Below are 56394 nucleotides of genomic sequence, written 5' to 3' on the forward strand. Positions count from 1 at the left end.
CGCCCGGGAAAGGGCGCGTGCCGTCATCGGAACACAAGGCATCTAAAGCGAGCGCATGGACATCATCGGACTGCTCCCGTCCTTCGGCGGCTTCATCTATACCATCGCCGCTTTCGTCGTGGCGCTCAGCGTCATCGTCGCGGTGCACGAATACGGCCATTACATTGTCGGCCGCTGGTCCGGCATCCATGCCGAGGTGTTCTCGATCGGGTTTGGCCCGGTACTCGCTTCGCGGTACGACAAGCGCGGGACCAAGTGGCAGATCGCTGCGCTTCCCTTTGGCGGTTACGTGAAGTTCCTGGGTGATTCCGACCCGTCGAGCGGGCGTGACGCGGCCGCGCTTGACGATTTCGACGCGGAGGAGCGGCGCCGTTCGATGCACGGTGCGCCGCTCTGGGCGCGGGCGGCGACGGTCGCGGCGGGGCCGGTGTTCAACTTCATCCTTTCGATCTTCGTTTTCGGCGCGACGCTGTTCTTCAGCGGTGTGGCGAGCGACCCGTTGACCGTGGACGAGGTGCGCCCGCTTCCGGTCGAGGCGCAGGGCCTTCAGCCGGGCGACGAGATCCTGTCCATCGCCGGCTACCCGACGCCTCCGCTGGACGAGATGGACGGCTACATGGAGCAGCTCCCGCGTGAGCCGCTTCTGCCTTACGAGGTGCGCCGCGACGGCGAGGTGATCGAGGTGCGCGCCCCGCATCCCTATCCGCCGCTCGTGGGCGCGGTCAGCCCGCAATCTGCCGCGCTCGATGCCGGACTGCGCGAGGGCGACGTGATCCTGTCGGTCGATGGCGAACCCGTCTCGGCCTTCGAGGATCTGCGCGCTGTCGTGGGCGAATCCGACGGCGGAACGCTGCTGCTGGAGGTCTGGCGGCCGGGCGCCGGCGGAGGCGAAGTGACCGAGGTGACGCTGGCGCCGCGTCGCGTCGACCTGCCCACCGGCGACGGCGGGTTCGAAACGCGCTGGCTGATCGGCATCACCAGCGGCCTGTTCTTCGAACCGGCCACCCAGACGCCGGGCCCGTTCGAAGCGCTGAGCTACGGGGCGCGGCAGACCGTCTCGATCGTGGAGTCCAGCCTGTCGGGCCTCTATCACATGGCGGTAGGCGCGATCAGCTCGTGCAACCTGAGCGGCCCGATCACCATCGCCCAGACCAGCGGCGACATGGCCAGCCAGGGCGTGTCCAGCTTCATCTGGTTCATCGCCGTGCTCTCGACGGCGGTTGGGTTGCTGAACCTGTTCCCCATTCCGGTGCTCGACGGCGGGCACCTGGTGTTCCACGCCTTCGAGGCCGTGGCCGGCCGTCCGCCCAGCGATCGGGCGATGCGCGTGCTGATGTCGGTGGGGCTGGCGCTGATCGGCACGCTGATGGTCTTCGCGCTGACCAACGACCTGTTTTGCCCGTAAGTGAAGATCTTTCGGTCACTATTCCGCCTTAATACGCCGCTAGCTCTTCTGTGAAACCACTCACGGACGGAGGCGGTCATGCATAATCTTGAAGGCAGTGCCAGGGGCCTGTCCCTGATCCTCGGCCTGAACCGGGATGCGCTGATGTTTGCCACGGCCCTCGCGCTGGCGCTTTTTGCGGGCGCTTTCATCGTCTCTCCCTGACAGGCGAATTTTCCGCCGCGATTGCACACGGGACACGACAAAGCGGCCGCCTTCGGGCGGCCGTTTCTGTATTTTGACAAGGGGTGGCATTACGGCTACTCACGTTCGCAAACAGAAACTTTACTGGGGTGGTTGTAATGCGGGGATCGGCAGTCGGTGCGGCGCGCCGCGAAACGAAACGTGCGCCGCTGCGGATGGCGACGACAGCGCTGTACCTCGCGATGGCGGCACCGCTGGCGGTTGTGCCGACGCTGACGCAGGCGCAGGCCTTCAGCTTCACAGACGTGCGCATCGAAGGGGCCGAGCGGGTGAGCCCCGGCACCATCCTCAGCTACGCCGAGATCCCGCGCGGGACCGCCGTGGACGCCGCGCAGCTGAACGATGCCTACCAGCGGATCGTGCAATCGGGGCTGTTCCAGACGGTCGAGCTGGTGCCGCAGGGCAACACGCTGGTGATCCGGGTCGAGGAATGGCCGACGGTCAACCGGATCGCGTTCGAGGGTAACAACCGGCTGGATGACGAGGAACTGGCGGCGCTGGTGCAGACCACGCCGCGCCGGGTCTACGACCCCGGCCAAGCCGAGGAAGACGCCCGCCGCATCGTCGAGCTTTATGAGCAGCGCGGGCGGCTGGCCGCGACCGTGTCGCCCAAGATAATCGAGCGCGCCGACAACCGCGTCGACCTGGTGTTCGAGATCGCTGAGGGCGGCGTGGTCGAGATCGAGCGTATCTCGTTCGTCGGCAACCGCGACTTCTCGGACCGCCGTCTGCGCCGGGTGCTGGCCACCAAGCAGGCGGGCCTGCTGCGCCAGGTCATCCAGCGCGACACGTTCGTGGGCGACCGCATCGCCTTCGACCAGCAGCTTCTGCAGGATTTCTATGCCTCGCGTGGCTACGTTGACTTCCAGGTGCTCGACGTCTCCAGCGAATTCAGCCGCGAGCGCAACGCCTTCTTCCTGACCTTCAACATCCGCGAGGGCCAGAGCTTCGATTTTGGCAACGTCTCCGTGTCGAGCGACATTCCCGGCGTCGACGCCTCGGCCTACCGCCGCGCGGTCGCCTCGGATCCCGGCGACACCTATTCGCCCACTCGCGTCGACACCGACGTCGCCCGGCTCGAGCGGCTGGCCATCCAGCGGGGCGAGACCTTCGTGCGCGCCGACCCCGTGATCACGCGCAACGCGCGTGAGGGCACGCTCGACGTGAACTACGTCCTACGCCGGGGCGAGCGCATCTTCGTCGAGCGGATCGACATCGAGGGCAACCAGACCACGCTCGACCGGGTGATCCGCCGCCAGTTCCGCACGGTCGAGGGCGATCCCTTCAACCCGCGCCAGATCCGGCAGGCCGCCGAACGCATCCGCGCGCTCGGCTACTTCGAGACGGCCGAGGTCGAAACCCGGCAGGGCACCGCGCCCGACCAGGTGATCGTCGACGTGGACGTGCAGGAGGCGCCGACCGGTTCGCTCAGCTTCGGCGCCAGCTACAGCGCCGACAGCGGCCCCGGCCTGAACGTGTCGTTCGCCGAGCGCAACTTCCTCGGCCGTGGCCAGACACTGCGCTTCGAGGTGACGACCGGCGCCGACAGCGCGTCGAGCGCGATCACCTTCATCGAGCCCTACTTCCTGGGCCGTGACCTGGCCGCGCGCCTCGACGTGTTCTACCGCATCGCCGAACAGGACAATACGCAGTACAACACGCAGGTCGCGGGCTTCAGCCCCGCGCTGGCCTTCCCGGTGGGCGAGAACTCGCGCCTCCAGCTCCGCTACCGCCTGTCGGAAGAGCGGCTCTACGGCGTCGACGGCTTCGACCCGGCCGCCCCGGCGGAACAGGATTATTCGTCCGCGATCCTCGAAGAGGAAGAGGGAAGCCAGATCGTCTCCAGCATCGGCTACACCTACAGCTACGACACCCGCCGCTCCGGCCTGAACCCGAATGGCGGCATCCTGCTCGAGTTCGGACAGGACTTCGCGGGCGTCGGCGGCGATGCCCAGTACGTGCGTACCGAGGCCAGCGCCACGGTCCAGCGCGAGGTCTGGAACGGGGACGTGCTGCTGCGCGGCGTGGTCGAGGGCGGCGCGCTCAACATGATCTCGGACGACAGCCAGGTGACCGACCGCTTCTTCCTGTCCACAAACCAACTGCGCGGCTTCGCGCCCAAGGGCATCGGCCCGAGGGACACAGCCGTGCCCAACGAGGACGCGCTCGGCGGCAACTACTTCGCCGTGGCGCGGCTCGAGGCCGAGTTCCCGATCGGGCTGCCGGAAGAGTACGGCATCTCGGGCGGGGTCTTCCTTGACGCAGGCTCCGTCTGGGGGCTCGACAACGTGGACGGCGGCGAGTCGACGACCGACGGCATTGACATCGTCGACGACGACTTCGCGCTGCGCTCCTCGGTCGGCTTCTCGATCTTCTGGGATACGCCCATCGGTCCGCTGCGGCTGAACTGGGCCGAGGCGCTGCAGCAGGAAGATTACGACGAGACCCAGGTCTTCAACCTCACGATCGCGACGCAGTTCTGATCATGATCCATCGCCGCGCAGCCTTTGCGCTCGCGCTGGCCGTCGCGGGGTTGCCCGCGGCGGCGCAGGACGTGGGCCCGCGCCGCGCCCCTGACGCGGGCGCGCGGCAGCGGGTTGAAGTGCCATCGCCCGTCCTGACCATCGACCAGGACCGCCTGTTCCTCGAGTCCCAATGGGGCCGCCGGGTGCAGGAGGAGATCGAGGCGCGGTCGGCCGCGCTGGCCGCCGAAAACCGCCAGATCGAGGCGGCGCTGGTGGCCGAGGAACGCCAACTGACCGAGCGGCGCCGCACGCTTCCGCCCGCGCAGTTTCGCCCGCTGGCCGAAGCCTTCGACCTCAAGGTGCAGCGCCTGAGGGCCGAGCAGGACGCCAAGACCCGGCAGCTATCGCGGTTGCGCGAAGAGGCGCGGCGCCAGTTCTACGCGACGGTAGGCGAGATCCTGGGCGACCTCGTGCGCGACCGGGGCGCCGTGGCGATCCTCGACCGGCGCGCAATCTTCCTGTCGGCAGACGCCATCGACGTCACCGACGAAAGCATCGCCCGTATCGACGGCGTGATCGGCGACGGGAGCGAGATCATGCCGCTGGACTTCGACACGGCCGCGACACCCGACGAACCGGGTGATCCGGCGACTACGGGGCAGCCCGGCCTGCCGGCCACACCGGGCGGACCGGCGACGCCGGGGCAGCCCGATTTGCCTGCCGCACCGGCTGAACCGGGCGCGCCGGACTGACGGCGCTTGTTTCCGCGCCACGCGCTTGCTAGGCAACCGGCCAAGCCGAGGCCCGAGGAAAGCATCCCATGAGCGATCTCAAGACCGCCGACATCGACCTGATCCAGCGGATCATCCCGCACCGTTACCCGTTCCTTCTGGTGGACAAGGTGCGCGACATCGACGGCATCAAGAGCGCGGTGGGCGTCAAGAACGTCACCTTCAACGAGCCGCACTTCCAGGGCCACTTTCCCGGCGCGCCGGTCATGCCCGGCGTCACAATCGTGGAGGCGATGGCCCAGACGGCGGCGGTGATGGTCGGCGTGGGGCAGGACCTGGCCGACAAGAACTTCCTCGTCTATTTCATGGCGATCGACGGCTGCAAGTTCCGCCGCAAGGTGGTGCCGGGCGACATCCTCGAGATGGCGGTCGAGACCAGGCGCGGTGGCGGCAAGGTGTGGAAGTTCTCGGGCCGCGCCACCGTCGACGGGGAACTGGCCTGCGAGGCCGAGTTTACTGCGATGATGGACATGCCGAAGTAAGCCCGATGGCGATCCACCCAACAGCCCGCGTGCATCCCTCTGCCGTCGTCGAGGACGGGGCCGAGATAGGTGCAGATGCAACTATCGGCCCGTTCTGCATGATTGGCGGCGGCGTCCGGCTGGGCGAGGGGGTCGAGATCAAGTCGCACGCGGTCGTCACCGGCCGCACGACGGTCGGCCCCGGAACCGTGATCTTCTCGTTCGCAACGATCGGCGAGATACCGCAGGACCTGAAATTCGCGGGCGAAGAGACCGAGGCCGTGATCGGCGCGCGCTGCCGCATCCGCGAGCACGTCACCATCAACACCGGCACCGCCGGCGGCGGCGGCGTGACCCGCGTGGGCGACGATTGCCTGCTGATGGCCGGGGCCCACGTGGCGCATGACTGCCACGTGGGCAACCGGGTGATCATGGTGAACAACTCCGCGCTCGCCGGGCACTGCGTGCTGGGCGATGACGTGATCATCGGCGGCCTGTCCGGCGTGCACCAGTTCGTCCGCATCGGCACCGGCGCGATCATCGGCGCGGTGACCATGGTGACCAGTGACGTGATCCCGCACGCGCTGGTGCAGGCCCCGCGCGGGGAACTCGACGGGCTGAACCTGGTCGGGCTCAAGCGCAAGGGTGTGAGCCGCGCGGACATCACTGCGCTCCGGGCCGCGTTCCAGATGCTCAAGCAGGGCGAGGGCACGTTCCAGGACCGCGCCCGCCGCCTGGGCGACGAGACCGAAAGCGATTATGTGCGCGAGATCGTGGGCTTCGTTCTGTCCGAGAGCGACCGCGGTTTCCTCACCCCATCCTGATGCTGGCGCTGGTTGCCGGAGCGGGCCGCCTTCCGGTCCTGTTGGCTGATCGGCTGGAGGCCGAGGGCCGCGACTGGCGGCTGTGCGTGCTGGAGGGCGTGACGTCCGAGGCCGCGGAGGACCGCGAGGCGACGCCGGTCCGGCTGGAGCGGCTTGGGTCTTTCCTGGACGAACTGCGCGAGGCAGGCGTCACCGAGGTCTGCTTCGCCGGCTCGGTCAACCGGCCCCATCTCGACCCGTCGCAGGTCGAGCCCCGGTCCGTTCCGCTGATCGAGCGTCTGGCCCTCGCCATGCAGGCCGGCGACGATACGACGCTGCGCGCGGTGCTGGCGATCTTCGAAGAGGCGGGCCTGACGGTGCGGGCCGCGCACGAACTGCGTCCGGACCTGCTCCCCGCCGCTGGTGTCCTTTCCCGCGCCGAACCTGACGACCGGGCGCGGTCAGATGCGGCGCGGGCCGCCGATGTCGTTGCCACGCTGGGCGCGGCGGATGTGGGGCAGGGGTGTGTCGTGGCGCAGGGCCAGGTGCTCGCCGTCGAGGCGCTGGCCGGGACCGACTGGATGCTGGCTTCGCTCACCCGCTTTCCCGCCGAGCGCCGCCCGGATCCGCGCGCGGGCCGCGGGCTGCTCTACAAGGGTCCGAAGCCGGGGCAGGACCGTCGCGTGGACCTGCCCGCCATCGGGCCCGGCACTGTGCGAGCCGCCGCCGAGGCCGGTCTTGGCGGCGTGGTGGTCGAGGCGGGGGGCGTGGTGGTGCTGGACCCCGACGCGACCGTGGCGGCCGCCGACGAGGCCGGGCTGTTCCTGTGGGTCCGCGCGCCGTGAGGGCGTTCGTGCTGGCGGGCGAGCCCTCGGGCGACCGGCTGGGCGGGGCGCTGATGACCGGCCTGCGCACGCTGTCCCCGGACGTGGAGTTCGCCGGCATCGGCGGCGTCGAGATGCGGGCGCAGGGGCTCGAGAGCCTGTTCCCGATGGACGAACTCAGCGTGATGGGCATCGCCGAGGTGCTGCCGCGTTACCGTCACCTGCTTCGCCGGATGCACCAGACGGCGGATGCCGTGCTGGAGTGGCAGCCCGACGTGCTGATCACCATCGACGTGCCCGATTTCGCCCTGCGCGTGGCGCGCGAGGTCAAGGCGCGCTCGGATATCCGCACGGTGCACTACGTCGCGCCCTCGGTCTGGGCGTGGCGGCCGGGGCGGGCGGCGAAAATGGCGCGCTCGATCGACCAGGTGCTGGCGCTCCTGCCGTTCGAGCCGCCCTACATGGAAGCTGCCGGCATGCGCTGCGATTTCGTGGGCCACCCGGTGGTGTCCGAGCCGGTGGCGAGCGACGCCGAGGCGGCGGCCTTCCGCACCGACACCGGCATCGGGGACGCGCCCATGATTCTTGTCCTGCCAGGGTCGCGCCGGAACGAGGTTGCGCGCCTCGCGCCAATCTTCGGCGAGGCGCTGCGCCCAGTTCTGGCGCGGCACGCATCAGCCCGCGTCGTCGTGCCCGCCGCCGCGCCGGTGGCTGCGACCGTGGCCGAGCAGGTGAAGCGTTGGCCGGGCGCGCCGCTGGTGCTCGACCCCTCCGACCTGCCGCGGGCGCAGGCCGCCGAGCGCAAGCGTCGTGCCTTTGCCGCCGCCGATGTGGCGCTGGCGGCGTCCGGCACGGTGTCGCTGGAGCTTGCCGCGGTCCGCACGCCGATGGTCGTCGCCTATGACATGAACTGGATCAGTTGGCAGATCATCTCGCGCATGGTGCGGGTGGACAGCGCGACGCTGGTCAACCTGGTCACCGACAGCAAGGCGGTGCCCGAGTTCCTGGGCCCGGCCTGCCGCCCGCAGCCCATCGCCGACGCCCTTGACCGCACGCTCGAGGCGCCGGGGAAGCAGCTTGCCGCGCTGGACGCGACGATGGAGGCGCTCGGGCGCGGCGGAGAGGCACCGGGCCTGCGTGCGGCACGTGCGGTGCTGGACGGGCTGGCGTAGCAGGGAGCTGCGGGGCCGCCATGTCGCACTTCCAGGTTGCGGGGCATTTACCGCTCTCCGCCCGGGTCGTGCAGCGGCCCGGGCAGCGCCCGCCCGACCCCCAGGCGGGCGCTATCGCGCCCACCACGGGCGGACGCTGCTCTTTTGAAGCTCGTCGTTTTAGTCGTCGGTGACGCGCCCCGGCAGCAGCCCGGCCCTTTACCTCCCGCCCGCGCTCGCGCACAAGTGCGGCCGAACAAGGCAGACGGAGGAGGCCCGCTCATGACGAACCCGCTATACGACACGCTCTTCGGCAAGCACGCGGGCTCGGCGCGGACCTTCCTGTATCTGCCGGACGGCGGCGAAGTCTCCTATGACGCCTTCCTGACCCGCGCCGCACGCTTCGCCAACGTCCTGACCTCGCTGGGCGCGCAGCCGGGCGACCGGGTGGCGGTGCAGGTGGCGAAATCGCCCGATGCGCTGGCGCTCTATGCCGCCTGCGTGCGGGCGGGGCTGGTGTTCTTGCCGCTCAATACCGCCTACACGCCGGGCGAGGTGTCGTATTTCGTCGAGAACAGCGAGGCACGGGTCTTCGTCTGCGATCCGGCCAGGACGGACGACCTGCGCCCGGTGGCCAAGGCTGCCGGCGCGACGCTGGAAACGCTCGGCGCGAACGGCGACGGAACCCTTGCGGAGAAGGCCGATGCCGCCGGCGAGGAGTTCGAGACGGTCGCGCGCACGGCGGGGGACCTGGCGGCGTTCCTCTACACCTCGGGGACGACGGGGCGGTCGAAGGGGGCGATGCTGACGCAGGACAACCTCTTGTCGAACGCCGAAGTGCTGGTCGACACCTGGCGCTTCACGGCCGACGATGTGTTGCTTCATGCGCTGCCCATCTTCCACACCCACGGGCTGTTCGTAGCCACCAACGTCATCCTCGCCACCGGCGGGGCGCTGATCTTCCTGCCCAAGCTAGACGTGGACCGGCTGATCGAGTTCATGCCGAAGGCCACGTCGCTGATGGGCGTGCCCACGTTCTATACCCGGCTGCTGGACGATGCGCGCTTCACCCGCGAGCTGACGGAGCACATGCGGCTGTTCACCTCGGGCTCGGCGCCGCTGCTGGCCGAGACGCACAAGGTGTTCGAGGCTCGCACCGATCACCGCATCCTCGAACGCTACGGCATGACCGAGACGAACATGAGCACCTCGAACCCCTACGACGGCGAGCGCCGGGCGGGGACGGTAGGTTTCCCGCTGCCGGGGGTCGAGCTGAAGATCACCGACCCGACCACGGGCGAGACGCTGCCGCGGGGCGAGATCGGCGTGATCGAGGTGCGCGGGCGCAACGTGTTCAAGGGCTACTGGCGGATGCCCGAGAAGACGCGGGAAGAGCTGCGCGAGGACGGGTTCTTCATCACCGGCGACCTCGCGCAGATCGACGCGGACGGCTACGTGACGATCGTGGGCCGCAACAAGGACCTGATCATCTCGGGCGGCTACAACGTGTATCCGAAAGAGGTCGAACTGGTGCTCGACGCGCAGCCCGGCGTGCTCGAAAGCGCCGTGGTTGGCGTGCCGCATCCGGATTTCGGCGAAAGCCCCGTCGGCGTTCTGGTGGCCGAGCCGGGCGCCGAGATCGACCTGGCGGCGGTGGAGGCCGCGATGGGTCGGGAGCTCGCGCGCTACAAGCAGCCCAAGTCGCTGGTGGTGATCGACGAGCTGCCGCGCAACACCATGGGCAAGGTCCAGAAGGCGGCGCTGCGCGAGCGCTTCGCGAAGACGTTCGGCGGCTGAAGCCCGGCGCGCCCGGTCTCGACGATCGTAAGAGCCCCTCGCCAGCATGGCCGGCGAGGGTGCAGCTCCTCAGGGGATGATGCGGGTGTACTTTGTGCCCTCGACCGAAGCACCGGCGATCAGGCCCGCCTGACCGAACACCACCGCGATGACAGGGGCGAGGGAGGTCGTCGTCTCGGCCGAGAGGTTTCCGCCGCGATCGTTCACGGCGTATTTCACGTCGGCACCCGCGGCCCAGCCGGGCGAGTTGCGGAAGCGGTAGAGCGCGTCGTCGGTCATGAAGAACAGGACGTGCGCGTATTGCTGCGCCCCGATTTGGAGTCCGAAGGACGCCTGCGTCGCGGCGTAATAGTCGATCGGCACCCCGTTCACCAGAAGCGCCCCGCGCCCGTAGGCGCCGCCGACGCCGAAGCCGGCCTCGGTCATCACCGGCATCACCAGCATGCCGGATGCCTTGTCACGCAGGTCGCGCGTGGCGGGGTAGGTGGAGTAGAGATAGTTCAAAGTCGCGGCCACGCGCGCGTCGATCTGGTCTGCCCCGCGGCTCGACAGGCCGTTGTTGCAGGCGGTCAGCAGGGAAAGCCCTGCCGCGCCCGCGAGAAATCCGCGGCGGGTCTGGATGGTCATCGGGAAACTGCCCCTCGTTTCAGCCTCGTGCCTGTTCCGGCGGCCTTCGGCGGGCCGCTTCGGTGGGCGGGACTATACGCCGGGGGCGGTGTCAAGTCACGGCGTTATGTGCGCGGGTGATAATGATCGTCGGTGTGGCGCGCGGTTGGCGGTAGACGGGGGGCTGTCTGCCCCCCGGCGCCCTTCGGGCGCTCCCCCCGAGGATGTTTTCAGGACCGAAGATGGAGGAGGATCAGGCCCGCAGGAGGCGCGCCGCCTCGGGCGCGAAGTAGGTCAGGATGCCGTCGCAGCCCGCGCGCTTGAAGGCCAGCAGGCTCTCCATCATCACGCGTTCGCCGTCGAGCCAGCCGCGGTCGGCCGCCCCCCTGAGCATCGCGTATTCGCCCGAGACCTGGTAGGCGAAGGTCGGCGCGCCGAAGGTGTCCTTCACCCGGCGGCAGATGTCGAGATAGGGCATCCCCGGCTTGACCATCACCATGTCCGCACCCTCGGTCAGGTCGCGTTCGACCAGGCGGATAGCCTCGTCGCTGTTGGCCGGGTTCATCTGGTAGGTTTTCTTGTCGCCCTTGAGCGCCCCCGACGCGCCCACCGCATCGCGGAAGGGGCCGTAGAAGCCGCTAGCGTATTTCGCCGCGTAGGACATGATCGAGACATTCTTGTGCCCGGCCTCCTCGAGGCTCAGGCGCATTGCGCCGATCCGGCCGTCCATCATGTCGGAGGGGCCGAGGATGTCGGCCCCGGCCTCGGCCTGCGCCAGTGCCATCATCACCAGCGCCTCGATCGTCTCGTCGTTGAGGACCTCGCCGTTTCTCACGATGCCGTCGTGGCCGTTGGCATTGTAAGGGTCGAGCGCGATGTCGGTCATCACGGCGAGCTCGGGGACCGCCGCCTTGATCGCGCGGACCGCACGGTTCGACAGGTTGTCGGGGTTCCAGGCTTCTTCGCACCCCTCGGTCTTCAGGGCGGGGTCGGTGTAGGGGAAGATACAGATGGCGGGGATGCCGAGGGCCGCGGCCTCCTCGGCCTTGCGCACCAGCCGGTCGATCGTCAGCCGCTCGACGCCGGGCATCGAGGGGATCGGGTCGGCGGCATCCTCGCCGTCGCGGACGAAGACCGGCCAGATCAGGTCGTTGACGGAAAGCTCGGTTTCGCAAGTCAGACGGCGCAGCGCGTCGGTGGCGCGGGTGCGGCGGAAGCGGGCGGCGGGGAAGGGGGCGATGGTCATGGGTGCGGTGTCCGTTTGCAACGGGTGGTTCGGTGACACGGATCGGCGGTCATCTCAAGGGTAGTCAACCTGCGGGGGCGGCGGTAGTGTCCGGCCGACGCTCCGGGGGACCATCCGCATTGCACGACCTCTACACGACCGTGTTCGAGATCATCGACATGCGGTCCTTTTCGAACCTCTGGTACTGGCTCGGGCTTGCCGCCGTCTGGTCCACGCGCAGCCACTGGGTGCTGGGCGTGCCCTTCGACATGGTCGCCCGCGCGCAGCGCTACGGCGGACAGTCCGAGACCGACCTAGAGGACATGGTGCGCATCAACGTCAACCGGCTGCTGTTCATCGCCGACGTCTCGGGGCTGTGGCTGATCGCCATCGGCTGCATGGCGCTGAGCGTGCTGGCGGTGCTGGGGTTCTGGTACACGGTCGAATTCGCGCAGGCGCTGTTCCTGATCCTGTTCCCGCTGTCCATCGTCGGCCTTCTGTCGATCTTCACCGCGCGGGCCATCGCCGCGCAAGGGATGCACGGTGAAACGCTGCGCCGCCGGATCGTTGCACATCGACGCGTGACGCAGGTGATCGGCATGATCTCGATCTTCGTGACCGCGATGTGGGGGATGTACGTGAACCTGGACGTGGGGCCTTACGGCATCTGATCGGCGTTTTGTGCGTTGACACCGTGGCTTCCGCGGTTACCTCAGGCGCCCATGCTCGCCCAAACCCACATCACCGTCGGCGGCGCGCCCGAGGGCTTCGATGCCCGGCTCGTCCGTGACGAACTTTCGAAGACCGGCAAGCCGGTCATCCATGTCGCGCGCGACGACAAGCGCATGGCCGCGATGCAGTCGGCCCTGGCGTTCTTCGCCCCCGACGTCAGCGTGATCACCTTCCCCGCGTGGGATTGCCTGCCCTATGACCGGGTGTCGCCGAACCACGACATCTCGGCCGCGCGCATGGCGACGCTGGCCGCGCTGGCGGCGGGTGCGATGCCCAAGCGGTTCATCCTGCTGACCACGCTCAACGCCGCGACCCAGCGTTTGCCCGCGCGCGAGGCGCTGCGCGGCGCGTCGTTCTCGGCCCGTGTGGGCGACCGCATCGACGAGCAGGGATTGCGCGAGTTCCTGGTGCGGATGGGCTTCACCCAGGCGCCCACGGTGATGGAGCCCGGCGACTACGCCGTGCGCGGCGGCATCATCGACGTCTGGCCGCCGGGCGAGGAGGCGCCGGTGCGGCTCGACATGTTCGGCGACGTGCTCGACGGCGCGCGCCGTTTCGATCCCGAGACGCAGCGCACGACGGACAAGCTGAAGACGGTGGAATTGGCGCCGGTGTCCGAGGTCATCCTCGACGAGCCCGCGATCACCCGCTTCCGCCAGAACTATCGCATCGAGTTCGGCGCGGCGGGCACCGACGATCCGCTTTACGAGGCGGTGACCGCCGGAAAGAAGCACGCGGGCGTCGAACATTGGCTGCCGTTCTTCCAGGAAAAGCTCGACACGCTGTTCGACTACCTGCCCGAGGCCACGATCTGTCTCGATGACCAGTCCCACGCCGCGCGGCTTGCGCGCTGGGAGTTGATCGAGGACGCCTACGAGAACCGGCGCGAGGCGATGGGCTCGAAGAAGCGGATGGACACGGTCTACAAGCCGTGCCCGCCGGGCCTGTTGTACCTCGACGACGCCGCGTGGGAGGATGCCGTCTCCGACCGCCGCGTGCTGCACTTCTCTCCGCTGCCCAAGGCCAGCGGGCCGGGGGTGATCGACGCGGGCGGGCGCATCGGGCGCAATTTCTCGCCCGAGCGGCAGCAGGAGAACGTGTCGCTCTTCGGTGCGCTGGCCCAGCACGTGCGCGACAAGCGCAAGACCGGGCAGGTGGTGATCGCCAGCTATTCCGAGGGCGCGCGCGAGCGCCTGCAGGGCCTGCTCGAGGACGAGGATATCGCCGACGCCGCGCTGATCGAGGATTTCCGCGACGTCCCCGACGGCAAGGGCAAGCTGCACCTCGCCATCTGGGCGCTCGAGACCGGGTTCGAGACAAAGGACCTGACCGTCATCTCGGAGCAGGACGTCCTGGGCGACCGGCTGATCCGGGCGCCGAAGAAGAAGCGGCGGGCCGAGAACTTCCTGACCGAGACGCAGACGCTGTCACCGGGCGAATTGATCGTGCACGTCGATCACGGCGTCGGCCGCTACATGGGGCTCGAGGTCGTCACCGCGCTGGGGGCGGCGCACGAGATGATCCATCTCGAATACGCCGACGAGGCGCGGCTGTATCTGCCGGTCGAGAACATCGAGCTTCTCAGCCGCTTCGGCCATGACGAGGGTCTGCTCGACAAGCTGGGCGGCGGCGCGTGGCAGGCCAAGAAGGCCAAGCTGAAGGAACGCATCCGCGAGATGGCCGACCGGCTGATCCGGGTCGCGGCCGAGCGCTACCTGCGCAAGGGCCAGATCATGGAGCCGCCCGACCACGCGTGGGAGGAGTTCTCGGCCCGCTTCCCCTATCAGGAGACCGACGACCAGCTGCGCGCGATCTCGGACGTGCTCGAGGACCTGACCTCGGGCACGCCGATGGACCGGCTGATCTGCGGCGACGTGGGCTTCGGCAAGACCGAGGTCGCCATGCGCGCAGCCTTCATCGCCGCCATGTCCGGCGTGCAGGTGGCGGTCATCGCGCCCACGACGCTGCTGGCGCGCCAGCACTACAAGAGCTTTGCCGATCGCTTCCGCGGCTTTCCGGTCGAGGTGCGGCAGTTGTCGCGCTTCGTGGGCCAGAAAGAGGCCACCGAGAACCGCAAGCGCGTGGCCGACGGCACCGCCGACATCGTCATCGGCACGCACGCGCTGTTGGCCAAGAACGTCTCGTTCAAGAACCTGGGCCTGCTGATCATCGACGAAGAGCAGCACTTCGGCGTGAACCACAAGGAGCGGCTCAAGCAGCTCCGGTCGGACGTGCACGTGCTGACGCTGACGGCCACGCCGATCCCGCGCACGCTGCAACTGTCGCTGACGGGCGTGCGGGATCTCTCGATCATCGGCACGCCGCCGGTCGACCGGCTCGCCATCCGCACCTATGTCAGCGAGTTCGACGCCATCACCATCCGCGAGGCGCTCCTGCGCGAGCATTATCGCGGCGGGCAGAGCTTCTTCGTCGTCCCGCGCATCAGCGACCTGCCCGAGATGGAGGAGTTCCTGAAGGAACAGGTGCCCGAGGTGACCTATGTCATCGCCCACGGCCAGATGGCGGCGGGCGAGCTCGACGACCGGATGAACGCCTTCTACGACGGCAAGTACGACGTGCTGCTGGCGACGACGATCGTGGAGTCCGGCCTCGACATCCCCACGGCCAACACGATGGTCATCCACCGCGCCGACATGTTCGGCCTGGCGCAGCTCTACCAGATCCGGGGCCGGGTCGGGCGCTCGAAAACCCGCGCTTATGCGTACCTGACCACCAAGCCGCGCGCGAAGCTGACGGCCACCGCCGAAAAGCGGCTGCGGGTGCTGGGGTCGCTCGACAGCCTGGGCGCGGGCTTCACGCTGGCCAGCCAGGACCTCGACATCCGCGGCGCGGGCAACCTCCTGGGCGAGGAGCAGTCGGGCCAGATCCGCGAGGTGGGCTACGAGCTTTACCAGTCGATGCTCGAGGACGCGATCGCCAAGATCAAGTCGGGCGAGATGGAGGGGCTGATCGAGGCCGACGAGCAATGGGCGCCGCAGATCAACCTGGGCGTTCCCGTGCTGATCCCCGAGGACTACGTTCCCGACCTCGACGTGCGCCTGGGCCTCTACCGCCGCCTGTCCGAGCTGACGACGAAGGTCGAACTCGAAGGCTTCGCGGCCGAGCTGATCGACCGCTTCGGGAAACTCCCGAAAGAGGTCAACACGCTGCTTCTGGTCGTGCGCATCAAGGCCGAGTGCAAGAAGGCCGGCATCGCCAAGCTCGACGCCGGGCCCAAGGGCGTGACGATCCAGTTCCACAACGACAAGTTCGCCAACCCGGCGGGGCTTGTGGATTTCGTGAAGGCGCAGGACGGTCTGGCGAAGATCAAGGACAACAAGATCGTCGTCCGCCGCGACTGGACGCGCGACAGCGACAAGATCAAGGGCAGCTTCTCCATCGCGCAGGACCTTGCCCGTCACGCGAAGGCGGCGCCCTAGGGCGCCGAATTTTCGACGAAAATTCGGATCGCAAAATTTTCGTCGAAGATTTGGCGGGGGGGGCTCTGCCCCGCCGCGCTGCCCGCGGCTCCCCGTGATATTTCGGGACCGAAGATGTCATCTTCGGCGTCTGCGGCGGGCTGCGACTCAGTCGTCGCGCGTGTCGTCGTTGCGCCGGACATGGGGCAGGAAGCGGCGCGAGAAGACCTGGACGACGGACGCGAAGATCGCGAAGCCCACCGCGATCAGCACCGTCGCGCCGATCTTGCCCGCGTCGCTTTCCGGCACGATGTTGCCGTAGCCCACGGTCGAGATGGTCACGAAAGTGAAGAAGTAGGAGTCGATCCAGCTCCAGCCCTCGGCCCAGCGGAAGAAGACGGTGCCGCAGCCGATGGTGGCGGCGAGGAGGACGAGGAAGCGCGTCATCTCAGTGCTCCGCCACGGTCTTCTTCGGCGCCGGGTCGGCCTCGCGCGATTTGCGCATGAGAAGCCAGGCCGCGCCCGAGCAGATTAGCGTTCCAACCATCAGCGGGGCGGGCGTGCCGTCGAAGGCCAGGCCGATGGGTGCGGCGATGAGTACCGCGCAGACGGTCGAGATCGCACCCACGACGGAGGAGGCCATGCCGGCGATGTGACCCATGGGCTGGAGCGCCAGCGCATTGAGGTTGCCGAAGGTCAGGCCGGCCATGAAGAAAACGGTGATCGACCAGGCGTAGAAGACGGGAAAGGCGAGGGCCGGCGGAATGATCCCGGTGATGTTCGCCATGAAGAGCGCGGCCGAGATTACCGTCTGCGTGGCATAGGCCGCGATCGCGAGCCGCCGCATGCCAAGCCGCACCACGAGGCTCGCGTTCACCACGGTTCCGCCCCCCGAGATCAGGCCGGCGGCCATGAACCACAGCGGGAACGTCTCGGCCTTGTCGAAGGTCACGTCGTAGATCTGCTGGATCGAGCTGAGGACCCCGAACATCTGGCCGAAGCCAAGCGTGAGCACGACGATGTAAAGCAGCACGAGCTTGTTCGACAGCACCTCGCGCAGCGCCGCCCACAGCGGCTTCGCGCGCAGCGGAAGGCGGCGCTCGGGCGGCAGGGTTTCCGGCTGGCGGATGTTGAGCCAGGTCGTCCCCACCAGGCCGAAGACCATGAACGCGCCGAAGATGGCGCGCCAGCCGAATGCGTCGATGACGAGCGAGCCGATGAACGGGGCGACCGCGGGGAAGGTGATGAAGATCATCATCACGAAGGACATGATCTGTGCCATGCGCCGCCCCTCGAACAGATCGCGCACCAGCGCGATCGAGACGATGCGCGAGGCGGCGGCACCGACCCCCTGCACCACGCGCGCGGCCAGCAGCGTCTCGAGCGTGGGTGCCTGCATGGCGGCGAAGGCGGCGATGATGTAGAGCGCGATGCCGCCCGTGATCGTCGCCTTGCGCCCGATGGCGTCCGACAGCGGCCCGGCGACGAAGGTGCCCAGCCCCATGCCGAAGACGAAGGCGGTCAGCACCAGTTGCGCCCGGTTCGGCGCGTCGGGCGTGAGTTCCGCCGCTATCTCGGGCATCGCCGGCAGCATCGCGTCGATGGAGAAGGCGATGGTGGCGAAGAGCGTCGCCATCATCGCCACGAACTCGGCGCGCGACACTCTCCGCGCTGCGGGAGGCACGGGCGCGTCGGAGTCCGCGCTCATGCGCCGTCCCCGCTCTGCTCGGCGATCTCGGCGATCACCTTCGCCCAAAGCTCGGGCGGCTGCGCGCCGGGAACGACGTGCTGGTTGGCGACCACGAAGGTCGGCACACCGGTCACGCCACGCTCGCGGGTATGGGCGTCGCGGGCACGCGTCTCCTCGACATCCGCGCCGCTTTCGAACAGCCGCTCGGTCATGGCGCGGTCCAGGCCCGTCGCCTCGGCGATGTCGAGCAGGACGGTACGGTCGCCGATGTCGCGGCCTTCCTTGAAGTACGCCTTGAACAGCCGGTCCACGACGAAACCCTGCCGCCCCTCGAGCCCGGCCCAGTGAATCAGCCGGTGTGCGTCGAGCGTGTTGGGCGTGCGGTCGATCCTGTCCCAGGCGATCTCGAGGCCAGCGGCCTTCGCATGCTCGTCGATCTGGGCATAGACTTTCGCGGCGCTCTCCTTGCCGCCGAACTTGGCCTCCAGGTACTGCCGCCGGTCCATGCCGCCCTCGGGCATGTCGGGGTTCAGCTGGAAAGGATGCCACTCGATCGTGAACGGGTGGTCGGGGTCCGCCTCGAGCGCACGGTCGAGGTTCGTCTTGCCGATGTAGCACCAGGGGCAGACCGGATCGGAGAGGATGTCGAGCTTGACCATCGGAGTGCCTCCTGAACCGCGGCGCTCGGGCCGCACATGCGTCTTGGGGCCGCCGGGCGCGGCGGGCAGCCGGCCCCGCGCGGCACGGGGCGCATCGCTACGCCTGACGGCAGAGTGTTGCAAGGGCGGCCGCGCGCAGGCGGGTGTGCGGCCGAGACGGGAACCCTCTGCGGCCGGCGTGCGAGAGAGCGCCGAACAGGCGATTTTTGCTCTCGCATCCGCGCAGGCCCTTTGCTAGAGAGGCGCGGATTTTGCAGGCGCGGCCCACGGGCGGCGTCTTGGGCTTTGCGGGTGTGGCGGAACTGGTAGACGCACCAGATTTAGGTTCTGGCGCCGCGAGGCGTGGGGGTTCGAGTCCCTTCACCCGCACCATGGACGAGAAGGAAGAGAGAGCGAAATGCAGGTCACCGAGACCCTGAACGACGGCCTCAAGCGGGGCTACCAGATCACCGTCACGGCCGGTGAGCTGGATGCGAAGGTCGACGAGAAGCTGGCCGAGGCACAGCCCGAGGTCGAGATGAAGGGCTTCCGCAAGGGCAAGGTGCCGATGGCGCTGCTCAAGAAGCAGTTCGGCCAGCGCCTGCTGGGCGAGGCCATGCAGGAAGCCGTTGACGGCGCGATGAACGAGCATTTCGAGAAGACCGGCGACCGCCCGGCCATGCAGCCCTCGGTCAAGATGACCAACGAGGACTGGAAGGAAGGCGACGACGTCGAGGTCGAGCTGTCCTACGAGGCACTGCCCGAGATTCCCGACTTCGACGCGAGCGAGCTGAAGCTCGAGAAGCTGGTGGTGAAGGCCGAGGATTCGGCGGTGGACGAGGCGCTGCAGAGCCTGGCCGACAACGCCCAGTCGTTCGAGGACAAGGGCGAGGGCGCCGAGGCCGAGGACGGCGACCAGGTGGTCATCGACTTCACCGGCTCGATTGACGGCGAAGAGTTCGAGGGCGGCGCGGCCGAGGATTACCCGCTGGTACTGGGCTCGGGCTCATTCATCCCGGGCTTTGAAGAGCAGCTCAAGGGTGTGACGGCCGGTGACGAGAAGGACGTCAACGTCTCCTTCCCCGAGGAGTACGGCGCCGAGCATCTGGCCGGCAAGGACGCGGTCTTCGCCGTCAAGGTCAAGGAAGTGAAGAAGCCGAAGCCGGCCGAGGTCGACGACGAGCTTGCCAAGCGTTACGGTGCCGACGATCTCGATGCGCTGAAGGCCCAGATCCGTGAGCGGCTCGAGTCCGAGTATGCCGGCGCGGCGCGCTCGGTGATGAAGCGCCAGCTTCTCGACCAGCTGGACGAGAAGGTGTCCTTCGATCTGCCGCCCAGCCTGGTGGATGCCGAGGCGAACCAGATCGCCCACCAGCTGTGGCACGAGGAGAACCCGGACGTTCAGGGCCACGATCACGAGAAGATCGAGCCGACGGACGAGCACCGCAAGCTGGCCGAGCGCCGCGTGCGCCTGGGCCTGCTGCTTGCCGAGCTGGGCCAGAAGAACGACGTCAAGGTGACCGACGCCGAGATGACGCAGGCCGTGATGAACCAGGCCCGCCAGTACCCGGGCCAAGAGCGCCAGTTCTTCGAGTTCGTGCAGCAGAACCCGCAGATGCGCCAGCAGCTTCAGGCGCCGATCTTCGAGGACAAGGTCGTCGACTACGTGTTCGAGCAGGCCGACGTGTCCGAGAAGGAGGTCTCGAAGGAAGAGCTCCAGAAGGAAGTCGAGAAGCTTGAAGAGGACGACGCCGCCGCATAAGGCCGGCCGTCTTCGCCAAGGTTTCGAGGGTCGTTCCGTTGGGGCGGCCCTCTTTTCGTTCGGTTGATCTGCCGCATTGACCGGGCCGGCGGGCGAAGGCATCTGAAGCCCGACACACGATTTCGGAGGAGCTTCATGCCCACCCGCCGCACCTTCCTGACCGGAACCGCCGCACTTCTGACGGTGCCCTCCGTCTCGTTCGCCGGAGGTGCGAACGAACTTCGCGCCGCCGCTTCACGCATCCAACTGGCGCCCGAGGGCTACGGCAGGACGGACGTCTGGACGTATGACGGGCAGGTGCCGGGGCGCGTGCTGCGGCTGCGCCAGGGCGAGCGGCTGGAGACGACGCTGGTCAACGACCTGCCGCAGCCCACGACCGTGCACTGGCACGGAATCCGCCTGCCCAACGGGATGGACGGCGTGCCGGGCATGACTCAGGACGCCGTCGCGCCTGGTGGGCGCTTCGACTATGCTTTCTCCGTGCCCGACGCGGGGACGTTCTGGTACCACCCGCATGCCAACTCGGCCGAGCAGATCGGCCGCGGGCTGTCCGGCGTGCTGGTGGTGGACGAGGCCGAGGCGCCGGAGGTCGACCGCGACGAGGTGATCCAGCTGTCGGACTGGCGCATGACCGAGGATGCGCAGATCGACCCGTCTTTCGGCGCGATGCACGACATGTCACATGCCGGGCGGCTGGGCAACTGGATCACCGTCAACGGCAACGGCGCGCTGTCGAAGCCCGTGCGCGCGGGGGAGCGGCTGCGCCTGCGGCTTGTGAACACGGCGACGGCGCGGGTCTTCGCGTTGCAGCTTCAGGGGCTTGAAGGCTGGGTGATGGCGGTCGACGGCATGCCGCTGGACCAGCCGCGCACGGCAGGTGAACTGCTGCTGGGCCCCGCGCAGCGCGCCGATCTGATCGTGGACGTCACCGCCGCGCCGGGAGAGGAAGCCTTCCTCGTCTCGTACGAGCGCAACGGGGGCTACGCCGTCACCGCCTTCCCGGTCTCCGGCGAGGCTGCGCAGGGACGCCGGGCTGCCCCGAAGGCGCTGCCGCCGAACCCGGTCCCCGAGCCGGTCCTGGGCGAGGGGCGCACGGTGGCGATGCCGCTTGAAGGCGGGGCGATGCGGGGGCTGCAGAGCGCGTCTTACGAAGGCCGCAGGCTCGACTGGCGCGCGCTGGTCCAAAGTGGGCAGTTCTGGGCAATGGGCGGCGTCGCGGGCATGCCCGACGCGCCGCTGGTCGAGGCCGCGCGGGGCGAGACGATCCGCATCCCGATGGAGAATCGCACCATGTTTCCGCACGCCATGCACCTGCACGGCCACCACTTCCGCGAGATCGGGCCGGACGGGCAGGCGGGGCCGCTGCGCGACACGACGCTGATCCAGCCGGGCGAGACGCGCGAGATCGCCTTCGTCGCCGACAACCCCGGCGACTGGATGCTGCACTGTCACATGCTGTCGCACCAGATGTCCGGCATGGGCACGTGGATACGGGTCGCCTGAGGGGGCGAGGCAAGCTGCGATCCGGTGGTCGTCTCTTCGGGATCATGATCAGGACCGGCTAACGCGGCGCATTCCCGGTCGGTCGCCCAGGTAAAGGGCGAAGGTGCGGCGGCCCAAAGGGGCCGCCGCGTGAACGATCAGTTCGGGCTGTCCGCGGCGCGGCTGGCCTCGATCTCCTGCTCGACCGTCTCGACGGTCGAGGTCATGGCTCCGAAGATCGCCTCGCCGCCGTCGACGTTCTGCTGGAACCAGTCGTAGACGGGGGAAGCGGCGTCGCGGAACATCTCTTTTTCTTCCGGGGTCGGCACGTAGATGTCGCCGCCGGCGGCCAGGAAGTCCTCGTAGGCCTGGATCGACTTGCGCTTGGGCGAGGCGAAGGTCGCCTGCTGGAGGGCGTAGAAGCCGTCGATCACCACGCGCTGCAGATCCTCGGGCATCGAGGTGAACGCCTCGTTGTTCATGAACCATAGCGCGCCCATGTAGGCATGGCCGTCAAGCGTGAGGTATTTCAGCCCGGCATCCGGGAACTTCATCGACATGATGTCGGTGATGCCGTTCTTCGACCCCTCGACGACGCCGGTCTGGAGCGACGTGAAGAGCTCGGGCCACGGGATCGGCGTGGGCGAGGCGCCGAGCGCGCTGACCAGCTCCTGTGGGAGGTCGGCGACGACGGTGCGGATCTTCATGCCCTCAAGGTCCGAGGGCTGGGTGACGCGGCCTTGCGTGTTGGCGAAGTTGCGCCAGCCGCCGGTGTTGCCCACGGTCATCAGCCGGATCGCGCCCTGCGAGTTTTCGAGCGTCATGTCCTTCATGGCCTGCATGAACTCGGTGTCGTTCTGCAGCACGGCTTCGGCCACGCGGTCGTTCGACATCAGGTAGGGCAGGTCGAGTACCTGCACGAACGGGAAAATCCCCGCCGCGCCGCCCGAGGTCGAGATGTAGATGTCGATCGAGCCGTCGGCGACGCCCTGAAGGCATTCGGCTCCGTTCGAGCAGAGCTGCGTGCCCATGAAGATCTCGACGCCGATGGCGCCATTCGACGCCTGCTCGACGAAGTTCTTGAAGACCACGAGCCCGTCGTAGTCCTCGTCGTTCTCGTTGGAGTTCGCGGTGGCGCGGAGCGTGTACTCCTGCGCCGCGGCGGCCACGGCGGTCCCCGCGAGCATCGCCGCTACGGTGAGCGACTTGAGCGTTGCCTTCAGCATGTTACTTGCCTCCCTTGGGTTTGCTGAAAAATCGTCAGTTCACGAAGCCCGTCAGGCGCGGGATCGTCATCGAAATCGCCGGGACATAGGTGATCAGGAAGATCACCAGCACCTCCATGGCGAGAAACGGCAGGATGGCCCTTGCGATGCTCTCGACCTTCTCGCCCGAGACGGACGAGGCGACGAAGAGCACCAGGCCCATCGGCGGGGTGGCGAGGCCCACGGTGAGGTTCACGCTCATGATGATCGCGAAGTGGATCGGGTGCACGCCGAGGTCGGTGAAGATCGGCCCCAGGATCGGTCCGAGAATGATGATCGCCGGGCCCGCGTCCAGGAACATGCCGACGACGAACAACAGCAGGTTGATCAGGAACAGCAGGATCAGCGGGTTCTCGGACAGCGACAGGATATAGTCGGCCAGGATCTGCGGGGCGTAGGACAGGCTGACCACGGTCTTGAAGGCCATCGCCGCCCCGACCAGCAGCAGGACCACGGCCGAGGTCATGGCCGCGCGCGAGAAGACCTCGGCCAGGTCCGCGATCTTGAGCGTGCGCAGGACGAAGAAGCCGACGATCAGGGCATAGGCCACGGCGATGGCGGCGGCCTCGGTGGGCGTGAAGATGCCGGCGAGGATGCCGCCGAGGATCAGGATCGGAGTTTGCAAAGGCACCACGGCACGTTTGCAAACCATCCGGACGTCGCGGCTGAGTAGCCGCCGCAACCCCAGCATCAACGCGTGCGCCGCAACGATGCCGCCCGCCAGCGCGAGCCACTGGCCGGTTGCGCTTTCCACCGGGACGAACGCCGACAGCAGCCAGCCCAGGTTCAGCCGGACGAGGACGAACGACACCCAGTATTCCAGCGCCGGAAGCTCGATCCCGCGCTGCACGATCCGCTCGGCCTTGGGCATGTCGTAGCGGTCGGCCAGCGCCCGGACCATGATCATCAGCGACAGGCCCACCAGCACGCCCGGCACGATGCCCGCCAGGAACAGCGCCGCGACGCTTTCGCCCATGACGTAGGCATAGATGATCATGATGCCCGAGGGCGGGATGATGGGGCCGATGACGGACGAGGCGGCGGTGATCGCGGCGGCGAAGCGGCGGGTATAGCCCTGCTTCTCCATCGCCGGGATCAGCATCGACCCCAGCGCCGAGGTATCGGCCACGGCCGAGCCCGAGAGCCCGGCGAAGAGGATCGAGGACAGGACGTTCACGTGCGCCAGCCCGCCGCGCAGATGACCCATGATCGCCTGGGAGAACTCGACCAGCCGTTCGGTGATGCCGCCCTTGTTCATCAGCTCGCCCGCGAGCATGAAGAACGGGATCGCCATCAGCGGGAAGCTGTCCATCCCGTTATAGACGTTGCGGTAAAGCAGGGTGATGTCGCGCTCCTGCCCGTTCAGCCACAGCAGGACGCCGGGCGCGGCGAGCAGGCCGAAGAACACCGGCAGGCCGAGGATCAGGAAGCCCAGGAAGACGGGAAGGAACCAGATCAGCATCCGCTCACTCCGCCATGAGTTCTTCCTCGGGCGCGTGGAGCGGCTTGAGCTCCTCCCGGTGCCCGAGAAGGGTGATGAGCGAGCGCAGGATCAGCTCGACGTTCACGATCAGCAAGAGCACCACGCCCACCAGAAGCGAGGCCATCATCCAGCTGCGCGGCACCCGCACCCAGCCGTCGAGCCACGGCACCCAGAGCGAGGCGGTGGCGAACCGGCCCCCGAAGCCCGTCACCTCGGCCCAGCCGATCTGCACGGCGACGACCAGCACGAGGCCCGAGATCAGCAAGAGGATCAGCGAGACGACGGCGGCGGCGCGGGCGGGCAGGGCCCGTTCGAACATGTCGATGGCGACGAAGCCGCCCCGGCGATAGGCCATCGGCGCGATCAGTCCCGTCATCCAGAGCATGCAGAACCGCGCGGCCTCGTCCGGCCAGGGCAGGGCGTTGTTCAGGACATAGCGGAAGAACACCTGCACCAGGATCGCCACGACCATCAGGCCGATGGCGACGACCGCCAGTGCCCGGCCGACGGGCAACACCCAGTCGTTCCAGGTCTGGAAGGGCCACAGCAGCCCCCGCAAGACGCCCATGCGCCAATCCTCCCTGTCGGCCCCCATTTTCTTGTTGTATCGAGGGGCCTTATCCTTGTCACTCGGAAGTCAGTCGCCGCCGTGAAAGCGGCCGTAACGTCCTCCGTGGAACAGAAGGGGCGCCCCCTCCCGATAAGTGGCGGCCCGCACCCGGCCCACCACGATGGCATGATCGCCGCCCTCGTGGACGGCATGGCGATCGCATTCGAACCGCGCCAGGCAATTGGCGATGAGCGGCGTGCCGCCCGTGCCCTCCTCCCAGTCCAGCGCGTCGAAGGCGGTGCCCTCCCGGGCGAAGCCCGAGCAGACCTCGTACTGGTCGTCGCCCATGACGTGGATCGCGAAATGATCGGCCTCGACGAAGGCGTCGAAGCGGCGCGAGGCGCGCGCCGGCGACCACAGCACCAGCGGCGGGTCGAGCGATAGGCTCGAGAAGCTGTTGGCGGTGATACCCAGCGGACCGTGGTCCGAGTGCGTGGTGATGACGGTGACGCCCGTGGCGAAGCGGCCGAGCGCGTCGCGAAAGGCGCGCGCGGTCTCCGGTCCGGGCGTGAAGCGGTCTGTCATCGATCCTCCGTCTGCCATGGTCACGGCACGTCGTGACCGAGGGCGAGAGTATAGAGCTCGAACCACGTCTGGCGATCCATCTCGATGCGCGCGGCGTCGGAAAGCTGGCGGATGCGGTCCAGCGTGTTGGTGCCCATCACCGGAAGGATGCCCGAGGGATGGCGCAGAAGCCACGCGACGGCGACGGCCGACATCTCGGTGTCCTGTTCATGCGCGATCTCGGCCAGCCGGGTGCGCAGATGACCATGCCCGGCCTTGCCCGTCATCAGGTTGCCGCCGCCCAGGGGCGACCATGCCATCGGGGGCAGGCCGCGTTCCTGCAGGAAGGCGAGGTCGCCGTTGGTGAACGGCGCGATGCACGACAGGCTCATCTCGATCTGGTTCGTGGCGAGCTGCGTCTTCATCGCGGATTGCAGCAGCGTGAAGTCGTGCGGCTTGAAGTTCGACACGCCCACCGCGCGCACCTTGCCCGAGGACACGAGGTCGTCGAGCGCGGCGCCCGTCTCGTGATGGTCCATCAGCGGATCGGGGCGGTGGATGAGCAAAAGGTCGATCTTCTCGACCCCCATCAGCCGCAGCGAGGCGTCCACCGACTCCTCGATGTGCCTGCGCGAGGTGTCGTAGTGCTTGATCCGCGCCTTGCCTTCGTGCCGGCCCATCCCTTCGACGATATCGCACTTGGTGACGATCTCGATCCGGTCCTTCAGGTCCGTCGTCAGCGCGTTGCCCAGGATCTCTTCTGCCATGTAGCCGCCGTAGATGTCGGCCTGGTCCATCGTGGTGATGCCCTGCTCGAGGCACGCCTCGATCTTGGCCTGCACGTGGGCGGGAGAGGTGTCCTTGTCGTCGCCCAGCCGCCACATGCCATAGACGATGCGCGAGAAGCTCAGGTCGTCGGTGATCGTGACGCGGTCCATGGTCATCAGCGGCGGTCTCCTGCCCCCAGCGGGGTCTTCGGTGTCTCGGTCGGCACGCGGCCGTACTCGTGCGGCAGCGAGCATGTCTTGAGGTTCGGAAGCACCTTGGACCCGAAGTGGCGGCATTCGTCCAGATGCGGATAGCCCGAGAAGATGAAGGCGCGGATGCCCATCTTCTTGTACTCTTCGATCTCGCTCATCACCTGGTCGGTCGATCCGACGAGCGCCGCGCCGCAGCCCGACCGCGCGCGGCCGATGCCCGTCCACAGGTGCGGCTCGACATAGCCGAACTGATCGGCCAGTTCGCGCGCGCGGGCCTGGTGGCTGACGCCGAGCGACGTGGAGTCGTGCGCCCGGTCGCGGATCAGCTTGCCGTATTCGTCGTCGAGCTTCGAGACGAGGTGCTCGGCGTATTCCTTCGCCTCGGCCTCGGTATCGCGAACGATCATGTGGACGCGCAGGCCGTAGTCGAGCGTCCGGTCGTAGCGCGCCGCCACTTCGTGCACGGCCTTCATCCGCTCGGCGATCTGCTCTTTCGGCTCGGGCCACATCAGGTACACGTCGCAGTGTTGCCCGCATAGCTCCAGCGCGTGGGGGCTGTAGCCGCCGAAATACAGAAGCGGGCCGCCGTTCTGCTGATAGGGCTTCGCCGGATCGGTCCATACGCCTTTGAAATCATAGACTTCGCCGGGATAGTTTATTTCATCCTGCGTCCAGGCCTGCTTGAGGATCTCCACCACCTCGCGGCTTCGCTGGTAGCGGAAGGCGCTGTCGGCCTTCTCGCCCGGGAAGTCCGAGGAGATGACGTTCAGCGTCAGCCGGCCCTTGAGCATGTGGTCGAGCGTGGCGACCGTGCGCGCCAGCATGATCGGCTGCATCTCGCCGCAGCGGATGGCGGCAAGCATGTTGATCCTGTCGGTGATCGGCGCGCAGCCGGCCACGAAGCTCAGCGTGTCCTGGCCCACCTGGTAGGACGAGGGGCAGAGGATGTTGCGGAAGCCCTGGCGCTCGGCCTCCTGCACGATCGAGGAGCAGTGGTCCCACGACGATTTCAGCGCAGGGTCGGGCACGCCGAGATATTCGTAATCGTCCGAGCAGAGGGCCGCGAACCACGATACCTCGGCGGCATCGAGTTCTGCGGAGGTGACGGGGACGACGGTCATTTCGAATCCTCCATGATGCCCGGGATTAGCCCTTGCGTAGCATCCGCCTTGATGTGCATCAATAGTGTATCAATTTTCCGGTGACCCCATGTCGGACCCCGGCGCAGCGCCGCTCTACATGCAGATCAGCGACCTTCTGGTGCGTGACATCGCGGCCGGCCGGCTTCTCGAGGGCGAGCGTCTGCCGCCCGAGCGGGAGATGGCGGCCAGCTATGGCATCTCGGTCGGAACCCTGCGCAAGGCGCTGGCCGACCTTTCGGCGCGCGGGATGCTGGAGCGGCGGCAGGGGTCGGGCAACTACATCGGCCAGACGCGCGGCGCAGGTGGGCCCTATGCCTTCTTCCGGCTGGAGCTGGTCGAGGGCGGAGGGCAGCCGACGGCGCAGGTGCTGGACGTGCAGTGCCTGCCCAAGGCGAATGACATGCCCGAGTTCGGCCCGCACGCCGAGGCGCACCGCATCCGCCGCGTGCGCAGTATCGGGGGCATTCCCTGCGTGCTCGAGGAGATCTGGCTTGACGCAACGTGGGCCCCGGAGGTGCGCGCGGAGGATCTGTCGGACTCGCTCTACCACTATTACAGGAGCCGCCTGGGCCTCTGGATCACCCGGGCCGAGGACCGGGTGGGGCTGGCCGACGCGCCCGGCTGGGACGCGGCGACGACGCTGACGGCGGGAGCCCCCTGCGGCTTCGTCGAAAGGGTTTCCTGGGCGCAGACGGGGGCGCGGGCCGAATTCTCGCGCACGTGGTTCGATCACCAGAAGGCGCGCTATGTGCAGCGCATCAAGTAGAGGCAGGAATGGCTGACGTCGTGAATTACGGGATCATCGGCTGCGGCATGATGGGGCAGGAACACCTGCGCAACATCGCGCTGCTACCCAATGCGCGGGTCGCTGCCATCTACGAGCCCGACGCCTACATGGCCGGCGCGGCCAAGGCCATCGCGCCGAACGCGACTATGTATCATTCACTGTGGGACCTGCTGGCGCACGAGCCGCTCGATTGCCTGCTCATCGCCTCGCCCAACCACCTTCACGTCAGCCAGATGGAGGAGATCGCCGCCCGCCGCCCGCTGCCATTGCTGGTGGAAAAGCCGCTCTATACCGAGCCGGGCGAGGTCGAGCGGCTGGAGGCCATCGCGCGCCGGTATCCCGCGCCGATCTGGGTGGCGATGGAATACCGCTACATGCCGCCGATTCAGACCTTCATCGACGAGGTCGAGCGCGCCACCGGCGGCGTCACCATGCTCACCATCCGCGAGCATCGTTTCCCGTTCCTGAAGAAGGTCGGCAACTGGAACCGCTTCAACCGCTGGTCGGGCGGCACGCTGGTCGAGAAGTGCTGCCATTTCTTCGACCTCATGCGCCTGATCCTGAAGTCCGATCCGGTGCGGATCATGGCCAGCGCGGGGCAGGCGGTGAACCACCTCGACGAGCGCTACAACGAAGAGACGCCGGACATCTGGGACTCGGCCTATGTCATCGCAGAGTTCGCCTCGGGCGCCCGCGCCATGCTGGACCTGTGCATGTACGCCGAGGGCTCTCGGTACCAGGAGGAGATCACCGCCGTGGGCCCCAAGGGCAAGATCGAGGCGCTGGTGCCGGGACCGTCCCGCTTCTGGCCGACGCATCTGGGCGCGCCGCCGGTGCCGCAGGTCGTCGTCTCCCCGCGTGAGCCGAAGGGCCCGCAGACGGTCGAGATCCCCGTGGACCCGAAGCTGCTGGAGGCCGGGGACCACAACGGCTCGACCTTTTACCAGCACGTCCGCTTCAACGCGGTGGTCCAGGGGCGCGGCGACGTCGAGGTGACGGTCGAGGACGGCCGCCGCGCCGTGGCCATGGGCCTTGCAGCGCAGGAGGCGGCGAGCTTGGGAGAGGTGGTCCGGCTTGTGTAAGGAGCGTCGAAGGCGGCTGCGCGCTTCGCTGTCACCCCCGCGCAAGCGAGGGCCTTTCACCACCCGCGGGCCGACGGTGGAGCCAGCGGCGGGAGGTTCCCACTTTCGTGGGGATGACCGGGCGATGCTCTGACACTACGCCTCACCGCTTTCCACCCACTCCCACTGGGCCAACGGGCGGGGCAGTCGCCCGTCCGCCCACCGACGGGCTCTGCCTTCCGCACGGGGCCAATGGCCTCCGCGGCTCTCGCGATGACCTGTGCGGCGATGCCCAAGAACCGCACGTGTACCGGGCGGCACTTGCGAGTGCCCGCTTGCCCATTGACGCCACGCCGCCGCCGGGGTTTCTGGCTGCATGGCTAAATATTTCTCTCCCACCGGTGGCTTGCCGCCGCAGTCGGACCTCTCCACCGGCCGGGCCGCGTTCACCCCGGCCTATGCCGTCATCCCCCACGGCGTGATGCGTGACATCGTGACCTCGAAGCTGCCGTTTTGGACCGGCATGCGCGCCTGGGTCATCGCGCGGCCGATGACGGGCTTCGCCGAGACGTTTTCGCACTATATCGTGGAACTTGAGCCCGGCGGCGGAAGCGAGCGGCCGGAACTGGCCGAGGAGGCGCAGGGCGTGGTCTTCGTCACCGCGGGGCGGCTGAAGCTGCACCTCGACGGGCGCGAACACCTGCTCGAAGCGGGGGGATACGCCTATATCGCACCCGGCGAGGACTGGCAGCTGCACAACGCAAGCGACGATCGCTGCACCTTCCACTGGGTGCGCAAGGCCTATGAGACGGTGGACGGCCTGCCGATGCCCGCAAGCTTCGTGACCTCGGACGCCGAGGTCGAGCCGATCGCCATGCCCGACACGGACGGCGGCTGGGCGACGACGCGCTTCGTGGACCCCGACGACCTGCGCCACGACATGCACGTCAATATCGTCACCTTGCAGCCGGGTGCGGTGATCCCGTTCCTCGAGACGCACGTGATGGAACACGGGCTTTACGTGTTGCAGGGCAAGGGAGTCTACCAGCTCAATAAGGACTGGGTCGAGGTCGAGGCGGGCGATTACATGTGGTTGCGCGCCTTCTGCCCGCAATCGTGCTATGCCGGCGGGCCCGAGCCGTTCCGTTACCTGCTTTACAAGGACGTGAACCGGCACATGCCGCTCAGGCCCGGCGGACGCTGAGGCTCAGTCCTCGCGGTCGCGCTCGCCGCGCCGCCGCTCGGCCGCCTTCTCGTCGAACTGGTCCACGAGTGCGGTTTCGAGGTCCTTGTTCAGCTCGCGGGCGCGGGCGATGTACGCCTCGTTCTGGGTGACCGGTACGCCGGGGATCCAGAGCCGGGCGAGGTCGCGTAGCGCCGTGCGGTCGAGCTTGTAGAACGTCCGCTCCATCTCGTTCGCCTCGCGGTCCGACAGGCCCATGTTCTCGAGCACGTAGCGGCCCGCGCGCAGCGAGCTGTCGAACAGCTCACGCACGATGTCGTTCGCACCGGCGCGGTAAAGCTCGTAGACGTGCACGCGGTCGCGGGCGCGGGCGACGATGTGCAGGTCCGGCCGCTCGCGCCGGGCGTATTCCACCAGCCGCGTGGCCGAGTCCTTGTCGTCCATCGCCACGACCAGCACCCGCGCGGAGTCCAGCCCGGCCGCGTGCAGCAGTTCGGGCCGGGCAGGGTCACCGAAGAACCCCTTGAAGCCGAAGCGCCGCATGAGCTGGATGGTGTCCAGGTCGTGATCCAGCACCGTCGTCTTGAACCCGGCGAGCTGGAGCATCCGGTTGACCACCTGGCCGAAGCGGCCGATGCCGGCGATGATGATCGGGTTCTGCTCGTCGATCTCGTCGTGCTGCGGCGCCTCCTGACCGTCCTCGACCAGATGCGCCAGCCGGTCATGCGCGATGAAGGCGAGCGGGGTAAGCAGCATCGACAGCGCGATGACCAGCAGAAGGATATCGCCGATCTCGGGCGGCAACACGTCCTGCTGAAGCGAGAACGACGTCAGGACGAAGCCGAACTCGCCCGCCTGGGCCAACCCCAGCGTGAACAGCCAGCGGTCGCGACCCGGCATCTTGAACAGCCGCGCGAGCACGTAGAGCACTAGCCCCTTCACCGCCATCAGGCCCAGTGTCAGACCGATGATCAGGAACGGGGCGCCCACCAGCGTGCCGAACTGGATGCCGGCGCCCACGGTGATGAAGAACAGGCCCAGCAGAAGGCCCTTGAACGGCTCGATGTCCGATTCCAGCTCGTGCCTGAATTCGCTGTTGGCCAGCACCACCCCGGCGAGGAAGGTGCCGAGCGCGGGGGACAGGCCGACCATGGTCATCAGAAGCGCGATCGAGACGACGATGAGGAGCGCGAAGGCGGTATAGAGCTCGCGCAGCCGCGCGACGTGGACGTAGTGGAACATCGGGCGCGTGCCGAAAACGCCCAGCAGGATGATCGCCCCCACTGCCGCCAGCGTCACCAGCGTGACGCCCCAGCCCGGCAGCCCCTCGATCAGCGACATCGCGGCCTCGGCATGGCCGCCGGCCACGGTCTCGGCCTCGTCCCCGCCGTGATCCGCGCCATGGCCGTCGGTGACCTCGCCCCGGTTCAGGCCGGGGATCGCCAACAGGGGCAGGGCGGCGAGCATCGGGATCACGGCGATGTCCTGCGTCAGCAGGACCGAGAAGCTGGACCGCCCACCGCCGGTCTGCATCAGACCCTTCTCGGTCAGCGTCTGAAGCACGATGGCGGTCGAGGACAGCGCAAGCGTCAGGCCGATGGCCAGTGCGAACGAGAACTGCAGTCCCAGTGCCAGCGCGCCGCCGGTGATCAGCGCGGTGGACAGAACGATCTGCGCCCCGCCCAGCCCGAGCAGCCTGTGGCGCATGTCCCACAGCGCGCGCGGTTCCAGCTCGAGCCCGATGAGGAACAGCATCAGCACGACGCCGAATTCGGCGAAATGCTGCAGGTCCGCCGTTTCGGCCCCGACCAGCCCGAAGGCCGGCCCGATCAGGATGCCGGCGATCAGGTAACCCAGTACCGAGCCCAGCCCCAGCTTCACGGCGAGCGGCACCGCGAGCACGGCTGCGGCGAGGTAGAGCGTGGCCTGGAACAGGAAGCTTTCCATCGAATCCTCAGGTCGGGAGCGGCGCGTCGGCCTTGAACTGGTCCATCACGATCTGGCTGCGCACGCGGCTCACGGCGGGGTGCGGCAGCAGAACCTCGTGCAGCAGGTGATTCAGCGCGGGCAGGTCGGTGCAGAAGATGCGCAGAAGGTAATCGGCCTCGCCGGTCAGTGTCCATGCGCTGATGATCTCGGGCCGCGTCTCGACAAGGCGGGCGAGCGCGCGGGCCTGGTCGGGCTGGTGGGTCGCCATCTCGACCTGAACGAAGGCCTGGATCGCCAGTCCCAACCGCGGCGCGTTCAGCCGGGCCGAGTAGCGCTCGATGTATCCGTCCTGCTCCAGCCTCTGGCGGCGGCGGCCGGCCTGGCTGGGCGAGAGGTTCAGGATCTCCCCCAGCTCCTGCGCCGTCAGGTGCGCGTCCTTCTGAAGCGCTGCCAGAAGGCGCGAGTCGATGTCGTCCAGATGCGTCATGCGGTGTCCCTGCGTCCGCTGCCGAGGATAGTGTAAATTTGCCGCATGGAAAGAGCCAAAGGTGCCGAAAAATGCGCAGAACGGGCATGGCTCCGGGATCATTTATGGGCCGATCCAACGCGAACAGGAGGACGTGAGATGGGACCTTTCCCGCATGACGCGCCGAAGGCGGAAATCACCGCCGAGAACCCGACCGGCACCGACGGTTTCGAATTCGTCGAATTCGCCCACCCGGAGTCCGAGAAGCTGCGCGAGCTTTTCGCCAAGATGGGCTACGTGCACACGGCGACGCACAAGACGAAGAACATCGAGCTCTGGCAGCAGGGCGACATCACTTACGTGATCAACGACGAGCCCGGCAGCCACGCCCGCGACTTCGTGGACGAGCACGGCCCCTGCGCCCCCTCGATGGCCTGGCGCGTGGTCGACGCGCAGCACGCGCTGAAACATGCCGTCTCGAAGGGGCCGAGGAATATACCGGCCCCGGAAAGACGATGGAAGTGCCCGCCATCCGCGGCATCGGCGGCTCCCGGATCTACTTCATCGAGGATTACTACGAAGCCAACCCCTATAACGCCGAGTTCGACTGGGTGTCGAAGGCACACCCCGAGGGCGTGGGCTTCTTCTATCTCGATCACCTGACCCACAACGTCCACAAGGGCAACATGGACACGTGGTTCCGGTTCTATGGCGACATCTTCAACTTCAAGGAGATCCGCTTCTTCGACATCGAAGGCAAGTTCACCGGCCTCTTCTCGCGCGCGTTGACCTCGCGCTGCGGCCGCATCCGAATCCCGATCAACGAGGACCGGGGCGAGACGGGCCAGATCGTCGAGTACCTCAAGCGCTACAACGGCGAGGGGATCCAGCACATCGCAGTGGGCGCGCGGAACATCTACGAGTCCCTGGACCGGATCGCGGACAATGGCATCAAGTTCATGCCCAAGCCGCCCGAAACTTACTACGACCTGTCGTACGAGCGGGTCGTGGGCCATGATGAGCCCAAGGACCGCATGATGAAGCACGGCATCCTGATCGACGGCGAAGGCGTCTTGGACGGGGGCGAGACGAAGATCCTGCTCCAGATTTTCTCACGTACCGTGATCGGGCCGATCTTCTTCGAATTCATCGAGCGCAAGAGCGACGAAGGGTTCGGCGAGGGCAACTTCAAGGCGCTGTTCGAGTCCATCGAGCAGGACCAGATCGACCGCGGCGTCATCGGAGACAAGGCCCCGGCCGAATAAGCAGCGTCCGACAGGGAGGGCGCGACGGAGCGCGGCATCTGCCGCGCCCCTTTTTCGTGGATCAGGTGAAAGAAGCGGTGGCTGTCAGGCCGCGTCCGACGTGATCCGGGCCAGTTGCAGCACCTTGTCCCGCGCGCGGCCGCTGTCGATGCTGTCGCGCGCCATCTCGGCCCCCTCGCGCAGGTCGGTCGCACGGCCCGCGACGACCAGCGCGGCGGCCGCGTTCAGCAGCACCGCGTCACGATAGGCGCCGTGCGCCCCTTCGAGCAGTTCGCGAAAAGCGCGGGCGTTGTCGGCAGGCGTGCCGCCGATGATGGATTGGAAGGGATGCACGGGCAGGCCCGCATCCTCGGGCGCGATCTCGCGCATCGTCACCGCCCCGTCCTCGAGCGCGGCCACCGCCGTGGGCCCCGCGATCGAGATTTCGTCGGTCCCGTCGGAGCCGTGCACGATCCAGGCCCGCTCGGACCCCAGTTCGGCCAGGGTCTGCGCCATCGGACGGATCACGGCCTCGGAGTAGGCGCCGGTCAGCTGGCGCTTCACACCCGCCGGGTTGGTCAGCGGGCCGAGGATGTTGAAGATCGTGCGCGTTCCCAGCTCGACCCGCGTCGGGCCGACATGCGCCATGGCCGGGTGGTGCATCGGCGCCATCATGAAGCCGATGCCGATCTCGTTGAGCGCACGCTCCACGACCTCCGGCCCGACCATGACCTTCACGCCCATCTCGCCGATGGCGTCCGCCGCGCCGGATTTCGACGACAGGTTGCGGTTGCCGTGCTTGGCCACGGGCACGCCGGCGCCCGCCACGACGAAGGCCGTGGCGGTCGAAATGTTCAGCGTCCCCTTGCCGTCGCCGCCGGTGCCCACGATGTCCATCGCCCCCTCGGGCGCGCGCACGGGCTTGCACTTGGCGCGCATCACCGACGCCGCCGCGGCGAATTCGGCAACCGTTTCGCCGCGCGTGCGCAGGGTCATCAACAGGCCGCCCACCTGGCTGGGCGTGGCGCGGCCCTCGAACAGGGCGGTGAACGCGGTCTCGGCTTCCTCCCGCGTGAGCGGGCGATCGACGGCGGCGGCGATCAGCGGCTTCAGCGTGTTGCTCATGCCGGGACCGCCATCTCGTCGAGGAAGTTCTGCAGCAGCTTGTGACCGTGCTCGGACGCGATGGATTCGGGGTGGAACTGCACGCCGTGGATCGGCAGCGTCTTGTGCGACAGGCCCATGATCGTCCCGTCCTCCAGGTCCGCCGTCACCTCCAGGCACTCGGGCAGGCTGTCCCGCTCGACCACCAGCGAATGGTACCGCGTCGCCGCGAAGGGCGAGGGCAGGCCCGCGAACACGTCCTTACCGGTGTGCCGCACGGTGCCGAGCTTCCCGTGCACGATGTCGTTGGCCCGCACCACCCGACCGCCGAAGACCTGTCCGATGGTCTGGTGCCCCAGGCAGACCCCCAGAAGCGGCGTGCGCGTCTCGGCCGCCGCTTCGGTCAGCGCCAGGCAGATGCCGGCGCGGTCCGGGTCGCAGGGTCCGGGCGACAGGAGGATCGCGGCGGGGTTCATCGCCATCGCCGCCTGCACGTCCATGGCGTCGTTTCGGCGCACCACCACGTCCGCCCCAAGCTCGCCCAGATAATGTACGAGGTTGTAAGTGAAACTGTCGTAGTTATCGATGAGCAGCAGCATGTGGGCGCGGTTCCTCGGCGTGCAAAGGGGATGAACCCCGGTTAGGGTCGCGCTATACATGGGCGCAGCCGCCCGCCAGCGTCAAGGCGAGGTGGACAGGCTCGGGCAGGACGGAGACAAGAAGTGGCGCGTGGTTTGCTTTCGGGCGTGGCCTGGGGTCTCGCCGTGTCGACGGCCGTGGTGGTGGTCGTGTCGCAGGTCGGCGCGCGCCGAGAGTTCGCCGTCGAACCGCCCGCGGCTGCCGCAGTGGACCTGCCGCCGGGGACCGAGTTCAACCGCGCCCGTCCGGATGCCAAGCCCGTCCTTCCCGACAGCGACCCGGCCCCCGAAACGGTCGAGACCGTCCCGCTGCCCGCGCCGACGCCGGACGCGCAGCCCGAACCGCTCGACGCGGACGCCCCGCCCGAGGCCGCGACGCCCGAGGTGGACCTGGCGCTGCCCGAGCTTGCCGCGCCCGTTGGCGTGCCGGACGCCGAGGCTCCGGTCGCGACGGGCCAGCCGCCGCAGCCCCCCCGCGCCGCCGCGCGCCGGTCGGGCGATGCCGCCCCGGCCGTGCCCGCGACGCCGGAGCTCTCGGCCGCGGCTCCGCAAGTCGCCGGCGCACCGCTGCAGGACGAAGAGGCCGTCCGCCCGACCGTGACCGCCGACGCGGCGCCGGAGCCGGCGGGCGAGGCGCTTCCGCCGGTCGAGATCGGGGTGGAAGACCTGCCGCAGGTCGACGACGCCGCAGATGCGCCAGAAGCGCTCGCCGGGATGGACGCCTTCGCGTCGCCCGAGCAGGACGGAGGGCGGCGGCTCGCCACGGGCGAGGAGGCGGAGGATGCGGCGTCGGCGCGGCCGGAGGCCAACGCTCCGGGCGAGCTGGCCGACACGGGCGCCGCTGACCTGCCGCCGGGCGAGATGGAGGACGCCCCGACGTCGTCCGACCCCGCCGTCGCGTCCGCCGCGCCTACCCTCCTGTCTGCGCCGGCCGGGCGCGAGAACCGCGAGGGGCTGCCGGCCCGCGCGCCCGAGGATGTCGCGGCCCCCGCGCCGCAGGAACCCGCCGCGCCGCCGCGGGCCGAGGCGGAACCGCCCGCCGTCTCTCGCACGGCCGATGGCTCCGCCGGCTCGCGCGCCGCTCCGGCTCCAGCCGCGCCGTCCCAGGGCGAGCGGCCCGATGCGGGGCCCGAGCCCTCGGACCCGGCTGTGCCCGAGGTCGACGTCGCGGAGACCTCGGCCACCGAGGCGCCCGAGACCGAGGACCTCGCGCTGGCACTTCCCAGTGCCTCGAGCCCGGTCGCCTCGCCCGAGCGCCGGGCGCTGGGTCCGGCGCAGGAGGTCGAGGCGCTGCCCGAGGTCGAGGCGCCGCCGGCCGAAACCGCTCGTGTCACCGCCGATGTCGGCCCTGCGCCCGCCGCGCTTCAGGCGCCGTCTGCAGAGCAGGAGAGTGGGCTCGCCCGCCAGCTCTTCGCCGACCGCACGGCATCGCTGTCGGGGCCCGGCGTGCTGCCGGGCGACGAGGCACCGGAGACGACGCCCGACACCGGCGCGGCGCCCGAGGTGCCGCAGACGATCCCGCTGCCCGAGATGCCGGCGACGGTGAATGCCGAGGGACGGATCGTGGTCGACGGAGAGCTTGGCCGGCCCGAGGCGGGGGGCGCGCCCGCACGTCCCGCTGAAGCGGAACGCGGCGCGGACCGGGGCAGCGCGTCCGCGGGCGACCCGACCGACCGCCTGCCGCGGGTCAGCGATGCGACGGGCATCGACGGAACCGGCGAGGCCACGTTGCCCGCGCTGCTGCGCAACGCGCTGCCCTTCGAGGCGCCGCAGGACCGGCCGCTCCTCTCGGTCATCCTGCTCGACACCGGCGGTGCGATCCCGCGCCTGGCATTCCCGGTGACGCTCGCCATCCCGGCGCAGGCGCCCGACGCCGCCGACCGCGCGGCCGCCGCGCGCGCCGCCGGGCACGAGGTGGTGGTGATCCCGGCCCATGACGGGGCGGACGGACTGCTTCTCGGCGCGGGCGGGGCGCTCGACGACGCGGTGGCGGTGCTGGGCTGGCCTGACGACGCTACCGGGACGACCGCCGCGGGGGGCCTGGTGGAGCGGCTCGCACGCTCCGGCCATGGGTTGGTGACGTTCCAAGACGAGCGCGACCCGGCGCAGCAGATCGACGGGGACGTGCCGGCGGCGCAGGTCACGCGCGAAATCGACGCGGCGGGGCAGGACGCCCGCGCCGTGCAGCGCTTCCTCGACAACGGGGCCTTCCGCGCCCGCGTCGAGCAGGGTGCGATCCTCGTGGGCCGGACGCGGCCCGAGACCCTGCGCGCGCTGCGGCAATGGGTTGCCGAAGGACGCGCTGCCGACGTGACGCTCGCCCCCGTCTCGGCCATTCTGCGCGCGGGGCAGTAGGGGCCGACCCGCGTCTCGGGGCGTTGCCCGCACCCGGCCCGGCGGTGTATACTGCCCACGGGGAGGAGACACAGGATGACGGATATGGGCGTACCGGCGCCAGGCGCGCCGTCGGCGCTGCCACGTATCGGACGGGTGACGCTGACGGAGTTACGGGAGGCGCTGATCCTCGGCTGGCAGGATTTTCGCCGCGCGCCAAGCTTCGGGCTGTTCTTCAGCGCGGTCTACGTGCTGGGTGGTCTGGCGCTGGTGGCGTTCGGCGCGGGCACGCTGGCCTGGACGCTGACGATGTCGCTGGGCTTTCCGCTGATCGCGCCCTTCGCCGCCGTCGGGCTTTACGAGGTCAGTCGCCGGATCGAGGCCGGCCGGCCGCTAGTCTGGTCCGAGGTGCTGGGTGTGGTGCTAGCCGAGCGGGACCGGCAAATCCCCTGGATCGGCGCGATCATCGTCATCGCCTTCCTGTTCTGGACGTTCTTCGCCCACATGCTGTTTGCGCTGTTCATGGGGCTGTCGACGCTGACCAACGTCTCCACCTCGTGGGAGGTGTTCCTGACCGCGAACGGGATGACCATGATCGCCGTGGAGCTGGCCGTCGGCGGGGCGTTCGCCTTCCTGATGTTCTCTCTCACCGTCGTCAGCCTGCCGCTCCTCCTTGAGCGCGAGGTCGATTTCGTGACCGCCATGCTGCTGAGCCTGCGCACGGTGCGCGAGAACCTGGGCGTGATGCTGGTCTGGGCCGCGCTCATCGCTGTGCTGCTGCTGGCGGCGATGGTCCCGGTATTCCTGGGCCTCTTCGTGGCGCTGCCCGTCCTGGGCCACGCCACTTGGCACCTGTATCGTCGCGCGCTTTACGACGAGGTCTGACGGGGCTCACGATCTCCCGGCGCCGCCACGCGGACGCGCCTGCGGCGCGACGTTTGTTTTGGTGCGCCTGCGGCGCACGGTGCCTCCGGCGGGAGTATTTTCGCAAGAGGAAAGGCCGGGACACCGGTTCACCGCACGAGGGGCACAGCCCGGCGCGCGCGGCCGGCGCATGAAAAAGCCCCGCCGGCGAAGGCCGCGGGGCTTGCGTGACGGGAGCGACCTGAGTTCAGGCCTTGGCTTCGGCGGGTTTGCCCTGCTGTTGCTGGCCCGGCCGCGCACCCTGCTGCTGCGTTGTATTGAGCGGATCGTCGCGCCGCTGGACGGATCCTTCGAAATGGGCGCCGCTTTCGATGGCGATGGTCTTGTGGATGATGTCGCCCTCGACCCGCGCGGTCGACGTCAGGCGCACCTTCAGGCCGCGAACGCGGCCCACAACGCGGCCGTTCACGACGACGTCGTCGGCCATGACCTCGCCCTTGATCGTCGCGCCTTCGCCGACGGTGAGCAGATGGGCGCGGATGTCGCCCTCGACCGTGCCCTCGATCTGGATGTCGCCGGTGGTCTTGAGGTTGCCCTTGATCGTAAGGTCCGACGACAGAACCGATGCCGGCGGCTTGGACTTCGGCGCACTGGACGGCTGGAAATCGGTCGTGGTCTTCGGGGCGGAAGACGACGCCTCGGGGGTTTTCGGACCCTGGCCTTCGCCCTGCTTGGGGCCGGGCTCGTTGATCTTGCTCTTAGAAAACATCTTTCGCAGCCTTGATGTAGGTCATCGGATTGACGGGCTTGCCGCCGACGCGCACTTCGTAATGAAGGTGGGTGCCGGTGCTCCGGCCAGTGTTCCCCATATCACCGATCTGGTCCCCGCGCGAGACCTTTTGCCCGACCTTCACCCGAATCCGCGACATGTGGGCGTAGCGCGTCTCGATGCCGAACTCGTGCTTGATCTTCACCAGATTGCCGTAACCCGACATGCGGCCGGCATAGGTCACCACGCCGTCCGCCGTCGTGTGGATTGGCGTGCCGTGCGCCCCGGCGAAATCCGTGCCCTCGTGCATGCGGCCCCAGCGCGGGCCGAAGCCACTGGTATAGCGGAACGACTGCTTCACCGGGATGTCGAACGGCGCCTTCTCGGCCGCGATACGGTAGAGGTTCATGCGGTCGAGCCGCTCGAGGATCGAGTTGGCGCGCAGCGTATCGTCGTCCGGGCCTTGGCCCTTGGTGGACATGCGCAGCGCCGTCAGCGGGCCGCCCTGGCCGGAATAGCCGCGCCGCACGGTGTCCAGAAGGTCGTCTGCGTCCAGGCCCGCGCTTTCGAACATCTTGTCGAGCGGCTTGACCGAGATCGTCAGCGCGTCCTCGAGCTTGCTGAAGATCAGCTCGTTGCGGTCCTGCTGGAGCCGGGCCTCGAGGATCATCTCCTCGGCGAATGCCTCGGCTTCCTCGGCCTCGGCGGCGAGGCTGTCGCGCTGGTCCGCCGTGTCGCCCAGCGCGTCGGCCAGCATGTCCAGCGTGGCCTCCATGTCGGCGACGCGGTGCTCGTCGGCCTCCGCCGCCGTGCCGCCCTCGACCTGAAGCGCCAAGGTGCGGGTCTGGTCGCGCGCGGCGTCGCGTTCCTGCATGGCGCGGCGCAGGGTGGCCTGCGTCACCTCGATGCCGGTCTCGAGCTCGCGGCGGCGGGTTTCCGAGGCCAGTAGTTCTTCCTGCATGCGCGACACCTGCGCGAGCGCGACGTTGAACCGCTCGATCGCCTGGCGCGCGTCTTCGGCGCTGGCGTCGCGTTCGGCGGAGAGCGCGTTGAGCCGCTCTTCGTAAAGCGCCTGTTCACGCTTGGCGAGCTCGCGCACGTTGCCCGAGCCGATGCTGTCCATCAGGAGGATCGAGGTCGCCACGATGGTCCAGCCGACCACGAGTGCGCTGCCGCTCACCGCCATCAGCTGCGTCGCGGGCGCGAGGCGAACGAACCGGGTTTCGGTGTCCGACCGCAGAAACAGTCGCCGTTCGGGGAACGCGCGCGCGAGCGCAGCGTTCACCATCGTCAGTTTCCCGTGTGCCACGTGCCCGTCTGTCCCTTGCTGTTCTTGTCGTGCAGCAGGCGGCTCCCCAACCGCCGGTGGTTAATCGGTCCATAACGGGCGCGTGAGGGTGCTGCAACGATTTCGGCCGCATGTTGCGCCCGTGTCGCGGTTGCTTGCCGGCGATGAGCGGTAATCCGCCGAAAGTTGCGCCCGCAACGGTCCTGCAACGCTGTGGTGCAAGACCGGAATCATGAATGTCGATGGGCGGATCGCGGATCCCGCTGAATCGCAAGGGAAATGATTCGAAATATTTTGTCGACTTGAGGGAACCCGCCGGTCCAACCTGCGTAGGCGTGATGGTTCCGCACAATCGGGACCGGCGGGGACGGGCGGGTCCGCGTCGGCAGGATGGGCGGCCGGCGGCCCCGCTTTCGTCGGTCGAAGCGTCGGGGGGCGACGTCTTTGAAGTTGAGTGGTTTCAGGGTGGTGGCGCAGCGCGCACCGATGCGGGACGGCAGCGGCGCTCAGGCGCATGCCTGCGACCTGCAAAACGTAGTGCGCGACGCGCTGGACCACGTGGCGCGGTTGGCCGAGGCGCGCCGCGGCGTCGCCGCCGCGCCCGCGGACGTGGTCGCCTGCGCCGAGGCGCTGCGCGACCGCGATCCAGCGGTTGCGCGCGCGGTGGTCCGACGGCTGCGGGCGCGCGGGCTGAGCGATGAGCGGATCCAGATTGACTGCCTGGCCGAAGCGGCGCGGCACCTGGGCCGCCTGTGGGAACGCGACGAGATGCCGTTCTGGGAGGTCACGCTGGCCACGAGCCGCATCCACGGGCTCCTGCGGGAGTTGCGCGCCGACGTCGCCAGCGGGGAGGTTCGTGCGTCCGGGGTCCGCTACGCGCTCTTTGCGCCGGTTCCGGGCGAGGATCACGTGCTGGGCAGCATGATGGCCGCCGACGTCTTTCGCCGCGCGGGCTGGCGGATCGACCTCGAACTCGACATCGACGCCGCCACGCTGCTGGAGATCCTCGAGCGGCGGCAGCCGCCGGTGGTGGGTCTGTCAGCCAGCGGTGAACGGCCCGCGCGGATCCTGTCTGACCTGGTGGCGCGGATACGTACCGTGGCGCCCGGCGCCTGCGTGGCTGTGGGCGGAAACGTCGTCGCGGCCTGCCCGGCTCAGGCGGCCGCGTCCGGCGCGGACCTTCTTGTGGAGGACGTGCACGAGGCGATGTCTCGCCTCGCACAAGAGGCAGACGTGCGCACGGGCCGCTGAGGCCGAGTGCCGCGCTTGATCCGGCTCAAATCCCTCGCACGGCGTCGAGCACATCGTCGACGTGGCCGGGCACCTTCACCTTGCGCCAGACCCGCGCGACGTTGCCCTCGGCGTCGATCAGGAAGGTGGACCGCTCGATCCCCAGGAACGTCGTGCCGTACATGCTTTTTTCCTTCCACACGCCGTAGCGTTCGCAGACGTCGCTGTCTTCGTCCGACAAAAGCGCCACGCGCAGGCCGTGCTTGTCGCGGAACTTGTCGTGCTTGGCGACGGGGTCCTTCGACACGCCGAGGATCGTCGCGCCCTCGGCCTCGAACGCGTCGAGCTGTTCGGTGAAGGCGATGGCCTGCTTGGTGCAGCCCGAGGTGTCGTCGCGCGGATAGAAGTAAAGCACGACGGGTTTGCCCCGAAGCTCCGAAAGCGTGACCTCGCCGCCGCCGTCGCGCGGCAGGGTGAAGTCGGGGGCGGCGGTTCCGGTGTCGAGCATTGGGGTCATCCCTCAGCGCGTTGTGATTACCGGTTGGGTTCTAGATCGTCTGCCGGCAAGATAAAGCCCGCGCAGGCAGGACGCTGGCGACTACGGCATGACGGAACGGGCAGAGCAGACGACGCGCACGCGCGGGCCGTCGCGCCGGCGGCGCGCGGCGCGGCTGGGCGCGTGGGTGGTGTCGTCGATCCTGACGCTGGCGCTGATCGCGGGCCTTGCCGTCCTGTCGTTCACCGGGCGCAGCGTGGATCTGCCGGTCTGGGTCACCGACCGGATCGAGGCGCGTCTGAACGCGCGGCTCGACCGCTTCCGCATCGAGCTGGGCCGCGCGGCGGTGGTCGTGGGGCAGGACGGTGTTCCGCGCGTGCGCCTGCGGGGGGTGGAGCTGTCCGATGCGGGCGGCGTGCCGCTGGCGCAGCTCAACGACATCGGCGCGGCGTTCGACCCCGTGGCGCTGTCGCGCGGGCAGGTGCTGCCGCGCCGGCTGCGACTGGCAGGGGCGCAGGCGACGGTGCGCCGCCGCGCCGATGGCGGGTTCGAGCTTTCGCTGGGCGGCGGCGGGCAGTCCTTCGAAGGGATCGGCGGTCTGCTCGATGCGCTCGACGCCGCTTTCGCTGCGCCGCCCTTCACCGGGGTGGAGCGGATCGAGGCGCGGGACCTGACCGTGACGCTCGAGGATGCGCGCACCGCACGGGTCTGGCAGGTCACCGGCGGCACGCTCCTGCTCGAGCGCGATGCGGACGGGCTGGGCGTGACCGTCGTGGCCGAGGTCTTCAACGGGACGGAGGACCTGGCGCGCCTGCAACTTTCGGTCGCCACCGACTCCGACGACGCCTCGGCCGCGATCAGTGCGACGGTCGAGAACGCGGCGGCGGCGGACATCGCGCTGCAATCCCCTGTCCTGTCCGTTCTGCGCGTGCTCGAAGCGCCGATCTCGGGCGCGTTCCGCACCACGCTCGACACGACTGGCGCGCCCGAAGGCTTCGCCGGGACCTTGGAAATCGGATCGGGCGCGGTGCATCCGACGCCTGCCACCCGGCCGGTCGCCTTCGACAGCGCCAAGGCGTATTTCAGCTATGACCCGGCCACGCAGAAGATTGCGCTCAGCCAGCTCACCGGTCGGTCGGACTTCGCCACCTTCGAGGCCGAGGGGCACGCGTACCTGCGCGAGACGGGGCCGGGCGGCTGGCCGAGGGCGCTGGTGGGGCAGTTGCGGGCCGACCGGCTGCGCGCCTCGGCCGAGGGCGTGCTGGCCGTACCGGTGAGCTTCGCCTCGGCCACAGCGGACCTGCGCCTGCGGCTCGACCCCTTCACGCTGGAGATCGGGCAGCTCGTCCTGTCGGGGGCGAACGGGCGGCACATCCGGGCCGACGGCTCGGTCACCGCCGCGCCCGAGGGCTGGGACGTGGCCGTGGACCTTTCGGCCGAGGCGGTATCGGCGGCGCGGGCCAAGGCGCTGTGGCCGCTGGCCGTAGCGCCGAAGACGCGCGACTGGCTCGACCGCAACATCGTGTCCGGCGAGATTACGGATCTCGAGGCCGCCTTGCGCCTCGCACCGGGGCAGGACCGGCGGCTCGCGGCAAGCTTCGCCTTCCGCGACGCCGAGGTCGGGTTCCTGAAACAGATGCCGCCTCTGACCGGCGCAGCCGGCCATGCCTCCATCGCCGGGAACCGCTTCGCGCTGACGCTCGACCGGGGCGGCGTGGTTCTGCCGGGCGGCGGCACCGTCAGCGCCGCGGGCTCGACCCTCACCGTGCCCGACACGCGGCAGAAGCCTGCGCGGGGAGAGTTCCGCCTGCACACAGAGGGCACGCTTTCCGCCACGCTGGAGTTGATCGATCAGCCGCCGCTGTCGGCGTTCCGTACCGGCCCGCCGCCCGAGGTGGGCGAGGGGCGCGCACTGCTCGACACCGCCTTCGCCCTGACCTTCGGCCGCAAGCTGCGGGAGAACGAGATCACCTATGCCACGAACGGCTTGCTGCGGGACTTCGCCTCGGACACGCTCGCCCCCGGCCGATCCATTCGTGCCGAGGCGCTGGAGGTCGAGGCGACGCCGTCGGCGGTGCTGGTCTCGGGCGATGCGACGCTCGACGGCATCCCGCTGACGGCACGCTGGCGGCAGGGGCTGTCGCCGGAAGAGCGGGGGAGCAGCACCCTGCGCGGCACGGTCGAGCTGTCGCCCCGCGCGCTGGACGCCCTTGGCGTGGCGCTGCCGGAGGGCAGCGTTTCGGGCCGGGGGACGGGCGACGTGACGCTGACGCTGGAGAAAGGGGCGCCGCCCGAGGTGCTGCTGACCTCGGACCTGTCCGGCCTGCGCCTGTCGCTGCCCGCGCTGGACTGGGCGAAGCCGGCGGAGGCGACGGGGCGTCTGGCCGTCGAGGCGACGCTGGGGCCGACGCCCGAGGTCGGCCGGCTGGAGGTCGAGGGCGGCGGACTGTCGGCCGTCGGCCGCCTGGACCTTGCCCCGGGCGGCGGGCTCGAGGCGGCGCGCTTCGGCCGCGTACGCATCGGCGACTGGCTCGACGCGCCGGTGACGCTGACGCCGCGGGGATGGGGGCAGCCCCCGGCGATCGCGCTGCGCGGCGGCACGTTCGACCTGCGCGCGGCGGAGTTCGGCGAAGGCGGCTCCGGCGGCGGCGCGCGCGGACCGATCGACATCGCGCTCGATCGGCTGGTGATCACGGACGGCATCGCGCTGACCGACGTTCGGGGCGAAATCGACGGGGGTGGCGCGGTCAGCGGCGTGATCACCGGCCGCGTGAACGGCGGCGCGCCCGTCCGCGCGACGCTCGTCCCGTCGCAGCGTGGCACTGCGATCCGCGTGCTCTCGGACGACGGGGGCGGGGTGTTCCGCGATGCCGGCATCATCCGGACGGTGCGGGGCGGGGCAATGGACCTGATCCTGAACCCCACCGGCGCGCCCGGCACCTATGACGGCAGGCTTCGCGTCACCGGCACGCGGATGCGCGACGCGCCCGTGATGGCCGAGCTTTTGAGCGCGGTCAGCGTCGTCGGCCTGCTCGAACAGCTCGACGGGCAGGGCATCCCGTTCGAAGAGGTTCACGCCGACTTCCGCCTGACTCCCGACCGGGTGGTGCTGTACGATTCCAGCGCCGTGGGGGCATCGCTTGGCATCTCGATGGACGGCGTCTATGACCTGCGCAGCAAGCGCATGGACATGCAGGGCGTCGTGTCACCCATCTATCTGGTCAACCGCGTCGGATCGGTCCTCACCCGCAGGGGCGAGGGGCTGTTCGGCTTCAACTTCACGCTGCGCGGCCCATCCGCGTCGCCGAGCGTCGGGGTCAACCCGCTGTCGATCCTCACGCCGGGGATGTTCCGCGAGATCTTCCGCCGTCCGCCGCCCGAGAGAGGCGCACGATGAAGCTGTCGGACTTCGACTTCGACCTGCCCGAGCGGCTGATCGCCACGCGACCGGCGCGCCCGCGCTCTTCCGCCCGGCTGCTGGTGGCCGAAGGCGATCGGATCACCGATGCCGTGGTGCGTGACCTGGGCCGCTGGCTGCGGCCCGGTGACCGGCTGGTGCTCAACGACACCAAGGTGATCCCGGCGCGGCTGTCGGGCCAGCGTTTCCGCGACGGGGCGGAGGGACGGACGGCGGCGCGCATCGAGGTGACGCTGCTCGAGCCGCGGGCGGACGGGGCGTGGAGCGCGCTGGTCAAGCCGCTCAAGAAGATCCGCGACGGAGAGGTCATCGTGTTCTCCGACGCGCTGACCGGCACGCTGGACAGCCGGGGCGAGGGACAGGCGGCGATCCGCTTCAACCTGGCGGGCGAGGATTTCGATGCCGCGCTGGCCGAGGCCGGGGCGATGCCGCTGCCGCCCTACATCGCCGCCAAGCGCCCCGCGGACGAGCGTGACCGCGAGGATTACCAGACCGTCTGGGCCCGGCACTCCGGCGCGGTGGCCGCGCCCACCGCCTCGCTGCATTTCGACGCGCCGCTGCTGGCCGAGTTGCGCGCGATGGGCGTCGAGTTCACCCACGTTACCCTTCACGTCGGCGCGGGCACCTTCCTGCCGGTGAAGGTCGACGACATCACGCAGCACAAGATGCACGCCGAGTGGGGCGAGGTGACCAAGCAGGCGGCCGGCGAGATCAACGCCACCCGCGCCGCCGGCGGCCGGGTCATCCCGGTGGGCACGACCGCGCTGCGCCTGATCGAGAGCGCGGCGATCGAAGACGGTATCGCGCCGTGGCGCGGCGACACCGACATCTTCATCACGCCGGGCTTCCGCTTCCGCGTGGCCGGCGGGCTGATGACGAACTTTCACCTGCCGAAGTCGACGCTGATGATGCTGGTCTCGGCCCTGATGGGACCCGAACGCATCCGCCGCATCTATGCCCACGCCCTTCACGAAGAATACAGGTTCTTCTCTTACGGAGACGCATCCCTTCTGTTACCCGCCGCCTGAGAGCGACGGGCAGGCGTCGCCGCCGGGGCAGACGGGCCGCCGGCGGGGCGCTAGCCCGTTTTCACGTCGGAACGACACGGAGACCGGATGCTACAGGTACTGAGGAGTTCGTGGCCGCTGCTGCTGGGCATGGGGCTGCTGATGGTGGGCAACGGCCTGCAGGGCACGCTGCTGGGCGTGCGCGGCGGGATCGAGGGGTTCTCGACCTTCGAGATGTCGATCGTCATGTCCGCCTATTTCCTCGGCTTCCTGGGCGGCTCGCGGCTGGCGCCCGAGCTGATCCGCCGCGTCGGGCACGTGCGGGTCTTCGCGGCACTCGGGTCCTTCATCTCGGCGGTGCTGATCCTTTATCCCTCGATCACCGAGCCATGGGCCTGGACCCTTCTGCGGGTCATCATCGGCTTCTGCTTCTCGGGCGTCTACGTGACCGCCGAAAGCTGGCTGAACAACTCGGCCACGAACGAAACGCGCGGGCAGGCGCTGTCGCTCTACATGATCGTGCAGATGGCCGGAATCGTGTCGGCGCAGGGCCTTTTGAACCTGGGCGACCCGTCGGGCTTCATCCTGTTCGTGATCCCGTCGGTCTTGGTGTCGGTGTCCTTCGCGCCGATCCTTCTGTCGGTGAACCCGACGCCGGCCTTCGACACCGCCAAGCCGATGAGCCTGCTGCAGCTCTTCCGCTTCTCGCCGCTGGGCTTCGTCGGCATGACGCTGATGGGCGGCGTGTTCTCGGCGCAGTTTGGCATGGCGTCGGTCTATGCCACCGATATCGGGCTGAGCGTGGCGCAGATCTCGCTGTTCATATCGGCCATCTTCCTGGGCGGGCTGGTGCTGCAATTCCCCATCGGCTGGGCCTCGGACCGGATGGACCGGCGGCTGCTGATCATGATCGTGGCGCTTGCGGGCGGCGCGGCGGGCGTGCTCGCCGCCGTGGCGGGTGGCGTCTTCGCGGTACTGCTGATCGCCGCCTTCCTGGTGGGCGGGGCGGTCAACCCGCTCTATTCGCTGCTCATCGCCTATACCAATGACTATCTGGCGCACGAGGACATGGCCGCCGCGTCGGGCGGTCTGATCTTCGTCAACGGCGTCGGCGCCATCGCGGGCCCCATCGTCACCGGCTGGATGATGGGTGTCATCGGCGCGCAGGGCTTCTGGATTTTCGTCGCGGCGCTGATGTTCATTGTCGGCGGCTACGCGGCCTACCGGATGACGCAGCGCCCGGCCCCTTCGGCGGACGAGACGGCGGCCTACGCGCCCGTCATGGCGACAGCGTCGCCGGTCGCGGTCGAGGTGGCGCAGGAATGGGCGATCGAGACGGCCGAGGAAGAGGCCTCCGAAAGCGACCCGCCCCGCGCCGCATGAGGCTTGCGGCGGTGTGAATGTTTTGCGACGCTTCCGCCGAGCGGTCGGCGGAGGCGGAGCGAGATATGGCGACACCGGACGATGTCCTGGCTTTCTGGCTGGACGAGGTGGGGCCCGAGGGTTGGTACAAGGGCGAGGCGCTGGACGACGCGGTGCGCGATCGGTTCTTGGACGCCTGGGAAAGTGCGGCGCAGGGGGCGTTCGCGCTTTGGCTCACATATCCCACGGGGACGCTGGCCTATATCATCCTGACGGACCAGTTCCCGCGCAACATGTTCCGCGGACAGGCGACGGCGTTTTCGACCGACACGGTGGCGCTGGCGGCCGCCAAGATGGCCATCGCCCGCAACTGGGACATGCGCATCGACGAACCGGCGCGGCAGTTCTTCTATCTCCCGCTGATGCATTCCGAGAACCTGTGCGATCAGGACCGCTGCGTGCGCCTGATGCTGACACGCATGCCCGAGACGGGGGCCGAGAATCTGATCCACGCCAAGGCGCACCGGGACGTCATCCGCCGCTTCGGCCGCTTCCCCTTCCGCAACCAGGCGCTGGGGCGCACGCCGCAGACGGGCGAGGCGGAATTCCTCGAGCAGGGGGGCTATGGCGCCGCGGTGCGGGCCGCCCGCGCCGACGCCGCCTGACCCGAGCGCCCGGGGCGCATTGAAGCCGCCATTCCAATGGTCTAGCGTGCCCGCCGACCAGAGGCAGGAGCGGCAAGACATGGCACAGACCTTCGACATGATCGTGATCGGCGCGGGACCGGGCGGCTACGTCGCCGCGATCCGCGGCGCGCAACTGGGCCTGAAGGTCGCCATCGTCGAGCGCGAGCACATGGGCGGCATCTGCCTGAACTGGGGCTGCATCCCGACGAAGGCCATGCTGCGCTCGGCCGAGGTGTTCCACCTGATGGAACGGGCCAAGGATTTCGGCCTGTCGGCCGAGAAGATCGGCTATGACATCGACGCGGTCGTTAAGCGGTCGCGCGGGGTGGCCAAGCAGCTGTCCTCGGGCGTGGGCCACCTGATGAAGAAGAACAAGGTCACGGTCGTGATGGGCGAGGCGACGCTCCCCGGGAAGGGCCGCGTGTCGGTGAAGACCGACAAGGGGACCGAGGAGCTGACGGCGAAGAACATCGTGCTGGCCACCGGCGCGCGGGCACGCGAGCTGCCGGGGCTGGAGCCCGACGCCGATCTGGTCTGGAGCTACAAGCACGCGCTCGTCCCGCCACGGATGCCCAAGAAGCTGCTGGTCATCGGCTCGGGCGCGATCGGGATAGAGTTCGCGAGCTTTTACAACACGCTGGGCGCCGAGACGACGGTGGTCGAGGTGATGGAGCGCATCCTGCCCGTCGAGGACGCCGAGATCAGCGCCTTCGCTAAGAAGCAATTCGAGAAGCAGGGGATGACGATCCTGCAAAAGGCCATCGTGAAGGACCTCGACCGCGGCAAGGGCAAGGTCACGGCCTCGATCGAGACCGGCGGCAAGGTGGAGAAGCACGATTTCGACACGGTGATCTCGGCCGTGGGCATCGTGGGCAACACCGAGGGGCTCGGGCTGGAGAAGCTTGGCGTGAGCGTGGATCGCACGCACGTGGTGGTGGACGAGTACTGCCGCACCGGGGTCGAGGGGCTATACGCCATCGGCGACCTTGCCGGCGCGCCGTGGCTTGCGCACAAGGCCAGCCACGAGGGCGTCATGGTGGCCGAGCTGATCGCGGGGAAGAACGACGTCCACCCGGTGCGCCCCGAGAGCATCGCCGGCTGCACCTACTGCCAGCCGCAGGTCGCCTCGGTCGGTCTGACCGAGGCGCAGGCGAAGGAGAAGGGCCACGAGGTCAAGGTGGGCCGCTTCCCCTTCATCGGCAACGGCAAGGCCATCGCGCTGGGAGAGCCGGAGGGGCTGGTCAAGACGGTGTTCGACGCGACGACCGGCGAGCTGCTGGGCGCGCACATGGTGGGCGCCGAGGTGACCGAGCTGATCCAGGGCTACGTGGTGGGCCGGACGCTCGAGACCACCGAGGAAGAGCTGATGAACACTGTCTTCCCGCACCCGACGCTGAGCGAGATGATGCACGAGTCGGTTCTGGACGCCTACGATCGGGCGATTCACTTCTGAGGTGAAGGGGCAAAGCCCCTTCGGCGCCTGCGGCGGGCGGGGCGTGGGGGCTGTCCGCCCCCTCTTGAGCTTCGCTCAATTCACCCCCGAGGATGTTTCAGGACCGAAGATGGACCCTCAGCTGTAGGCGATGAGGCGGCCGCAGATCAGCGCGGCGGGCCAGATCGCCAGAGAGGCGAGGGCGGCGGCGCGCTGCCGCGCCGGCGGGATATCGGCGAGCGCGGGGTGGAGTGCGGCGTTCAGCAGGCCGAGGGCGACCAGGGAGAGCTTCGCCAGGAACCAGCGATTGCCGATGTAGTCGCTGGCCTGCGTGAAGAAGAGGAGAGCGCCGAAGGTGGCCGCAAGGGTGAGACCCGTGGCTGCGATGGGGCGGAGCAGGGCGACCGTTTCGGGCAGGGCGGGACGGCGCATTAGTCCGAGCAGGCGCAGGTCCATGGGCACGACCGCCCCGATCAGCAGGGCGAGGCCGAGGATGTGGCCGGCGTTGACCAGCGGGTAGGTCCAGCGCGAGGCCTTCAGGTGCTGGGCCAGCGCCGTGGCCTCGAGCGCGGCGGCGAGGTCGGTCAAACCCGATCGGGATAGAGCACGTACTTCTGTCCGCCGATGACCACCGCCTCGGCCTTCACGATCAGCTGCTCCGGGTCGGCGGATCGTTCGCCGAGCACCGTGATTTCGGTCCCGGGCGACAGCATCTCGTCCGTCAGCCCGGCCTGCTGGTTGCGCCAGGGCTGGCCCACTTGCGCCATCCAGAGTTCGCCGTTGGCGTCCACGGTCAGCACGCCGTGCGGGTTGCCGAGATCGGCGTGCGTGATGATGCCGGTCAGCTCGAACTGGCCACCATCGGTCCAGCGCCAGCCGTGGTGGGCGGCCGAGGGCAGGGCGATCGCGCCGAGCGCGGCGGCGAGGACGAGCCGTCTGGTCAGGGGCATGATCCGTCTCCTCTGCATCTGGTCGCAGCATAGCGGCTGATGTGGCGGCATGCGGTGACGATTGCGTGCGCCGGGAAGCGGGCGTAGAGCGCGGGGCATGACAACCGCCGTCGCCCCCGCCCCGACGCTCGCCGACTGGACCCGCATCCTCGGGCTCTTCGTCGCCGGGCTGTTCGCCGCCGCGCAATTCGCCAAGGTGGCGGTCGCGCTGCCTTGGCTGGCGCAGGTGTACCCGCAGGCGGGCGGCTGGCTGCCCTTCGCGGTGTCGGTCAACGGACTGGCGGGGGTCGTGCTGGGCGTGATGGCCGGCGGGCTCGTGGCGCGGGAGGGGCCGCGGCGGATGCTGGCGCTGGGGCTGGCTGGCGGCGGCGCGCTGTCGCTGGTCGAGGCGCAGCTGCCCGGCTTCGCACCGTTCATGGTCCTGCGGCTGGCTGAGGGGGCGACGCACCTGGTGATCGTCGTCGCCGCGCCCACGCTGATGGCGGCGAGCGCGCCGGGCGCGGCGCGGCCGGTGGCGATGGGGCTCTGGGGAACGTTCGTGGGCATCGGCTTCGCCGCGACGGCGGTACTGGGCGCGCCGCTCCTGGACCTCGGCGGTGTGCCGATGCTGTTCGCGGCGCACGGAGCGGGGATGCTGGCGCTGGCAGTCATTCTGCCGCCGATCCTGCCGAAGGTCCTGACGTCGCCCGAGCGGCTGGGCTGGACCGCTGCGCATCTGGGCACTTATGGCAGTGCTCGCCGGGCGGGGCCCGCGCTGGGGTTCGTCTGGTACACGCTGAACTTCGTGGCGCTGATGACGCTGATGCCGCCGATTCTGGGGCCGCAGGCGGCGGTGGTGCTGCCGGTGGTGGCGCTGGTCGGCACGTTCGGCGCGGGCTTCGTCGCGAAATTCGTGGCGCCGATGCAGGTCGGCATGGCGGGCTTCGCGCTGACGATGATCACCATGCCCGCTGTCTGGCTGGTGCCCGAGGCGGCGCAACTGCCCGTTGCGGCGCTGGCCTTCTGCGTCATGGGGATGGTGCCGGGGGCGACGTTCGCTGCCGTGCCGGCGCTGAACCCGCTGTCGCCGGACCAGGCGAAGGCGAACGGCGCCATCGCACAATTGGGAAATGTCGGGTCGACCTTCGGAACGCCGCTCTTCGCGGTCGCGTTGATGGCCGGACCGATGGGGTTGTCGCTCATGTCGTCGGCGCTCTGCCTCGGCGGGATCGCGACGCTGGCAATCCTGCATGGAAAGGTGGCCGGAGACCGTGACGATTTGTCCGCGTTCCGGTAATGTTCTGTCAAGAGGTTGGCGACTCGCGGGCGCTTGCCTATCTGAAGCCAATTCGTCTCCGAGGTAGGTCATGGCCGAGCTGAAGCACATCGAAGTCCGCGGCGCGCGCGAGCACAATCTGAAGTCCATCGACGTCGACATCCCCCGCGACGAGTTGGTGGTCATCACCGGACTGTCGGGCTCGGGCAAGTCGTCGCTGGCCTTCGACACGATCTATGCCGAGGGGCAGCGCCGCTACGTCGAGTCCCTGTCGGCCTACGCGCGCCAGTTCCTCGACATGATGGAGAAGCCGGACGTCGATCACATCAGCGGCCTGTCGCCGGCGATCTCGATCGAGCAGAAGACGACCTCGAAGAACCCGCGCTCGACCGTCGGCACGGTGACCGAGATCTACGACTACCTCCGCCTGCTCTTCGCCCGCGCCGGCACGCCCTACAGCCCCGCCACCGGCCTGCCGATCGAGGCGCAGCAGGTGCAGGACATGGTGGACCGGGTGATGGAGATGGAGGAGGGCACGCGCGGCTACCTCCTCGCCCCGATGGTCCGCGACCGGAAGGGCGAGTACCGCAAGGAGTTTCTCGAGCTGCGCAAGCAGGGCTTCCAGCGGGTGAAGGTGGACGGCGAGTTCTATGACCTCGACGAGCCGCCGACGCTGGACAAGAAGTTCCGCCACGACATCGACGTGGTCGTGGACCGCATCGTGGTGCGTGAGGGGCTCGAGACGCGGCTGGCCGACTCGTTCCGCACGGCGCTCGACCTCGCCGACGGCATCGCCGTGCTCGAAACCGCCCCGCGCGAGGGGGAGGGCGAGCCGGAGCGGATCACGTTTTCCGAGAATTTCGCCTGCCCGGTCAGTGGTTTCACCATCCCCGAGATCGAGCCGCGGCTGTTCTCGTTCAACGCGCCCTTCGGGGCCTGCCCGTCCTGCGACGGCCTGGGTGTCGAGCTGTTCTTCGACGAGCGGCTGATCGTGCCGGACCAGAACCTGAAGATCACCGACGGGGCTATCGCGCCCTGGCGCAAGGGCAAGTCGCCGTACTTTACCCAGACGATCCAGGCGCTCGCCCGGCACTACGAGTTCGACCCGAAGGCGCGGTGGAAGGATCTGCCGGCCCACGTCCAGCAGGTGTTCATGCACGGCACCGGCGACGAGGAAATCCCGTTCCGCTTCGACGAGGGCGGCCGCGTCTACAACGTCTCGCGCCCCTTCGAGGGCGTGATCCCGAACATGGAGCGGCGGTATCGCGAGACGGACAGCAGCTGGATCCGCGAGGAGTTCGAGCGCTACCAGAACAACCGGCCCTGCGGCACCTGCAACGGCTATCGCCTGCGGGAAGAGGCGCTGGCGGTGAAGATCGCGGGCCTGCACGTGGGTGAAGTGGTCGAGAAGTCGATCAAGGAAGCCTACGACTGGACGCTGACCGTTCCGGACCACCTGACGAAGCAGAAGAACGAGATCGCGCGCGCCATCCTCAAGGAGATCCGCGAGCGGCTGGGCTTTCTCAACAACGTCGGGCTGGAGTACCTGACCCTGTCGCGCAACGCCGGCACCCTTTCGGGCGGCGAAAGCCAGCGCATCCGGCTGGCCTCGCAGATCGGGTCGGGGCTGACCGGCGTGCTCTACGTGCTCGACGAGCCGTCCATCGGCCTGCACCAGCGCGACAACGACCGGCTGCTGACGACGCTGAAGAACCTGCGCGACCAGGGGAACACGGTGATCGTGGTCGAGCATGACGAAGAAGCGATCCGCGAGGCCGACTATGTCTTCGACATCGGCCCCGGCGCGGGCGTCCATGGCGGGCAGGTGGTGGCGCATGGCACCCCGGCTCAGATCATGCAGAACCCGGATAGCGTCACCGGCGACTACCTGGCCGGACGGCGCGAGATCGCGGTGCCGGCCGAGCGGCGCAAGGGCAACGAGAAGACGCTGACCGTCGTCAAGGCGCAGGGCAACAACCTCAAGGACGTGACGGTGGACTTCCCGCTGGGCAAGTTCGTCTGCGTCTCGGGCGTCTCGGGCGGGGGCAAGTCCACGCTGACCATCGAGACGTTGTTCAAGACAGCCTCCATGCGGCTGAACGGCGCCCGGCAGACGCCCGCGCCTTGCGAGACGATCAAGGGGCTCGAGCATCTCGACAAGGTCATCGACATCGACCAGCGGCCCATCGGGCGGACGCCGCGTTCGAATCCGGCCACTTACACCGGGGCCTTCACCCCGATCCGCGACTGGTTTGCCGGGCTGCCCGAGGCGAAGGCGCGCGGCTACAAGCCGGGGCGCTTCAGCTTCAACGTGAAGGGCGGACGGTGCGAGGCGTGTCAGGGCGACGGCCTGATCAAGATCGAGATGCACTTCCTGCCCGACGTCTATGTCACCTGCGAAACCTGCGGCGGCAAGCGGTACAATCGCGAGACGCTGGAAATCCAGTGGAAAGGCAAGAGCATAGCCGACGTTCTTGATATGACGGTCGAAGACGCGCAGGAGTTCTTCAAGGCCGTCCCGTCGATCCGAGAGAAGATGGACGCGCTTATGCGGGTGGGCCTTGGCTATATCAAGGTCGGTCAGCAGGCCACGACCCTTTCGGGGGGAGAGGCGCAGCGGGTGAAGCTTTCGAAGGAGCTTGCGAAGCGGTCAACGGGCCGCACGCTCTACATCCTCGACGAGCCGACGACCGGCCTGCATTTCGAGGACGTGAAGAAGCTTCTCGAAGTGCTGCACGAGCTGGTGGACGCCGGGAACACGGTCGTGGTGATCGAGCACAACCTCGACGTCATCAAGACCGCGGACTGGATCGTGGATATCGGCCCCGAGGGCGGCGACGGCGGCGGCACGGTGGTGGCGACCGGCACGCCCGAGGACGTGGCCGAGGTCGCCGAAAGCCACACGGGCCATTACCTCAAGCCGATGCTGCGGCCGAGGAAGGTGGCGGCGGAGTGATCCGCCGCCGCCAGCCGGTCACCGCGTCAGCAGGCCGGTCAGCGCGATGATGTCGAGGATGGCGCGGCTGTCGTTGTCCACGCGGTAGACCGTTTCGCCGTCCAGATAGTAGCTCTCGCCGTCACGCAGCGGCGGGAGTTCATAGCGGGTCCGGTCACGGATGCGACGGAAATATTCGTCGTCGTCGAGCCGGTCGCCTATCCGCCAATGGTCGTGATCGTCATCGTGATAATGATCGTCGTCGCCCACTCTGTCGTGGGTGGTCACGCCCTTCTTGGCGAGACCCGGAGGAACGCAGGCGGGCGACTTCTTAGCCAGTCCCGGCGGGCAGCCCCCGGGCTGCGCGGCGATGAGCGTCGGGGCGGCCAGAGCTGCGGCAAGTGTCGCGGCGGTCAGGAGAGGTTTCATCTCGGTCTCCGTTGATTTTCCACCAGAAACGCCCGTAATGCGGCCAAGG

48 protein-coding genes, 1 tRNA gene and 1 pseudogene (1 of these 50 running past the window's edge) are annotated in these 56394 nt (G+C 68.6%); 29 read left to right on the forward strand and 21 right to left on the reverse strand.

Translation table 11 applies throughout. From position 1 onward, the window contains the following. The 10 genes from dxr to BM162_RS07165 all read left to right on the forward strand — a co-directional run. Positions 1-46 carry the 3' portion of a 1-deoxy-D-xylulose-5-phosphate reductoisomerase gene (gene dxr / locus BM162_RS07125; protein ID WP_093419746.1) on the forward strand. The gene continues 1124 nt to the left of window position 1, outside the view, so the window shows 46 of its 1170 coding nt (coding positions 1125-1170); the start codon falls outside the window, past its left edge; its stop codon occupies positions 44-46. Between the two features lie 9 nt (positions 47-55). After that, positions 56-1405, forward strand: a complete 1350-nt coding sequence (gene rseP / locus BM162_RS07130) for an RIP metalloprotease RseP (RefSeq protein ID WP_093419748.1) — start codon at positions 56-58, stop codon at positions 1403-1405. Between the two features lie 78 nt (positions 1406-1483). Beyond that, positions 1484-1609, forward strand: a complete 126-nt coding sequence (locus tag BM162_RS23465; RefSeq protein WP_281243775.1) for a hypothetical protein — start codon at positions 1484-1486, stop codon at positions 1607-1609. A 137-nt stretch (positions 1610-1746) separates the two neighbouring features. Further along, positions 1747-4131: an outer membrane protein assembly factor BamA gene (gene bamA / locus BM162_RS07135; RefSeq protein ID WP_439332821.1), complete on the forward strand. Its 2385-nt coding sequence runs from the start codon at positions 1747-1749 to the stop codon at positions 4129-4131. Positions 4132-4133: 2 nt separating this feature from the next. Then, a complete protein-coding gene (locus BM162_RS07140) occupies positions 4134-4865 on the forward strand; it encodes an OmpH/Skp family outer membrane protein (protein WP_218153076.1) in 732 nt (243 codons plus the stop codon). Between the two features lie 68 nt (positions 4866-4933). Then, the gene (fabZ, locus tag BM162_RS07145; RefSeq protein WP_093419753.1) at positions 4934-5386 is read left to right on the forward strand and encodes a 3-hydroxyacyl-ACP dehydratase FabZ; all 453 of its coding nucleotides are present in this window, start codon (positions 4934-4936) and stop codon (positions 5384-5386) included. Between the two features lie 5 nt (positions 5387-5391). After that, a complete protein-coding gene (gene lpxA, locus BM162_RS07150; RefSeq protein WP_093419756.1) occupies positions 5392-6189 on the forward strand; it encodes an acyl-ACP--UDP-N-acetylglucosamine O-acyltransferase in 798 nt (265 codons plus the stop codon). Continuing rightward, the gene (locus BM162_RS07155; protein WP_093419758.1) at positions 6189-7013 is read left to right on the forward strand and encodes an LpxI family protein; all 825 of its coding nucleotides are present in this window, start codon (positions 6189-6191) and stop codon (positions 7011-7013) included. Before lpxA ends, BM162_RS07155 begins: the two co-directional genes overlap by 1 nt. Further along, positions 7010-8164, forward strand: a complete 1155-nt coding sequence (gene lpxB / locus BM162_RS07160; RefSeq protein WP_093420044.1) for a lipid-A-disaccharide synthase — start codon at positions 7010-7012, stop codon at positions 8162-8164. Before BM162_RS07155 ends, lpxB begins: the two co-directional genes overlap by 4 nt. 261 nt (positions 8165-8425) lie before the next feature. After that, a complete protein-coding gene (locus tag BM162_RS07165; protein ID WP_093419761.1) occupies positions 8426-9940 on the forward strand; it encodes a malonate--CoA ligase in 1515 nt (504 codons plus the stop codon). A 69-nt stretch (positions 9941-10009) separates the two neighbouring features. Here BM162_RS07165 and BM162_RS07170 read toward each other — a convergent pair whose 3' ends face one another. Both BM162_RS07170 and hemB read right to left on the reverse strand, forming a co-directional pair. Further along, positions 10010-10567 carry a lipid-binding SYLF domain-containing protein gene (locus tag BM162_RS07170; RefSeq protein ID WP_093419763.1) on the reverse strand — a complete coding sequence of 186 codons (558 nt, stop codon included), beginning with the start codon at positions 10565-10567 and terminating at the stop codon, positions 10010-10012. 232 nt (positions 10568-10799) lie between these two features. Continuing rightward, complete coding sequence (gene hemB / locus BM162_RS07175) at positions 10800-11792, reverse strand: porphobilinogen synthase (protein WP_093419766.1); 993 nt, start codon at positions 11790-11792, stop codon at positions 10800-10802. A gap of 158 nt (positions 11793-11950) precedes the next feature. Between hemB and BM162_RS07180 the strand changes: the two genes are divergently transcribed. Further along, the gene (locus tag BM162_RS07180) at positions 11951-12442 is read left to right on the forward strand and encodes a component of SufBCD complex (RefSeq protein WP_093420046.1); all 492 of its coding nucleotides are present in this window, start codon (positions 11951-11953) and stop codon (positions 12440-12442) included. 51 nt (positions 12443-12493) lie between these two features. After that, positions 12494-15943: a transcription-repair coupling factor gene (gene mfd / locus BM162_RS07185; RefSeq protein WP_093419768.1), complete on the forward strand. Its 3450-nt coding sequence runs from the start codon at positions 12494-12496 to the stop codon at positions 15941-15943. 147 nt (positions 15944-16090) lie between these two features. On the opposite strand, the gene BM162_RS07190 is transcribed toward mfd, so the two are convergent. The 3 genes from BM162_RS07190 to BM162_RS07200 are packed head-to-tail and all read right to left on the reverse strand — an operon-like array spanning position 16091 to position 18271. After that, positions 16091-16369 (reverse strand): potassium channel family protein, encoded by a 279-nt coding sequence (locus BM162_RS07190; RefSeq protein ID WP_093419771.1) that lies wholly within the window; start codon positions 16367-16369, stop codon positions 16091-16093. Between the two features lies 1 nt (position 16370). Then, positions 16371-17630, reverse strand: a complete 1260-nt coding sequence (locus BM162_RS07195) for a multidrug effflux MFS transporter (protein WP_245759194.1) — start codon at positions 17628-17630, stop codon at positions 16371-16373. After that, positions 17627-18271, reverse strand: a complete 645-nt coding sequence (locus BM162_RS07200; RefSeq protein ID WP_093419773.1) for a DsbA family oxidoreductase — start codon at positions 18269-18271, stop codon at positions 17627-17629. The genes BM162_RS07195 and BM162_RS07200 overlap by 4 nt, the downstream gene beginning before the upstream one ends. A gap of 287 nt (positions 18272-18558) precedes the next feature. On the opposite strand from BM162_RS07200, the gene BM162_RS07205 reads away from it, so the two are divergent. The 3 genes from BM162_RS07205 (at position 18559) to BM162_RS07215 (ending at position 21515) form a co-directional block, all read left to right on the forward strand. Continuing rightward, positions 18559-18643: transfer RNA gene (locus BM162_RS07205), tRNA-Leu, on the forward strand. 25 nt (positions 18644-18668) lie between these two features. After that, positions 18669-20012: a trigger factor gene (tig, locus tag BM162_RS07210; protein ID WP_093419776.1), complete on the forward strand. Its 1344-nt coding sequence runs from the start codon at positions 18669-18671 to the stop codon at positions 20010-20012. Between the two features lie 135 nt (positions 20013-20147). Then, the gene (locus BM162_RS07215; RefSeq protein ID WP_093419777.1) at positions 20148-21515 is read left to right on the forward strand and encodes a multicopper oxidase family protein; all 1368 of its coding nucleotides are present in this window, start codon (positions 20148-20150) and stop codon (positions 21513-21515) included. Positions 21516-21652: 137 nt separating this feature from the next. On the opposite strand, the gene BM162_RS07220 is transcribed toward BM162_RS07215, so the two are convergent. The 6 genes from BM162_RS07220 to BM162_RS07245 all read right to left on the reverse strand — a co-directional run bounded on the left by BM162_RS07220 (position 21653) and on the right by BM162_RS07245 (position 27457). After that, positions 21653-22720, reverse strand: a complete 1068-nt coding sequence (locus BM162_RS07220) for a TRAP transporter substrate-binding protein (protein WP_093419780.1) — start codon at positions 22718-22720, stop codon at positions 21653-21655. 34 nt (positions 22721-22754) lie between these two features. Beyond that, positions 22755-24221, reverse strand: a complete 1467-nt coding sequence (locus BM162_RS07225; RefSeq protein WP_093419782.1) for a TRAP transporter large permease — start codon at positions 24219-24221, stop codon at positions 22755-22757. 4 nt (positions 24222-24225) lie between these two features. Beyond that, a complete protein-coding gene (locus BM162_RS07230; RefSeq protein WP_093419785.1) occupies positions 24226-24810 on the reverse strand; it encodes a TRAP transporter small permease in 585 nt (194 codons plus the stop codon). Between the two features lie 69 nt (positions 24811-24879). Continuing rightward, the gene (locus BM162_RS07235) at positions 24880-25377 is read right to left on the reverse strand and encodes a flavin reductase family protein (protein WP_093419787.1); all 498 of its coding nucleotides are present in this window, start codon (positions 25375-25377) and stop codon (positions 24880-24882) included. A 20-nt stretch (positions 25378-25397) separates the two neighbouring features. Then, the gene (locus BM162_RS07240) at positions 25398-26294 is read right to left on the reverse strand and encodes an aldo/keto reductase (RefSeq protein ID WP_093420052.1); all 897 of its coding nucleotides are present in this window, start codon (positions 26292-26294) and stop codon (positions 25398-25400) included. 5 nt (positions 26295-26299) lie between these two features. Next, positions 26300-27457 carry an LLM class flavin-dependent oxidoreductase gene (locus BM162_RS07245; RefSeq protein ID WP_093419790.1) on the reverse strand — a complete coding sequence of 386 codons (1158 nt, stop codon included), beginning with the start codon at positions 27455-27457 and terminating at the stop codon, positions 26300-26302. 88 nt (positions 27458-27545) lie between these two features. On the opposite strand from BM162_RS07245, the gene BM162_RS07250 reads away from it, so the two are divergent. The 3 genes from BM162_RS07250 (at position 27546) to BM162_RS07260 (ending at position 30530) form a co-directional block, all read left to right on the forward strand. After that, positions 27546-28244, forward strand: a complete 699-nt coding sequence (locus BM162_RS07250; protein WP_093419792.1) for a GntR family transcriptional regulator — start codon at positions 27546-27548, stop codon at positions 28242-28244. Positions 28245-28252: 8 nt separating this feature from the next. Next, entirely contained in the window at positions 28253-29347 is a 1095-nt protein-coding gene (locus BM162_RS07255) for a Gfo/Idh/MocA family protein (protein WP_093419795.1), read from the forward strand. A gap of 355 nt (positions 29348-29702) precedes the next feature. Then, on the forward strand, positions 29703-30530 hold the full coding sequence (locus tag BM162_RS07260) for a bifunctional allantoicase/(S)-ureidoglycine aminohydrolase (protein WP_093419797.1): 828 nt from the start codon (positions 29703-29705) through the stop codon (positions 30528-30530). A 3-nt stretch (positions 30531-30533) separates the two neighbouring features. On the opposite strand, the gene BM162_RS07265 is transcribed toward BM162_RS07260, so the two are convergent. Beyond that, the gene (locus BM162_RS07265; protein ID WP_093419800.1) at positions 30534-32456 is read right to left on the reverse strand and encodes a cation:proton antiporter domain-containing protein; all 1923 of its coding nucleotides are present in this window, start codon (positions 32454-32456) and stop codon (positions 30534-30536) included. Between the two features lie 7 nt (positions 32457-32463). Next, on the reverse strand, positions 32464-32925 hold the full coding sequence (locus tag BM162_RS07270; protein WP_093419802.1) for an Lrp/AsnC family transcriptional regulator: 462 nt from the start codon (positions 32923-32925) through the stop codon (positions 32464-32466). 138 nt (positions 32926-33063) lie between these two features. Here BM162_RS07270 and hppD point away from each other — a divergent pair. After that, a pseudogene (gene hppD / locus BM162_RS07275) lies at positions 33064-34169 on the forward strand (4-hydroxyphenylpyruvate dioxygenase). A gap of 84 nt (positions 34170-34253) precedes the next feature. Here hppD and trpD read toward each other — a convergent pair. Both trpD and BM162_RS07285 read right to left on the reverse strand, forming a co-directional pair. After that, positions 34254-35273, reverse strand: a complete 1020-nt coding sequence (gene trpD / locus BM162_RS07280; RefSeq protein WP_093419805.1) for an anthranilate phosphoribosyltransferase — start codon at positions 35271-35273, stop codon at positions 34254-34256. After that, positions 35270-35851: an anthranilate synthase component II gene (locus BM162_RS07285; RefSeq protein ID WP_093419807.1), complete on the reverse strand. Its 582-nt coding sequence runs from the start codon at positions 35849-35851 to the stop codon at positions 35270-35272. Before BM162_RS07285 ends, trpD begins: the two co-directional genes overlap by 4 nt. A 123-nt stretch (positions 35852-35974) precedes the next feature. Between BM162_RS07285 and BM162_RS07290 the strand changes: the two genes are divergently transcribed. Then, positions 35975-38245, forward strand: a complete 2271-nt coding sequence (locus BM162_RS07290; protein WP_143096113.1) for a divergent polysaccharide deacetylase family protein — start codon at positions 35975-35977, stop codon at positions 38243-38245. 84 nt (positions 38246-38329) lie between these two features. Beyond that, positions 38330-39109, forward strand: coding sequence for a DUF2189 domain-containing protein (locus BM162_RS07295; RefSeq protein ID WP_439332822.1), 780 nt, complete (start codon positions 38330-38332; stop codon positions 39107-39109). A 226-nt stretch (positions 39110-39335) separates the two neighbouring features. Here BM162_RS07295 and BM162_RS07300 read toward each other — a convergent pair whose 3' ends face one another. Further along, complete coding sequence (locus BM162_RS07300) at positions 39336-39857, reverse strand: bactofilin family protein (RefSeq protein WP_093419816.1); 522 nt, start codon at positions 39855-39857, stop codon at positions 39336-39338. Continuing rightward, on the reverse strand, positions 39847-41145 hold the full coding sequence (locus BM162_RS07305) for a M23 family metallopeptidase (protein WP_177215093.1): 1299 nt from the start codon (positions 41143-41145) through the stop codon (positions 39847-39849). Before BM162_RS07305 ends, BM162_RS07300 begins: the two co-directional genes overlap by 11 nt. Positions 41146-41595: 450 nt before the next feature. Here BM162_RS07305 and BM162_RS07310 point away from each other — a divergent pair, with 450 nt between their 5' ends. Next, the gene (locus tag BM162_RS07310; RefSeq protein WP_143096114.1) at positions 41596-42396 is read left to right on the forward strand and encodes a cobalamin B12-binding domain-containing protein; all 801 of its coding nucleotides are present in this window, start codon (positions 41596-41598) and stop codon (positions 42394-42396) included. A 25-nt stretch (positions 42397-42421) separates the two neighbouring features. Here the strand turns inward: BM162_RS07310 and bcp are convergent, their stop codons facing one another. Continuing rightward, positions 42422-42883: a thioredoxin-dependent thiol peroxidase gene (bcp, locus tag BM162_RS07315; RefSeq protein WP_093419821.1), complete on the reverse strand. Its 462-nt coding sequence runs from the start codon at positions 42881-42883 to the stop codon at positions 42422-42424. Positions 42884-42980: 97 nt separating this feature from the next. Between bcp and BM162_RS07320 the strand changes: the two genes are divergently transcribed. From BM162_RS07320 to lpdA, 5 genes are all read left to right on the forward strand, one after another. Further along, entirely contained in the window at positions 42981-46268 is a 3288-nt protein-coding gene (locus BM162_RS07320) for a YhdP family protein (RefSeq protein ID WP_093419824.1), read from the forward strand. Continuing rightward, a complete protein-coding gene (gene queA / locus BM162_RS07325) occupies positions 46265-47317 on the forward strand; it encodes a tRNA preQ1(34) S-adenosylmethionine ribosyltransferase-isomerase QueA (protein ID WP_093419826.1) in 1053 nt (350 codons plus the stop codon). The genes BM162_RS07320 and queA overlap by 4 nt, the downstream gene beginning before the upstream one ends. Positions 47318-47404: 87 nt before the next feature. Continuing rightward, entirely contained in the window at positions 47405-48679 is a 1275-nt protein-coding gene (locus BM162_RS07330) for an MFS transporter (protein ID WP_093419829.1), read from the forward strand. Positions 48680-48744: 65 nt separating this feature from the next. Further along, a complete protein-coding gene (locus BM162_RS07335; RefSeq protein ID WP_093419832.1) occupies positions 48745-49323 on the forward strand; it encodes a DUF924 family protein in 579 nt (192 codons plus the stop codon). 79 nt (positions 49324-49402) lie between these two features. Further along, the gene (lpdA, locus tag BM162_RS07340; RefSeq protein WP_093419835.1) at positions 49403-50797 is read left to right on the forward strand and encodes a dihydrolipoyl dehydrogenase; all 1395 of its coding nucleotides are present in this window, start codon (positions 49403-49405) and stop codon (positions 50795-50797) included. A 117-nt stretch (positions 50798-50914) separates the two neighbouring features. Here lpdA and BM162_RS07345 read toward each other — a convergent pair whose 3' ends face one another. Together BM162_RS07345 and BM162_RS07350 are read right to left on the reverse strand one after the other, a co-directional pair. Next, a complete protein-coding gene (locus BM162_RS07345; RefSeq protein WP_093419838.1) occupies positions 50915-51364 on the reverse strand; it encodes a hypothetical protein in 450 nt (149 codons plus the stop codon). Then, positions 51361-51726 carry a DUF6152 family protein gene (locus BM162_RS07350; protein ID WP_093419841.1) on the reverse strand — a complete coding sequence of 122 codons (366 nt, stop codon included), beginning with the start codon at positions 51724-51726 and terminating at the stop codon, positions 51361-51363. The genes BM162_RS07345 and BM162_RS07350 overlap by 4 nt, the downstream gene beginning before the upstream one ends. A 97-nt stretch (positions 51727-51823) precedes the next feature. Here BM162_RS07350 and BM162_RS07355 point away from each other — a divergent pair, with 97 nt between their 5' ends. Next, positions 51824-53002: an MFS transporter gene (locus BM162_RS07355; RefSeq protein ID WP_093419843.1), complete on the forward strand. Its 1179-nt coding sequence runs from the start codon at positions 51824-51826 to the stop codon at positions 53000-53002. A gap of 70 nt (positions 53003-53072) precedes the next feature. Next, complete coding sequence (gene uvrA / locus BM162_RS07360) at positions 53073-55937, forward strand: excinuclease ABC subunit UvrA (protein WP_093419846.1); 2865 nt, start codon at positions 53073-53075, stop codon at positions 55935-55937. A gap of 18 nt (positions 55938-55955) precedes the next feature. On the opposite strand, the gene BM162_RS07365 is transcribed toward uvrA, so the two are convergent. Next, complete coding sequence (locus BM162_RS07365; protein ID WP_093419848.1) at positions 55956-56345, reverse strand: hypothetical protein; 390 nt, start codon at positions 56343-56345, stop codon at positions 55956-55958. Positions 56346-56394: the final 49 nt, after the last annotated feature.

This window comes from Tranquillimonas alkanivorans (assembly GCF_900115595.1).
GTDB classification, from domain to species: domain Bacteria; phylum Pseudomonadota; class Alphaproteobacteria; order Rhodobacterales; family Rhodobacteraceae; genus Tranquillimonas; species Tranquillimonas alkanivorans.

Excerpts from the sequence above, each read along its gene's own strand:
- rseP (WP_093419748.1), top strand. The coding sequence starts at position 56 with ATGGACATCATCGGACTGCTCCCGTCCTTCGGCGGCTTCATCTATACC.
- BM162_RS23465 (WP_281243775.1), top strand. The coding sequence starts at position 1,484 with ATGCATAATCTTGAAGGCAGTGCCAGGGGCCTGTCCCTGATCCTCGGC.
- bamA (WP_439332821.1), top strand. The coding sequence starts at position 1,747 with ATGCGGGGATCGGCAGTCGGTGCGGCGCGCCGCGAAACGAAACGTGCG.
- BM162_RS07140 (WP_218153076.1), top strand. The coding sequence starts at position 4,134 with ATGATCCATCGCCGCGCAGCCTTTGCGCTCGCGCTGGCCGTCGCGGGG.
- fabZ (WP_093419753.1), top strand. The coding sequence starts at position 4,934 with ATGAGCGATCTCAAGACCGCCGACATCGACCTGATCCAGCGGATCATC.
- lpxA (WP_093419756.1), top strand. The coding sequence starts at position 5,392 with ATGGCGATCCACCCAACAGCCCGCGTGCATCCCTCTGCCGTCGTCGAG.
- BM162_RS07155 (WP_093419758.1), top strand. The coding sequence starts at position 6,189 with ATGCTGGCGCTGGTTGCCGGAGCGGGCCGCCTTCCGGTCCTGTTGGCT.
- BM162_RS07165 (WP_093419761.1), top strand. The coding sequence starts at position 8,426 with ATGACGAACCCGCTATACGACACGCTCTTCGGCAAGCACGCGGGCTCG.
- BM162_RS07170 (WP_093419763.1), bottom strand. The coding sequence starts at position 10,567 with ATGACCATCCAGACCCGCCGCGGATTTCTCGCGGGCGCGGCAGGGCTT.
- hemB (WP_093419766.1), bottom strand. The coding sequence starts at position 11,792 with ATGACCATCGCCCCCTTCCCCGCCGCCCGCTTCCGCCGCACCCGCGCC.
- BM162_RS07180 (WP_093420046.1), top strand. The coding sequence starts at position 11,951 with ATGCGGTCCTTTTCGAACCTCTGGTACTGGCTCGGGCTTGCCGCCGTC.
- mfd (WP_093419768.1), top strand. The coding sequence starts at position 12,494 with ATGCTCGCCCAAACCCACATCACCGTCGGCGGCGCGCCCGAGGGCTTC.
- BM162_RS07190 (WP_093419771.1), bottom strand. The coding sequence starts at position 16,369 with ATGACGCGCTTCCTCGTCCTCCTCGCCGCCACCATCGGCTGCGGCACC.
- BM162_RS07195 (WP_245759194.1), bottom strand. The coding sequence starts at position 17,630 with ATGAGCGCGGACTCCGACGCGCCCGTGCCTCCCGCAGCGCGGAGAGTG.
- BM162_RS07200 (WP_093419773.1), bottom strand. The coding sequence starts at position 18,271 with ATGGTCAAGCTCGACATCCTCTCCGATCCGGTCTGCCCCTGGTGCTAC.
- tig (WP_093419776.1), top strand. The coding sequence starts at position 18,669 with ATGCAGGTCACCGAGACCCTGAACGACGGCCTCAAGCGGGGCTACCAG.
- BM162_RS07215 (WP_093419777.1), top strand. The coding sequence starts at position 20,148 with ATGCCCACCCGCCGCACCTTCCTGACCGGAACCGCCGCACTTCTGACG.
- BM162_RS07220 (WP_093419780.1), bottom strand. The coding sequence starts at position 22,720 with ATGCTGAAGGCAACGCTCAAGTCGCTCACCGTAGCGGCGATGCTCGCG.
- BM162_RS07225 (WP_093419782.1), bottom strand. The coding sequence starts at position 24,221 with ATGCTGATCTGGTTCCTTCCCGTCTTCCTGGGCTTCCTGATCCTCGGC.
- BM162_RS07230 (WP_093419785.1), bottom strand. The coding sequence starts at position 24,810 with ATGGGCGTCTTGCGGGGGCTGCTGTGGCCCTTCCAGACCTGGAACGAC.
- BM162_RS07235 (WP_093419787.1), bottom strand. The coding sequence starts at position 25,377 with ATGACAGACCGCTTCACGCCCGGACCGGAGACCGCGCGCGCCTTTCGC.
- BM162_RS07240 (WP_093420052.1), bottom strand. The coding sequence starts at position 26,294 with ATGGACCGCGTCACGATCACCGACGACCTGAGCTTCTCGCGCATCGTC.
- BM162_RS07245 (WP_093419790.1), bottom strand. The coding sequence starts at position 27,457 with ATGACCGTCGTCCCCGTCACCTCCGCAGAACTCGATGCCGCCGAGGTA.
- BM162_RS07250 (WP_093419792.1), top strand. The coding sequence starts at position 27,546 with ATGTCGGACCCCGGCGCAGCGCCGCTCTACATGCAGATCAGCGACCTT.
- BM162_RS07255 (WP_093419795.1), top strand. The coding sequence starts at position 28,253 with ATGGCTGACGTCGTGAATTACGGGATCATCGGCTGCGGCATGATGGGG.
- BM162_RS07260 (WP_093419797.1), top strand. The coding sequence starts at position 29,703 with ATGGCTAAATATTTCTCTCCCACCGGTGGCTTGCCGCCGCAGTCGGAC.
- BM162_RS07265 (WP_093419800.1), bottom strand. The coding sequence starts at position 32,456 with ATGGAAAGCTTCCTGTTCCAGGCCACGCTCTACCTCGCCGCAGCCGTG.
- BM162_RS07270 (WP_093419802.1), bottom strand. The coding sequence starts at position 32,925 with ATGACGCATCTGGACGACATCGACTCGCGCCTTCTGGCAGCGCTTCAG.
- trpD (WP_093419805.1), bottom strand. The coding sequence starts at position 35,273 with ATGAGCAACACGCTGAAGCCGCTGATCGCCGCCGCCGTCGATCGCCCG.
- BM162_RS07285 (WP_093419807.1), bottom strand. The coding sequence starts at position 35,851 with ATGCTGCTGCTCATCGATAACTACGACAGTTTCACTTACAACCTCGTA.
- BM162_RS07295 (WP_439332822.1), top strand. The coding sequence starts at position 38,330 with ATGGGCGTACCGGCGCCAGGCGCGCCGTCGGCGCTGCCACGTATCGGA.
- BM162_RS07300 (WP_093419816.1), bottom strand. The coding sequence starts at position 39,857 with ATGTTTTCTAAGAGCAAGATCAACGAGCCCGGCCCCAAGCAGGGCGAA.
- BM162_RS07305 (WP_177215093.1), bottom strand. The coding sequence starts at position 41,145 with ATGGTGAACGCTGCGCTCGCGCGCGCGTTCCCCGAACGGCGACTGTTT.
- bcp (WP_093419821.1), bottom strand. The coding sequence starts at position 42,883 with ATGCTCGACACCGGAACCGCCGCCCCCGACTTCACCCTGCCGCGCGAC.
- BM162_RS07320 (WP_093419824.1), top strand. The coding sequence starts at position 42,981 with ATGACGGAACGGGCAGAGCAGACGACGCGCACGCGCGGGCCGTCGCGC.
- queA (WP_093419826.1), top strand. The coding sequence starts at position 46,265 with ATGAAGCTGTCGGACTTCGACTTCGACCTGCCCGAGCGGCTGATCGCC.
- BM162_RS07330 (WP_093419829.1), top strand. The coding sequence starts at position 47,405 with ATGCTACAGGTACTGAGGAGTTCGTGGCCGCTGCTGCTGGGCATGGGG.
- BM162_RS07335 (WP_093419832.1), top strand. The coding sequence starts at position 48,745 with ATGGCGACACCGGACGATGTCCTGGCTTTCTGGCTGGACGAGGTGGGG.
- lpdA (WP_093419835.1), top strand. The coding sequence starts at position 49,403 with ATGGCACAGACCTTCGACATGATCGTGATCGGCGCGGGACCGGGCGGC.
- BM162_RS07350 (WP_093419841.1), bottom strand. The coding sequence starts at position 51,726 with ATGCCCCTGACCAGACGGCTCGTCCTCGCCGCCGCGCTCGGCGCGATC.
- BM162_RS07355 (WP_093419843.1), top strand. The coding sequence starts at position 51,824 with ATGACAACCGCCGTCGCCCCCGCCCCGACGCTCGCCGACTGGACCCGC.
- uvrA (WP_093419846.1), top strand. The coding sequence starts at position 53,073 with ATGGCCGAGCTGAAGCACATCGAAGTCCGCGGCGCGCGCGAGCACAAT.
- BM162_RS07365 (WP_093419848.1), bottom strand. The coding sequence starts at position 56,345 with ATGAAACCTCTCCTGACCGCCGCGACACTTGCCGCAGCTCTGGCCGCC.